Genomic DNA, 57,671 nt, shown 5'->3' with positions numbered 1-57,671 from the left:
TCGATATTGACCAGAGACGCCAGTTTAAGCGCGGCGCGGAAGGCATTTCGGCGCTGGTGGTAGACGACTTCTTCTGGAAGGGGACCGCGATAGCTGCGGCGCTCCTCCATAATGGTCATCTGCGCCTTGACCTCCCAAGCAATGCGCACGCCGTCGTGAAAGCCCTCGACGCGGAAGGGCTCGCCGTTTGCCAGGAATCGTTCGCCGTCGCGCGGAACCATTTCGTCCAGCAACATCTCGTTGCTGTCACGGTCGACGCCAATGATGTAGCTCTGGAAGCGATGACTGCGCTCGTGAAAAGTAATGATCAGCGGATCATGACTTTCCATCAGCAGGCGCATGTTGGCGGCAATTTCCAAAGGCGTGGTCAGTACCTTCGGGGGCTGCGGAACTTCTTCCGCGCTTGAGGCATTCACGGTCTATCCATCTCCAGGCAAAAAACGACAGCGTGCAGCTTCAAGCATTTTGCCATCATGCTGCACGCCTTGATACAGGAAGTTACGCCTGGCTGAGTGGACGTGGCCTGGCTCTTCCCGAGGTCGAACCCCGGCTGTCGTAGAGCGTTGGGGTATCACCACCGTTGAGGATTCTGAGTTGCTGTGCCGTGGTCAGCTGCTGCAGCTGGATCAGACCGCCGTTTTGCTCGTTGGCGGCCTGGCAGTCGACTATCAGTGCACTCAGTTCGTCACCCGCTTTCAACAACGCTTCGCCTACCGACGAGTGCTTGGCCACTTCTTCGAGTCCCGCGCGACTGGTGGGCAGGCCTAGACTCGACAGCAGTTGACTGCGTCTGCGTCCATGCTGTTCGAGCACGATCACCAGCGCCTGTTTTTGCGCCAGGATGTGTTCCATTTCGACCATATCGCGACCGTGCAGCGCCAGTGACTCGGCCTTCAGGATCTCCAGCAGATGCTGGGTTGGCGCAATATCGTCGGTAATCAGTTGAAGCAACGTAGTGTCTTGCATCGCATGCCCTGGGATTTAAGCGTCCAGAAGCCCCTGCGCAGACCTGGGGCTAGCGCTGGGCTTCGAAATTAAGCAGTTTGCTCGCAACGCGGTTGCTGTCGACCTTGTAACTGCCGTCGGCGACAGCCTGTTTCAACTCAGCGACACGGCTGCTGTTGACAACGGGCTGATCACGCAACGAATCAGTGATCTTCTGCAACTGTTGCGCTTCACTGCTCAAATGTACTGTCTCGCCGCTACCGCTCACGCTTTCGGAAGTGCTGACCGCTGCCGCAGCGTCGGTTTTGCCGGTTTCCTTGGTGCTGGCGGTACGTGACGTACTGCCAACGGTAGTGGAGCTATTCAAACGACTGAAGTCGATGACCATGATTGAAAACCTCTGGGTTCTAGGACGCTTGCCTTGGTTTCGGCCAAACCCGGAATAACTTTAGGGCCCGTGCGAAAACAGTCTTGAATGGACTTCGCATCAGGCGTATGGGTTCCGAGTGTAGGAAAAGCGCAAGCGTAGCGCCAGAGGACATTACCTTTACATGGGCACCTCGACCTGACCGGGAGCCACGATATTGGCCTTGATCACACGTTGGGAATTCAGGTTCTTGACACGAATCTGCTCATTGAAACCGCCGTCCGACAGCGCTTCGCCGGGCATGCGCACGCTCATCGAACCGCTGCGGGCACTGATCACGACCTGATCACCCTTGCGGACCATCTGAGGTTGTTCGAGGTGCACCGGGGTCAGAATCTGATCGATGACCGTTGGTCGGACTACTTTCTGCCCGATCGCTTGATCCACGGAATCGAGAAAACCTTGTCCCAGCAACCCGACGTCACGTTCGCGCAGCGTGATATCGGCGTCCGAGACGATGGCGTCGCGCTTCATTGGGCGGATAACGGTCACCACGTTGCGAAACAGATGTACCTGCGCAGGCACGAATACCGTCCATGGCGCGCTGCCTTCGCAACGCAGTTTGACCGTGACCCGACCAATGGGTTGGGCCGGGCTTTCCAGGGACGCCGTCAAATCCTTGTCGCAATGCGGCATGCGCAGGCGAGGGTCGAGTTGTTTCACTTCGATCTCATAGCGGCCGGCGGTCTGGCTGGTGGTCAAATAGTCTTCTACTGTGAATTCAAGAAACCCTTGGGTGACGCCGATAAGTTGTTCAGGCAAGGTCACGTTGTCCGCACGGCTGATCCGCGCGGCACAAAGCAGACACACCGCAGTCACCACGCACAACAAAATGCGGGTTGCGGAAGTCAGGCGTCGGGATACTGTCGTTTGTGTGTTCATGACAGGTAAATAGCAAGGCCCGTGCCGCTTGCCGACGTGGCAATGCGCAATTGGTCGTTTTGGGAGGAGTGGTGCATGGCTGGTGTAATGGATTCAGTGAACCAGCGCACTCAACTGGTAGGGCAGAACCGCCTTGAACTGTTGCTGTTCCGTCTGGAAGGCAAGCAGTTATATGGGATTAACGTGTTCAAGGTAAAAGAGGTGCTTCAGTGCCCAAAACTTACCCACATGCCCAAATCCAGTCCGATTGTGCGCGGAGTGGCGAATATTCGTGGCGGGACGATCCCGATCCTCGATCTGGCGATGGCAACGGGTTCGGCGGCGCTGGGCGGCGTCGACAATGCGTTCGTCATCATTACCGAATACAACACCAAGATTCAGGGCTTTCTGGTGCATTCGGTCGAACGCATCGTGAACATGAACTGGGAAGACATTCATCCACCACCCAAGGGCACCGGTCGCGACCACTACCTGACGGCAGTGACGCGTATCGATAACCAGTTGGTGGAAATCATCGACGTGGAGAAAATCCTCGCCGAGGTGGCCCCGGTGTCGGAGAACATTTCTGCCGGCGTCGTGAGCGCAGAGGTGCAACACAAGGCGGTGTCGTTGCGGGTACTGACAGTCGATGACTCATCGGTGGCACGCAAACAGGTGACCCGCTGCCTGCAGACCGTAGGCGTTGAAGTGACGGCGCTGAATGATGGCCGGCAGGCACTTGAGTTCTTGCGCAAGCTGGTGGACGAGGGCAAAAAACCGGAAGAAGAGTTCCTCATGATGATCTCCGACATTGAAATGCCGGAGATGGACGGCTACACCTTGACTGCCGAGATCCGTAGCGATCCGCGCATGCAGAAACTGCACATCGTCCTGCATACTTCCCTGTCGGGGGTGTTTAACCAGGCGATGGTGAAGAAAGTGGGCGCCGATGATTTTCTGGCCAAGTTTCGGCCGGACGATTTGGCAGCTAGAGTGGTAGATCGTATCAAGGCAGCAGATATCAGCTGAGGAGGGATTTCCCTCCTTGCTGTTCACATGATTTGAGAGGCGGCATGTCTACAGGTAATTTGGATTTTGAACAGTTCCGGGTCTTCCTGGAAAAGGCCTGTGGCATTTTGCTGGGTGAAAACAAGCAATACCTGGTATCCAGCCGCCTTAACAAGCTGATGGAGCAGCAGGGCATCAAGTCGCTGAGCGAGTTGATCCAGCGCATCCAGACCCAGCCCCGCAGCGGCCTGCGTGAGCAGGTGGTGGACGCCATGACCACCAACGAAACCCTGTGGTTTCGTGATACTTATCCGTTCGAGGTACTAAAGACCAAAGTTCTACCCGAGCAGATCAAGGCCAGTCCTGGCCTGCGTCCACGCATCTGGTCGGCGGCCTGTTCATCGGGACAGGAGCCGTATTCGTTGTCTATGTCCATCGATGAGTTCGAGCGCAGCAACCCGGGGCAATTGAAGTCCGGCGCGCAGATCGTGGCGACGGATTTGTCGGGCAGTATGTTGAACAACTGCAAGACCGGTGAGTACGACAGCCTGGCCATCGGTCGGGGGTTGTCGCCGGACCGGTTGCAGCGTTATTTCGATCAGAAGACGCCGGGCCGCTGGACGGTGAAGACGCCGATCAAGAGCCGGGTGGAATTTCGCTCTTTTAACCTGCTGGACAGTTATGCAGCGTTGGGCAAGTTCGATATCGTGTTTTGCCGCAACGTGTTGATTTATTTTTCGGCCGAGGTGAAGAAGGACATCCTGCTGCGTATTCATTCGACGCTCAAGCCTGGGGGGTATCTGTTCCTCGGGGCGTCAGAGGCACTGAACGGATTGCCTGATCATTATCAGATGGTCCAGTGCAGCCCCGGGATCATCTATAAGGCCAAGTGAGTCTGCTGACTGATTGACGAAACCCGCTCCGGCGGGTTTTTCTTTTTGTCGCGTTGATTTTTCGTGTATCCGTTTTCGAGGGTGGCACTGAGTGCGGTTCCGCGCTTACAGCGGGTCGCTTTTTCCAAGAGTCGAAAAAGTAACCCACCGGAGGGGCAGAAAAGTCCCCGTCCTGGACGGAGCCTCAAGTAAGAAGGGCCGATACATAACCTGCTTTTCTCAACCAGCAGCGGCAAAAAAACGGCACTGCCCTTGCCGCTTTCCTCCCCCGCAGCGGAAATCACTTGCCGCTTTTCTGGCATCCCCACCGTCAAACCCCTCCGAAGCCCCACAAATACGGTCGTTCCAGAACATGGCACGCCGCTTGCTATCTCTCAGTCACGAACATCTGGTCAACCGGTAAAGGTTTCCCGACATGAGCATCAGCTTCGAAAACGCACTGGGCATTCACGAGAAAGCGCTGAACTTCCGCGCCCAACGTGCAGAAGTGCTGGCCAACAACATCACAAACGCCGACACGCCCAACTACAAGGCGCGTGACCTGGACTTTTCCAAGGTGTTGGCTGCCCAAAGCGACAAGGCCAACAACGGCACCTTTGACCTGAACATGACCAACAGCCGCCACATCGAAGCTCAAGGCATGGACGTGGGCGAAGCAAACCTGCTCTATCGCACGCCGTCGCAACCGTCGCTGGACCAGAACACCGTCGACTCCCAGGTCGAAAATGCGAACTACGCCGAGAATGCCATCGGCTTCCAGGCCAGCTTCACGTTGCTCAACAGTAAGTTCAAAGGGCTGGTTGCAGCCCTGCGCGGAGAGTAATTCATGTCTCTATCCAGTGTTTTCAATATTGCCGGTAGCGGCATGAGTGCCCAGAACACTCGCCTGAACACCGTGGCCAGTAACATTGCCAACGCCGAAACCGTGTCCTCGAGTGTGGACAAAACCTACCGCGCCCGTCACCCGGTGTTCGCCACCGTGTTTCAGGGGCAGGAATCCGGCGACAGTGCTTCGCTGTTCGAAGACCAGGGCCAGGCCGGCACCGGCGTGCAGGTTTCCGGCATCGTCGAGGACACCTCGAACCTGGAAGCACGTTACGAGCCAAACCACCCGGCGGCCGACAAGAACGGTTACGTCTACTACCCGAACGTCAACGTCGTTAACGAGATGGCTGACATGATCTCGGCCAGTCGTTCGTTCCAGACCAATGCGGAAGTCATGAACACCGCGAAAACCATGATGCAGAAGGTGCTGACCCTGGGTCAGTGATAAGGGGCGAAAGTCATGACGGTTACTAACACCAGCAACGATGCCTCGGCGGCATTGCTCAAGTCGCTGCAATCGACCGGCACCACGTCGAGCACGAGCAGTACCTCCAGCTCTGCAAGCACAGCCAGCAGCACCGGCACCAGCTCGCTGGGCAAGGATTCGTTCCTCAAGCTGCTGGTCACCCAGATGCAGAACCAGAACCCGCTTGATCCGCAGGATAACAGCGAGTTCGTGGCGCAGTTGGCGCAGTTCAGCAGCCTGGAAACCATGCAGAACCTGAGCAGCACGGTCGACTCGATCAGCACGCAGTATCAGTCGTCCCAGGCACTGCAGGCGTCCTCGCTGGTTGGGCGTTCAGTGGTTGTCGACGCAGGCGCCACTTCGGTGGACACCTCGACCGGGCTGACCGGCTCGGTGGTCCTGCCGTCCTCCAGCTCCGCGACCACGGTCAAGGTCTACGACTCGGCAGGCTCTGTCGTGCGCACCCTTGATCTGGGCACCCAGGCGGCCGGCACCGCCAGCTTCACCTGGGACGGTAAGGATGAAAGCGGCGAAACGCTGGCGTCGGGTAACTACAGTTTCGTCGCCAACGGCAGTCTCGATGGCACCAGCACGGCGCTGACCACCTACCTGCCGGCCACTGTCAGCAGCGTCACCATGGGGACCAGCGGGGCGGACATGACGCTCAATCTGGCCAGCGGCAACAGTATTGCATTGTCCAAAGTACAGAAAATCGGAATTTGAAGCCGGCTAGACGGCGCAGGAGTGAACCATGTCTTTCAACGTTGGCCTTAGCGGGCTTTATGCAGCAAACAAAAGTCTGGACGTTACCGGCAACAACATTGCCAACGTGGCGACCACTGGCTTCAAATCTTCTCGTGCAGAGTTTGCCGACCAGTACGCGCAATCGATTCGCGGCACGTCCGGTGCCACGTCTACCGGCAGTGGTGTAACCACCGCGGCAGTTTCGCAGCAGTTCACCCAGGGTTCGTTGAACACCGGCACCGGGCGTAGCCTGGATTTGGCCATCAACGGCAATGGCTTCTTCATGGTCAGTAACAACGGCGACAAGCTGTATACCCGCGCCGGTGCGTTCCATACCGACTCGAACGGGTATGTTATCGATGAGTCGGGCAACAACCTGCAAGGGTACAGCCTGGATTCCAGCGGCAATTTGGCCACTGGCGTACTTAGCAGCTTACGGATCGACTCCTCCAACCTGTCGCCCAAGAGCACCAGCACGATCACCATGGCGTCGAACCTCAACTCTTCCGCGACCGTGCCAACCGTGACGACGTTCGATCCGAGTGATTCCACCAGTTACAACACGACTTGGAGTACGCCTATCTACGATAGCCAGGGCAATGAGCACTCTCTGAGCCAATATTTCGCCAAGACCGACACCAATACCTGGACCATGTACAGCTTGATCGACGGGCGAAGCATTTCGACCCCAAGCTCGACGACAGCTGATGCCACCAAATTGACGTTCGACTCGTCAGGCAATTTGATTACCACCGGTACCGGTGCGCCCGACGTTACTGATTCGCCTAATATTTCAATCGGTACCGACGGCATCTTTACTGTTAACAATTGGGTGCCTGCTGCCGCGACCACCGTTGGCAGTACCACGACGTGGGCCAGTAATGGAGCGTCCGGTAATGCTACCGGCATGAAGCTCAACATGTTGGCGACCACCCAAACCAACTCGGCAGCTGGCGCGATTTCCAACCCTCAAGACGGTTACGCCACCGGGCAGATCAGTGCCATGAACGTCGATGCGACGGGCAACATCTTCGCCTCATACACCAACGGTCAATCCAAAGTGATTGGCCAGGTATCGCTGACCAACTTTGCCAACGTCCAGGGGCTGGCGCCGGCAGGTGGTACCAACTGGCGTGAGACCTACGCATCGGGAACGCCGGTTACCGGCGCGCCTGAGTCGGGTACGCTGGGATCGTTGACCGGGCAGGCGCTCGAAGAATCCAACGTCGATCTGACCAGCGAACTGGTCAACCTGATCAAGGCGCAGAGCAACTATCAGGCGAACGCCAAGACGATCTCGACTGAAAGCACCATCATGCAGACCACCATTCAGATGACCTGATAGCGCTGGAACGCTTTCACCAAGCCCCTCCCGCGAGGGGCTTTTTTGTGTTTTCCTGACCGTTGGGGCTCGGCCCGGAACTGGCGCTGTCAACTGCGGCCGCTGTGGCTTTTCATGCCCATACGCAGAACTGCATCAACACGTCATCTGCGCAAGTGAGGTTGATCCAGGCGCCAATCCGTCGACCTGAGTCCCAGGGTGAAAACAATAATCGCTGCCTCGCGTCGCGTGGGTGTGCATCCTCGAACGCTCTGCGTTACCAGATCGGCGCTCCGCCCAGCGTTATCTGCAGATCATATTGAACAATCCGACTTCACAAACCTGCCACTGACCTTGGTCCAACCCTTTCCTGGGCTGGTCTGGGCGCAGACCGTCTTGTGCTTGCCCTGCCACAGGTAATAAGGCGCAGTCTCGGCAAGCGTCAGTGTCGAACAGGCGCCGAGGGCGAGGAGGAGGGTGAGGCGCAAACGCATGACGAATTCCCGTTGGTAAAAGACTAGCGAGCTAAGCCGCTGCAATTATCGCTCCGGCAAGGAAATTTTTTTGGCGCAGATGGCGCCGTTTTCTGCTGAATGTGGCGGTCCACCGTCGCGGCGAGGCCCCGCGCCGGTCTTACACCGGGCTGGCGCCCAATAACCATTGGCAAATCAGCGCTTTGTATCACGCCTGAAAAACTGGTTCGATTATTGCTATTACCTCTGCAGTACAGCTACAGGCGGCAAGCGTCTGGCAGAGGAGGAAGACTGTGGACAAGTTGCTTTACGTGGCCATGAGCGGGGCGTCGGAAAATGCCATCGCGCAAAAGGCCCATGCCAACAACCTGGCGAACGTCTCGACCAACGGATTTCAGCGCGACCTCGAACAGGCCCGCTCGATGCCGGTGTTTGGTGAGGTCAATCCGTCGCGCGCTTATGCCATGAGCGAGCGTCCCGGCACCGACTTCAGCCAGGGTTCGATGATCGATACCGGTCGCGATCTGGACGTTGCCGTCAAAGGCAATGGCTGGATGGCCGTGCAGACGCCGGACGGCGGTGAAGCCTACACCCGCACCTCCAGCATGAATATTGACGCGTTGGGCGTGCTGCGCGATGGCAATGGTTTGCCGGTCATGGGCAACAGCGGGCCGATCGCCGTGCCGCCTCAGCAGCAGATTGAAATCGGCGCCGACGGCACCATCAGCCTGCGTTCGCTCGGTGAGAGCCCGAAAGTGATGGCCCAGATCGACCGTATCAAGTTGGTCAAGCCGGACTTGAAGAACATGGAAAAAGGCCCCGACGGTCTGATGCACACCAAAGACGGCAAACCGGCGCAGGCCGATGCCGACGTGCAGGTGGAATCGGGATTTCTGCAGTCGAGCAACGTCAACGCCGTCGACGAAATGACGTCGGTGCTGGCCTTGTCCCGGCAATTCGAACTGCACATCAAAATGATGAAGACCGCCGAGCAGGATGACGAGTCGATGGCTCGCGTCTTGCAAATGGGCTAATGACTGACAGCTTGCGCCGACAATCAGGCGCTCGAGGAGATTAAGAATGCTTCCGGCACTCTACGTAGCTAAAACCGGCCTTGCCGCTCAGGACACCAACCTGACGACCATTTCGAACAACTTGGCCAACGTGTCGACCACCGGTTTCAAAAGTGATCGCGCCGAATTTCAGGACCTTTTGTACCAGATCAAGCGTCAGCCAGGCGCCCAGTCCACTCAGGACAGCGAGCTGCCTTCAGGTCTGCAACTGGGTACCGGCGTGCGCATCGTCGGCACGCAGAAGAACTTTACGGCCGGCAGCCTGCAAACCACCAACCAGCCGCTGGACATGGCGGTCAACGGTCGGGGTTTCTTCCAGATTCGTCAGCCTGACGGCACTGTGGCCTACACCCGCGACGGTACATTCCATCTGGACAGCAATGGTCAAATCGTCACCGCCAACGGCTACGCGCTGGAACCTGCGATCGTCGTCCCGCAAGACTCGCAGACATTCACGGTAGGCGAAGACGGCACGGTGTCGATCACCACGTCCACCAACACCGCCACGCCGCAGGTCATCGGCAATATTCAGACCGCCGACTTCATCAACCCGGCCGGGCTGCAATCGGAAGGCGGCAACCTGTACCTGGAAACCGCTTCCAGCGGCGCTCCACAAGTCGGTACGCCAGGGCTGACGGGGCTGGGTGTGATCAAACAGAACACCCTGGAAAACTCCAACGTCAGCACCGTGGAGGAGCTGGTGAACATGATCACCACCCAGCGCGCCTACGAGATGAACTCCAAAGTCATTTCCACCGCCGACTCGATGCTGCAGTACGTCACTCAGAATCTTTGACGCGCGGCGGTAAACGGAACCTGAAACGCCTGATGTCCTGCAATAAACACCTGATCAATCCGATGGGGCGCCTGAAACGCCTGCTACACCGCGAGGTTTTAAGTGTCATGAAACGGCTTTCTGTATTGCGGCTTTCCCTGTTGGCAGCACCGCTGTGCGGTATCGCGCTGTTGACCGGTTGCGTTGCGCCCTCGGCCAAACCCAATGACCCTTACTACGCGCCGGTGTTGCCTCGAACGCCGCTGCCGTCGGCGGCGAACAACGGCTCGATCTATCAGGCCGGTTTCGAGCAGAATCTCTACGGCGACCGCAAGGCGTACCGGGTCGGTGACATCATCACCATCACCCTCTCCGAGAAAATGGCTGCCAGCAAGGCCGCCAGTTCCGGCATCAGCAAGACCAGCAAAACCAGCCTGGGCCTGACGTCGCTGTTCGGTGCCGGTGTCAGTACCAGCAACCCGGTGGGCGGCGGCAACCTGAGCCTGGACGCCGGCTACAGCGGCGACCGCGCGACCAAGGGCGACGGCAAGGCGGCGCAGAGCAACAGCCTGACCGGTTCGATCACGGTCACCGTGGCCGACGTGCTGCCCAACGGCATCCTCTCGGTGCGCGGCGAAAAGTGGATGACGCTGAACACCGGTGATGAGCTGGTGCGGATTGCCGGCCTCATCCGGGCCGATGACATCGCCACGGACAACACCGTGTCGTCCACTCGCGTGGCCGATGCACGGATCACTTATTCCGGTACAGGGGCATTTGCCGATTCCAGTCAGCCAGGCTGGTTCGACCGATTCTTCCTCAGCCCGTTGTTCCCTTTCTGATACCGGGATAGCCATGATCACGTTCAAGCAGCTGATAGCAGCGGCACTGTTGTTCACCGCGGCCCTGGGTGCTCACGCCGAGCGCCTGAAGGACATTGCCAGTATCTCTGGCGTGCGCACCAACCAGTTGATCGGTTACGGTCTGGTGGTGGGTCTGAACGGCACGGGTGACCAGACCACGCAGACGCCGTTTACCCTGCAGACCTTCAATAACATGCTCTCGCAGTTCGGCATCAAGGTGCCGGCAGGTTCGGGCACCGTGCAGTTGAAGAACGTCGCAGCGGTGGCGGTGTACGCCGATTTGCCGCCGTTCGCCAAACCGGGTCAGCAGATCGACATCACGGTGTCGTCCATCGGTAACTCGAAAAGCCTGCGCGGCGGTGCCCTGTTAATGACGCCGATGAAGGGTATCGACGGCAACGTCTACGCGGTCGCTCAGGGCAACCTGGTGGTCGGCGGTTTTGACGCCGAAGGCCGTGATGGCTCGAAGATCACCGTCAACGTTCCGTCCTCGGGGCGTATTCCTGGCGGTGCGTCGGTCGAACGCGCGGTGCCGAGCGGTTTTAATCAGGGCAACTCGCTGACCCTGAACCTCAATCGCAATGACTTCACCACAGCCAAGCGCATCGTCGACAAAATCAACGACATGCTCGGCCCAGGCGTCGCCCAAGCGGTGGATGGCGGCTCCGTGCGCGTGACTGCGCCGTTGGACCCCAATCAGCGCGTCGACTACCTGTCGGTGCTGGAAAACCTGGAAATCGATCCGGGCCAGACCTCGGCCAAAGTCATCATCAACTCGCGTACCGGCACCATTGTGATCGGCCAGAACGTTAAGGTTTCGCCTGCGGCTGTTACCCACGGCAGCCTTACCGTGACCATCACCGAGGACCCTGTGGTCAGCCAGCCGGGTGCGTTCTCCAACGGCCAGACCGCCGTGGTGCCGCGCTCGAAGGTCAACGCAGCGCAGGAAATGCACCCAATGTTCAAGTTCGGCCCTGGCACCACGCTTGACGAGATCGTGCGTGCGGTCAACCAGGTGGGCGCGGCGCCAGGCGACCTGATGGCGATTCTCGAAGCACTGAAACAGGCCGGCGCGCTGCAAGCCGACCTGATCGTGATTTAAGGTAAGCGAGCATGAGTATTCCCAGCGGCGGTGTGTCTTCGGGCGATTCGGGGGCGTATACCGACCTCAATCGTCTGACCGCCATGAAGAATGGCGACCGCGACAGCGATGCGAATCTCAAGAAAGTGGCGCAGGAGTTCGAGTCGCTGTTCGTCAGCCAAATGCTCAAGGCCATGCGTTCGGCCAACGAAGTGCTGGCCAAGGATAACCCGATGAACACCGCGGCAACGCGGCAGTATCAGGACATGTACGACCAGCAACTGTCGGTGAGCATGTCGCGCGAGGGTGGAGGTATCGGTCTGCAGGACGTGCTGATGCGCCAACTGTCCAAGATCAAGGCCGGCACCGTTGCGCCCGCCACTGCTGATACCACGGCAGCCGCCAAGACAGACGCCAGCCAGGCGACGCCTGCTCTGGCGACGCGAGTTGCCCAGCGACCGCTGTGGGCTACGCGCTCGGTGACCGCCGCTGCGACCGCTGCCGACGGCACGCCACACAACGACGTCGCAGCGCTCAATTCGCGTCGTCTTTCGCTGCCAAGCAAATTGAGCGACCGGATCATGGCCGGCATCGTTCCCAACACAGCCGCCACACAGGATGCGGCCGCCAGCGCTACCACGCTGAAAAACCGTATTGCTGTTTCCAACGCCGTGGCCGCCGCTAAAAAGGCAGGCAGCAATGGCGACTGGACCATTGGACCGGAATACACCGCGCAGGCCGACGCGTATGTGCGCAACCGGGTGCAGACGCCCTTGGCGCCCGGCAAGGCGGCATTCGCCAACGCCGACGAGTTTGTCGCGACCATGCTGCCCTTGGCCAAGGACGCTGCCGCCCGTATCGGCGTCGACCCAACGGTGCTGGTGGCCCAGGCCGCGCTGGAAACCGGCTGGGGTAAATCGATCATGCGTCAATCCGACGGCAGCAGCAGTCACAACCTGTTCGGCATCAAGGCCCAGGGCGGTTGGCAGGGACCTGAAGCGCGCGCCATCACCAGCGAGTTCCGCGACGGCCAGATGGTCAAGGAAACGGCGGACTTCCGCTCCTATGATTCGTACGCCAGCAGCTTCCACGACCTGGTGAGCTTCCTGCAGAACAACAGCCGCTATCAAGCTACGCTGAAATCGGCCGATAACCCGGAACAGTTTGTGAAAGAGCTGCAGAAAGCCGGTTACGCCACCGACCCGGGTTATGCCAGCAAGATTTCTCACATAGCAAAACAGATGAAGAGCTACCAGAACTACGCAGCCGCATCGGGCTCTTCCACGACTTTATAAGGTTTGAACCATGTCACTGATCTCAATCGGGCTTTCAGGGTTGACCGCCAGCAACGCCGCGATGAACACCACTGGCAACAACACGGCCAACGTCAACACGCAGGGCTACTCGCGCCAGCAGGTGCTGACCACTGCCAGTGCGCAGCAGAATATCGGCGTCGGTTTCATCGGCACCGGCACCACGCTGTCTGACGTGCGTCGCATCTACAATGGCTACCTCGATACCCAATTGCAGACCAGTACGTCGCTCGACTCCGACGCCCAGGCCTACCTCGGTCAGGCCAGCAAGCTGGACTCGATGCTGTCGAGCAGCTCGACCGGCGTCAGCACCGTGCTGAGTAATTTCTTCACCAAGTTGCAGGCGCTTTCGGACAAACCGACCGACTCCGCCGCGCGTACCGATTTTCTGACCAGCGCCTCGGCGCTGACTGCGCAATTCAACGCGATTTCTTCGCAGATGAAAGACCAGAACGCGACGATCAATACGCAGATGACCGCGGTCGCAGGGCAGGTCAATTCGCTGGCGTCTTCGATCGCTGACCTGAACAAGCAGATCACTCAGGCCCAGGCCTCCGGTAGCCAGCCGAACTCGCTGCTCGATTCGCGTAACGAAGCGGTGCGTCAACTCAATGATCTGGTGGGCGCCAAAGTCGTCGAATCCAACAGCAGCTATGACGTCTACATCGGCACCGGCCAACCGCTGGTCACAGGCACCACGGCCAATACTCTGTCTGCGACGCCGAGTGACGCCGATCCGAGCGTTTATTCGCTCAAGCTCAATTATCAGAACAGCAGCGTGGATGTGACCGGTGTCGTCACCGGCGGTACGCTGGGTGGTCTGGTGCGCTACCGCAGCGACGTGCTGCAACCGGCGGCCAGCGAGCTGGGCCGCCTGGCGGTGGTTGCTGCCGATCAGGTCAACCAGCAGATGAACCAGGGCGTTGATGCCAACGGCAACTACGGCAGCAACTTGTTCAACAGCATCAACGATACAAGTCTGACCAGTCAGCGCAGCCTGGCTAACGCGAAAAACGCCCAGACATCCGGCAACTTTGCTGTTTCGATCAGCGACACCGGCGCATTGACCACTAACAACTATCAGGTGACGTTCACCGACGCCAGCGGCCAGTACAGCGTCAAGCGTCTGTCTGATGGCAAAGACATGGGCTCGTACAACACCAGTGACAGCAGCGCCCCGGTCATCGATGGGTTCTCGCTCAAGTTCACCGGCAGCTCCGCCGAGGGCGACAGCTTCAAGATCAGCCCGACGGCCACCGGCGCCGCCAACATCAAGACGGTGATGACCGACCCCAAAGCCATCGCCACCGCAGCAGCGCTGACGGGCACCGCGGGTGCGAGTAACAAAGGCTCGGCGACGTTCACTCAGCCAACCCTCAATACCCTGGCCGATATCTACGACACCACGGCCACTACCGATCTGCGCAGCGCCATCAGTGGTGCGACGCCAATGCGTCTGGTACTGGGCGACGTCACCAATGGCGCCCAGTCCTATTCACTGATCGATGCCAATGGCGCGGCCGTCAAGGACAAGGACGGTAACGCGATCACCGGCAACGTGGTTCAGGGACAGAGCAACGATATCTCCCTGAATGTGGGGTACACCGATTCTACGGGCACGGCGCAGTCGTTCAGTATCGGCATGACCCTCTCCGGTTCGGCCACCAGTGGCGATACTTACAGCATCGCGCTCACGGGCGCTGGCTCTGCGGATAACCGCAACTCGCAGACGGCGCTAACGCTGCAGACCAAGCAGACGGTCGACAACTCGTTGGGCAATGGCACGGGCATGAGCCTCAGTGGCGCCAACAGCAACATGATCACCACGGTCGGTTCCAAGGCGGCTCAGGCCAAGAACGATGCCACGGCGACCACTGCCGTGCTGACCCAGGCCAAATCTGCGCGCGACAGCGTTTCCGGCGTGTCGCTGGATGAAGAGGCGGCTGACCTGCTCAAGTATCAGCAGTACTACACCGCGTCGTCGCAGATCATCAAAGCGGCTCAAACCATCTTCAGCACGCTGATCAACAGTCTTTAAGGAGTCGTAATTCATGCGTATTTCCACCGCTCAGTTTTACGAGACCAGTGCTGCGAACTACTCGCGTAACTACGCCAATACCACCAAGACCAGCGACGAGGTGGCCAGTCAGATCAAGCTCAATACGGCGGCCGACGATCCGGTCGGCGCAGCTCGCGTTCTGCAACTGCAGCAGATGGGTACCCAGCTTAATCAGTACAAGTCCAACATCGACAGCATTAATACCGGTGTGGTCCAGACCGAGACGGCGATGACGTCCATCACCCAGGCGATCCAGCGCGCCCAGGAACTGGTGCTGGGGGCCAATGACGCCACCTTTACCGACAAGGACCGCCAGGCCAACGCGGCCGAGCTCAAGCAGCTGCAGACGCAAATCCTTGGCCTGATGAACAGCAAGGACGCCAACGGTTCGTATCTGTTCGCCGGTTCCAAATCCACCACCGAGCCCTACGTGGTCAATCCCGATGGCACCTATAGCTATCAGGGCGACCAAACGCGCAACATGCTGGACATCGGCAGCGGCATTTCCATGGCCAGCAATACCACTGGCTGGGACGCCTTCGAGCAGGCGGTCAACACGACACGCACCACGGCCAGCCTGACCTCGCCGACCACCGACGACGGGATGATTTCCTTGTCCGGCGGCAGCGTCAGCGACACGGCTGCCTACAACAGCAAGTTCACGACCGGTCAGCCTTACAGCATCAGCTTCACCAATGGCAGCCAGTACACGATCCTCGACAAGGATGGTACTGACGTCACCGGCGAGGCGAGCCAGGCAGGCAAGTTCGCCACCACCAGCGGTGCGTCTCAGGCCATCACGTTCCGTGGCCTGGAAATGAGCCTGAACATCAACCTGACGACTGCGCAGTACGGCAGCTCCGCTGAAGCCGACGCCGCGATGACAGCATCGCCACATACCTTCGAGCTGGCAGTGTCACCGAGCACCGTCAGTACCGCTCGCCTGCCAAGTAACTCGTCGAGCTCCACGGTCATCACCAGCTCCAAGGTCACCGATCAGGCGACGTTCGACAAGACGTTCCCAAATGGCGGGGCGGTGCTGCGTTTTTCCGACGCCACCACGTTCAGCCTGTACGCAGCACCCTACGATGCGGCGACCAGCAAGCCGGTGTCCACCGGCACGCTGAGCGGATCGCCGGTTGCCAACCAGGCGGTCGCCGCGGGTGTGACCTTTACCTTCAGTGGTACTCCACCGTCGCTGGCCAGCGGTGATCAGTTCACCGCGTCGTCGTCGACCCAGCAAACGCAGAACGTGCTCAATACCCTGTCGAACGTGATCACTGCGCTCAATGGCAAGGTCGATGGCGATCCGGTTGCAGCGCAAAAACTGCAGGCCACGCTGACCTCGACCATCGGCAACCTCACCAGTGCCTCCAATCAGATCTCCAATGCGGTCAGTGACGGCGGTGCAAGGTCCAGGACCGCGACCGACCAGGGTGTTACTAACCAGAACCTGATTGATAACGGCACGACCGAAGCAGGTACCATCACCGCCTCCGATCCGGTGGACGCCATTGCGCGCCTGACCCTGCAAAAGACCATGTTGCAGGCCTCGCAACTGGTCTTCACGCAACTGTCTGCGCTGAATTTGTTCAGCAAGTTGTAATCATCCCATTGCAAGGCGAGGCCGGATTCATCCGGCTTCGCCACCGCTGAGTCTCTATCGTTAATATCAGCGGCAAGTCCTTCCTTCCCGCGAGGAAACGCGCCGCTCAGTGAGCCCGCCCGTGAATTCAGCTCCTCTGGTCAGCATCGTCATACCCGCCTACAACCCGCGCTTTTTCCGTCGGGCGCTGCTGGATGCCCTGGCGCAGACGTGGCAGCCGTTGGAGGTGGTGGTCTGTGATGACAGCCAGGGCGATGAAATCGAGCAGATCGTCGAACAGCTGACAGGGACGGGGTCTGCAACGTTGCGTTACGTTCGCAACCCCAGACGTCAGGGCTTTGTCGGCAACTTGCTGGTAGGCCTGAACGAGGCCCGTGGGCAGTTCATCAAGTTCCTGTGCGATGACGACCGGCTGTTTCCTGCCGCAGTTGCCCGGCAGGCGCAGGTGCTGGATAAGCATGACGACGTCAGTCTGGTGCTGGCTCAGCGCTATTTCTGCGATCCGGATGACATCCAACTGCCCGCGCGCATCGAGAACTGCCCCCTCGCCGAAGTCAGTGCGTTGTTCTACGGTGCTGACCTGCTGTCGGTCTTTGATATCTCCCCGACCAACTTTCTGGGCGGCTTTACCAGTTCGCTGATGCGCAGCAGCGATGTGGCGCAGATTCTGCCCGCCCTCAGAGAGGTCGGGGACGGGTTCACGGCGCTGGTCGATTTTGCGCTGTACATCTGTCTGCTCAAGCGCGGCAACATGGTCATGCTCAACGATGTGCTCAGCGCCGAGCGCTTGCACCCCGAGCGCTTCAGCCGCCAGCAGGCGGTCATTGACCGGGTCGACGGTGAGCGCGACTGGCTCAGGGAGATGCTCAAGGCACGTGCAGGCGAGGACGCACCTGATTACGGCTGGGTCCGTTTTGTACCCCTGGCTGAGGCGTATGACGAATCCCGCGTATGGCAGGAGTTGCCGCTCAGTCGCATGCTGGGTGACCGACAGGCCGTGCTGCCATGGCGGGTCGGCAGCGACAGCGAAAGTTTTGCCGGGTTGTATCAGCAATGGCTGAGTTATCGCACGCTGTTCGGCGCCGAGCGGGCGCGTGTTCCCGATATCGTCTCTACCTGGCCGGTGCAGCCCAAGCTGGTGGCGGTGGTTCTTGACCCGTCTGGCAGTCCGGCCAGTCTGGCACTGACGCTGGAAAGCCTCGAAGCCCAGCTGTATCCACCGGAGTTGATTCTGGTGCTGTCCGCCAGCTGTGAAGAGGCGGTGCTGCACGAGCGGGTATTTACGCTGCCGGCGCAAGCCGACTGGGTGACGCAGTTGAACACGCTTGTGCCTCAGTTGCAGCGCGTCGACTGGCTGTACCTGTTGCGCGCCGGTGATCGCCTGATCGATTGCGCGCTGCTGATCCTGGCCGAACGCATCGCTTCAACAGCCGATGTGTTGTGCATCTACAGCGACGAGGGTGCCTTGCACAAAGGCGAGTCGGCAGAGCCCGTGTTCAAGCCCGGTTTCAACCTCGATCTGCTGCGCAGTTATCCCTACGTCGGCCGGGTGCTGGCCTTCCAACTGGAGGCGATCACCGGGCTCGGCGGTTTCGACCCGCGTTATGGCGAACTGGCGCCTCACGATGCGATCTGGCGTCTGTTCGAGGCGCGCGGTGCCGTCGTGCATCACGTGGCCGAAATTCTGGTCGAGTCCCAACTGGCCTTTGATCAGTGGCTCAAACTCGATCAGGTGGTCGAACAAAGCGCCGAAGTGCTCAAGGCGCATTTGCTGCGCCTGGGTATAGAACATCGTTTGCATGAGACCGAGCAGCCGCTGATCAATCAGGTTCAATACCTCAGTGTCGATCAGCCGCTGGTGTCGGTGGTCATCGTCCATAAGGACCAGTTGGCCGCGTTGCAGCGTTGCATTGAAACGATGCTGACCCACACCGCCTACGGCAATTACGAAGTGCTGATCGTCGATCACGGCAGCCTGGGCGTAGACGCGCGCGCCTGGCTGGCTGACATGCAGGCCGTAGGCGGCGACAAACTCAGAGTGGTGCATTACGCAGGGCAGGGCAACGCTGGCGACATTCGCAATTACGCCGCGTCTCTGGCGCGCGGCGACTACCTGTTGATGCTCAGCGTGTATGCGGTGGTCGCTAATGCCGACTGGCTCGACGAGTTGCTCAATCATGGGCGCAGATCTGAGGTGGGCGTGGTCGGCGGCAAGCTGTTCAGCGCCGAAGGCTATGTGCTCCAGGCTGGGCTCATTTTGGGTTACCACGGGCCCGCCGGTCCGGCTTTCTTCGGCGAGCCACTGAACGCTGCGGGCCATTTGCTGCGTCTGAAGGCAACGCAGAACCTGAGCGCCGTGGGGCCCGAATGCCTGTTGGTGCGTCGGGCCCTGTTCGAGCAACTGGGCGGGCTCGACAGCACCGGCTTCACGGGCAGCCTGAATGAAGTAGACCTTTGCCTGCGGGCGCGTCAATCCGGTTATCTGGTGGTCTGGGCGCCACGAGCGTTGTTGGCCGTAGGTGCGTTGCCGGTGGTCGAGCAGCAGCGAGAAAAACAGCTTCAGATCAACGATCAACAGGCGTTCTATCTGCGCTGGTTGCCGACCGTGGCTCGCGATCCGGCCTATAACCCCAACCTGCGTCTGACCGGCTCGTTTTACAGCCTTGAGCCGGGCCTTAAAAAAGGCTGGAATCCTTATTCGACAAGACGCTTGCCCAATGTTCTGGCAATGCCCGTCAACAGCACGGCCGTCGGGCATTACCGCGTTTCCCAACCGTTTCTGGAACTGGAGGCCGATGGCCGCATCGAGGGGCGCCTGAGCTATGACTCGCCGTCGATCATCGATCTGGAGCGCCAGTCGCCCGATGTGATCATCGTGCAGTGCCGCTACAGTCAGGCCTCGATCGATGAGGTCCTCAAGTTGAAGACCTACTCCAATGCGCGACGCATCTATGAGCTGGACGATTATGTGATCAGCGTGCCGAAGAAAAACGGTCACCTGCGCAGCATGCCGAGCAACATGGAGAGCATGGTCCGTCTGGGCACCAGCCTGTGTGATCGCGTCGTGGTCTCCACGACAGCGCTGGCCGATGCCCTGTCAGGGCTGCATCAGGACATTCGCGTGGTGCCGAACATGCTGGCTTCGCAATTGTGGAGCGGAGTGCGTAGTCAGCGGCAGACCTCTGGCAAGCCCCGGGTAGGCTGGGGCGGTGGTACCAGTCATGCGGGCGATCTGGAGATCATTGCCGATGTGGTGCGTGAACTGGCGGATCAGGTGGAGTGGGTGTTCTTCGGCATGTGCCCCGAGGCACTGAAACCCTACGTTCACGAATTCCACCCTGCGGTCGGGCTGCATGCCTACCCGGCCAAGCTTGCCAGCCTGAACCTCGATCTGGCGCTGGCCCCGCTGGAGTACCACATCTTCAATGACTGCAAAAGCAACCTGCGACTGCTGGAGTACGGCGCCTGCGGTTATCCGGTGATCTGCAGCGATACCCGGGCTTACGAGGGTTACCTGCCCTGTACCCGCATTATCAGCAACAGCACTGAAGAGTGGCTCGAAGCGATCCGCATGCACCTGGCCGACCCGGTTGCCAGCTATCGGATGGGCGATGAATTGAAAGAGATCGTGATGCGCGACTACATACTGCGTGGTGACAACCTCCAGCATTGGGTCAATGGCTGGCTGGCCGACTGAAAAACTTGCGTTTCCCGTACGGCGGGTGCCACTCGGACGCCCGCCGCGCTATCTCATCCCTCCTGCTCAGGCGAAACAGAGTTGGCGTGCTTCCTGCTACGTCAGGCGGATAACGCCATAAGTCATGCACCGCTGGCGCTGGCATGCGGCGAACGACGCATCCGCAGACAGGCCCTGATCAGCCCGGCCCGCAGCGTGTGCGCCGTTCACCGACAGTTTTCATGCCTTTGACGAAAAGCCTCTCACTGCCCCGCAGCGTGCAAGGCTTTCACGAACAACGTTTTTTTGACGCTTGGCCGGATTGCAGGAAAAACCTTATGGACAGTCACCAACTTTTGGGAAACACCATGTCGCTTGATGAGCAACTCACCCTTGTTGTCCTCACTCAGGACCGGCCGGCATTCTTGCGTCGGACATTGCAGTACTACAGCACGTTGCACGCGCGGGTGTTGGTTCTGGACTCTTCGCAACACGCCAACAGCGACATTGCTTCGCTGTTCGCTCAGGTGAGTTACCTGCATTTGCCGCAATTTGCCGAGCGCGCGGTGCAAAGCAAGATCGCCCACGGCGTCGAGCAGGTGACCACACCCTTCATGGCGCTGATCAGCGACGAAGACTTCCTGGTACACGACGGGTTGGTCCAGTCCGTGGATTTCCTGGCTGCGCAACCTGCATACGGTCTGTGCCACGGCTATTGCCTGATGTATCAGGCCCATGGTGACAAGGTCGAGTATCTGCGTCGCGACAAAAAGGTGCTGGAAGATTACGCATCCGATGACGCTGCAGAACGCGTGCTGAGCTTTCTGAATCAATACATTCCGCCATTTTATGCCGTGACGCGTACCTCATTGTTGAAGCAGTGGTTCGCAGCTTTACCGCAGGGCACCAGCGGCGAGCTGCAGGAATATGGTCACGCGTTCTTCCTGCTGGCCTGCGCCAAGGCACGCATCCTGCCGATTGCTTATGGGGTGCGCGAGCGCGAGCACCGCTTCTGCGATCAACAGACCAACATGCTTAAAAAGCTGGGCAGCACCGCGCCCGAGGCGATGGTTGAGCGTCAGCAATTTGCCAGCTTCCTGGCTTCTCTTGAGACGGGACTCGAACCTCTGAGCGTGCCTGCGCGCGTCGAACTTGCGGTCTCGGGTTATGCGGCGCTGTGCGCCTGCCTGGATGAACAGCGTTCGCTCGGGCTGACCAGCATCGTTTCCTCGCGCTGGAATGACGTGTTCAGCCCTGCGGACCGGCAGTTCGGACCCCGTCAGTTCGTTGAGATGCCGTTTTACAACCAGGCGTTTTTCGACGTGTTGAACGAGATCGAGTTTTTGATCCACGCGATGCCTGCCGGCCAGTTGCAGATCGAGGCGCTTGAGGGTGTGTGGGTGCAGCAGGCGCTGCTGTTGCGCACCCACGCCAACGACAACCCTGAAACCATCGCCAACCGGCTATGGGAAGCAATGGCCCTGAATATTTTCAACCCGCACGTCGTCGAACCGCTGGCGACCCTGATGGCCCGCCAGGACGATCCGCAGGAAGCCGGCCAGATGTCTCGCTGGCTCGAACGCCTGACCTCGGTCAATCGTGAAGACCACCGGGTGCGCTTCGACCAGATGCCGTCCGGTCGCCTGCTGCAATGGCTTGACGCACGCAAGACTTCGGCAGCCGACGCGCAGGCCATCTCCAGCCACATTGCCGCGCAGGGCGCTGCGCCGCAATTTCTCATCCTGCTGTTGGACCTGGCTGATGACATGCACAGGTTGCAGGTCACGCTCGACAGTCTGGTCGAAGGCCACTGCAAGTCTTTCAAGGTGGTGGTCTTGACCACCGGCGAGCCGCCATCGACCACCAGCGCGCAGAACACGCTGCACTTTGTAAGAGTCACCAAAAACAGCTGGGTCGAGAAGATCAATCAGGCGGTCCAGCAGTCCTCTTGCAACTGGGTGCTGCTGGCTGAAGTGGGCGACGAGTTCATCCCGGGTGGGCTGTTGCGCGCCTCGCTGGAGTTGCAGGCTGCGCCGCAATGCCGTGCGGTGTTTGCCGACGAAATTCAACGCCTGCCTGGCGGCGCGCTGACCCACGTGATGCGCCCCGGTTTTAACCTTGACCTGTTGCAAAGCAATCCGAGCCAGATGTCCCGCCATTGGCTGCTGCGTCGCGACGTACTGCTGGACGCTGGCGGCTATTCGGCCGATTTCGCTCAGGCGCTGGAGTTCGAACTGCTGTTGCGCGTGATCGAACAGGGCGGCATGGGCTGGCTCGCGCATCTGGATGAGCCGTTGCTGGTCTGTGATGCGCCGACGGGTGAAGACAACCCGCAGCAGCGTCTGGCGCTGACGCGTCACCTGAACAATCGCGGTTACAAGGCGCAGGTGATTGCCGCCACGCCGGGCACCTGGCGTATCGACTACCGCCACAGCCAGCGCCCGCTGGTGTCAATCGTGTTGCCCTGCGCAGACGATCTGGCCGAGTTGCAGCGTTGTCTGGCGAGCGTCACCTTGCGTACGCGTTACGTCAGCTACGAGGTGCTGCTGGCTGACAATCACAGTCAGTCGCCTGAAATGGTCGAGTGGCTGGCGCGTCAGGAGAAAGGGCGCGTGCGCGTCGTACGGACCGAGGCGCGTCTGAGCAAGGCAGCCCTGATCAATACGGTCGCCGCGCAGGCCAAGGGCGAGTACCTGATCCTGTTGTCAGCTGACAGTGAAGTGATGGGGCCCAACTGGATTGATGCGCTGCTCAATCACGCTATGCGTCCCGAAGTGGGCGTCGTCGGCGCCAAACTCGTCGACCGCCAGGGCAACGTCAGCCAGGCCGGTCTGATTCTGGGCTTGAACGGGGGCGTCGGTTCGGCCTTTGTCGGTGAGACCAAGGATGCAGCGGGTTATCTGCAGCGCCTGCTGCTGGATCAGAGCTACTCTGCGGTATCGGATGCCTGCCTGATGGTGCGCAAGGAATTGTTCGACAGCGTCGGCGGCCTTGATCAGGAACAGTTCGCCGACGCTTTTGCGGATGTCGACCTGTGCCTCAAGCTGGGCCAGGCCGGTTATCTGACGGTGTGGACGCCGCAGGTGCAGGTCATTCACCCGGGCACGTTGCCGACGGCACCTTCGGCCTTGGCGGCGTTGCAGGGCAAATGGGCCGATGCATTCGCCCACGACCTTGCCTATAACAAGAACCTGACGCTCGCCGGCGAGGCGTTCACGCTGGGTAAGGCGTGCAGTTCAACTTGGGCGCAGTTGCTCCCCCAGTGATGCAAAGGTAGGGACACAATCATGTTCAACGGCAAGTCAGTATTGATCTCCGGCGCGACCGGCTCGTTCGGTCGCCAGTTCATCCGCACGCTGCTTGAACGCTATCAGCCTCGGCGCGTGGTGGTGTTCTCCCGCGATGAACTCAAGCAGTACGAAATGCAGCAGGAATTCAACGCGCCGTGCATGCGTTATTTTCTGGGTGACGTGCGCGATGCCGAGCGCTTGCAACAGGGCATGCGCGGTATCGACTACGTGGTCCACGCGGCCGCGCTCAAGCATGTGCCGGCGGCGGAGTACAACCCCACCGAATTCATCCGCACCAACGTCAACGGCGCCGAGAACATCATCGCGGCGGCCATTGCCAATGGCGTGAAAAAGGTCATCGCGCTGTCTACCGACAAGGCAGCCAGCCCGATCAACCTGTATGGCGCTACCAAACTGCTGTCGGACAAACTGTTCGTGGCCGCCAACAACATTGGCGGCGAGGAGCAGACCCGCTTTGCCGTGGTCCGCTACGGCAACGTTGCAGGCTCGCGCGGCTCGATCGTGCCGTTCTTCAACAAGCTGATCGCAGCCGGCGCTACGCAATTGCCGATTACCGATCCGCGCATGACCCGCTTCTGGATCACCCTGGATCACGGTGTGGATTTCGTGCTGCAAAGTTTCGAGCGCATGCACGGCGGCGAAGTGTTCGTGCCAAAGATCCCCTCGGTGCGCATCGTCGATCTGGCGCAGGCCATGGCCGCAGACCTGCCGCACAAGGTGGTCGGGATTCGCCCGGGCGAGAAGTTGCACGAGCTGATGGTGCCGCAGGATGACGCGCGCATGACCTTGGAATTCAAGGATCACTACACCATCGTGCCCTCGATCCGCTTCAACAACGTGGACACCGATTTCGCCATCGACGCGCTTGGCGAAACAGGGATTGCCGTGGCCGATGATTTTGAGTACCGCTCCGACACCAACCCGGACTTCATGTCGGTGCCCGCGATTCGCCAACTGCACGCCGACGTCACGCCATGATTCCCTACGGACGCCAGAGTCTTGACCAGGCGGACATCGATGCCGTGGTCGAGGTGCTCAAGTCGGACTGGCTGACCCAGGGCCCGACCATCGAGCGTTTTGAAGCCGCGATGGCCGAGCGCTGTGAAGCCGCTTTTGGCATTGCGGTGTGCAATGCCACGGCGGCCCTGCACATCGCCTGTCTGGCGGCGGGGTTGGGTGAGGGCGACGTGCTCTGGACCAGCCCTAATACGTTTCTGGCGTCGGCAAACTGCGGGCGTTACTGCGGCGCGGCGGTTGATTTTGTCGACATCGATCCGCTGACCTGGAACCTCGACTCCCATGCCCTCGCGCGTAAGCTTGAGGTCGCTGAACGCGACGGTAAGCTGCCGAAAATTTTGGTGGCGGTGGCGTTTTCAGGCCAGAGCTGTGATATGCGGGCGATTGCCCAGTTGTCGCGGCGTTACGGTTTTGTCGTCATCGAAGACGCCTCCCATGCCGTCGGTGCACGTTATGCAGGGCGTCCCGTGGGTTGCGGTGAATTCGCCGACATGACCGTGTTCAGCTTTCATCCTGTGAAAATCGTCACGACAGGGGAGGGCGGACTGGTCTTGACCAATCGCCCGGAATTGGCTGATCGTCTGCGTCGCTTGCGCAGCCACGGCATGACCCGCGATCCGGCGCAGATGGACGAGTCCAGCCACGGCCCCTGGTATTACCAACAGGTCGAACTGGGCTTCAATTACCGCATCACCGACATGCAGGCCGCACTGGGGCTTTCGCAGTTGAACAAGCTCGATGGCTTTCTGGCGCGGCGTCGCGAGCTGGTGGCCCGCTATCAGGCACTGCTCGCCGATCTGCCGTTGACATTGCCTGCCGCGCAGGCCGAGGCAGAATCGGCCTGGCACCTGTATGTGGTGCGCTTGCAGACCAGGCGTCTGTCGCGCAGCCATCGCGAGGTGTTCGAGGGCCTGCGCGCGGCAGGCATTGGGGTCAACCTGCATTACATTCCGGTGCATTTGCAGCCGTACTATCGCGACCTTGGCTTCAAGGTCGGCGACTTTCCCGAAGCTGAAGCCTATTACGCGCAAGCCATCAGCCTGCCGCTGTACCCGGCCATGACGAACGAGCAGCAGGATTTGGTCATTGATCGGCTGCGGCACCTGCTGGCCGATGGCCACGCGTCGGGCCTTTGACATGACCGTATCCGTTACCCTGAGCACCAGCGCTGTCGCGATCATTCCGGCGCGTGGCGGCAGTCAGCGAATTCCTCGCAAAAACCTGAAGCTGTTCAATGGCGAGCCGATGATTGTCGGCTCGATTCGCAAAGCGTTGGCCAGCGGCCTTTTCGAACGGGTGGTGGTCAGCACGGACGATGAAGAAACCGCCACCGTCGCCCGCGACCACGGGGCCGACGTGCCCTTCATGCGCCCCGCGGAACTGGCCGACGCGTTCACCGGCACAGCGCCGGTGATTCAGCACGCGATTCGCAGTCTGGATCGTCCTTACGATTTCGCTTGCTGTATCTACGCCACCGCACCTTTGTTGCAGGGGCGTTATCTGCGCCAGGGGCTGGAAGCATTGCGGGCAGCGCCGAACCAGTCCTATGCCTTCTCGGTTTGCGGGTTTGGTTTCCCGATCCAGCGCGCGCTGTTGATCACTGAGGACGGCAATCTCGATGCCATGCACCCCGAGTACCGGCATGTGCGCTCCCAGGACCTGCCAGCGGCCTATCAGGATGCCGCTCAATTCTATTGGGGGCGCAGTGAGGCCTGGCTGCGCGGCGACGTCATCTTCTCGCCGCGGAGCGTGCCGGTGATACTGCCGCGGCATTTGGTGCAGGACATCGATACCGAAGAAGACTGGGTGCGGGCCGAATACCTCTATGCAGCGCTCAAGGCTGGCGGAGAAATCGACGGGTGAGGGTGCTGATTCGGGCTGACGCCTCTATCGCCATCGGCAGCGGGCACGTTGCGCGCTGCCTGACACTGGCCCACGCCTTGCGCAAGCGAGGCGCCGACGTGCAGTTCGCGTGCAGGCTACTGTCCGGTCATCTGCTGCAACGTCTGCGCGAGCAGGGCTACACCGCCTTTGGTTTACCCCAGGCTGACCCGCAGGAGCAGGGCCAGGGCGGTTCACCTATCGAGGCGAGTTTGCCGTGGCAGACCGATATCGAGGCGCTGGCCGAAGCCTTGCAGGGCGAGCCGCCATTTGACTGGTTGATCGTCGATCACTACGGCCTGGATGCGCGGTGGGAGAGGGCGGCTGGACGGTTTGCCAGTCGCTTGATGGCCATCGACGACCTCGCCAATCGACCGCACGCCGCGGACGTGTTGCTTGACCAGAATTTTTCCGCACAGGTATCGGACAACCCTTACGCGCAGTGGATACCCCGTGATTGCCGGGCTTTGCTTGGTCCGCATTTCGCCTTGCTGCGCGACGAATTCCAGTGTCAGCCCATCGCCATCAAACCTCGGGTAGAACGGGTGTTGGTAAATTTCGGTGGTTTCGATGCCGCGTGTCAGGTGCACGCGAGCATGCTTGCGCTACAGGGCTTTAACGATCTGCAGGTGGACTTTGTCGCCGGGCTGCACAACCCTCAATGGGAAGCGATGACTGAATTGACACGGGGTCGCCCCACGTGGCGTTTGCATGGGCTGGTCGATGACTTCTTCGGGTTGATGCAACAGGCGGATCTGTTCGTCGGCGCGGGCGGCGCTACGACCTGGGAGCGTGCCGCGCTGGGCCTGCCGACGATCTGCATTTCGGTCGCCCCTAACCAGCAGCTCAATGCTCGACTGCTGGCCGAGGCAGGTATCCACCTGTACTTGGGCTCCCATGAGCAGTTGGATATGCAGCAACGCGTAAGGGCGATTGCAAGTCTGCTGGGCGGTGCGTCTCAGCGGCAGGCATTTGCCGAGCGTTCGCGAGGGCTGGTGGACGGTTACGGAGCCGGGCGGGTGGCGGATACGCTGGCCGGTCATGACAAAATTTGCAGTGAGTGAGCGAGCATGAACTCTTTCAAGATCGGTTCAAGAATTGTCGGCCCGGATGCGCCGCCGTTCGTTATTGCCGAAATGAGCGGCAACCATAATCAGTCACTGGATCAGGCGCTGCGCATCGTCGAGGCCGCTGCCAGGGCGGGCGCCCACGCGCTCAAATTGCAGACCTACACCGCCGATACCATGACGCTGGACATTGCCGAGGGTGAGTTCTTCATCAAGGATCCCAACAGCCTGTGGGCAGGCTCGTCGTTGTATGCGTTGTATCAAAAGGCGCACACGCCTTGGGAATGGCATGCGCCGATCTTCGCCCGGGCGAAAGATCTGGGTTTGCTGGCGTTCTCCACCCCATTCGACGAAACCGCCGTGGACTTTCTGGAAACCCTCGATGTGCCGGCGTACAAGATCGCCAGCTTCGAAAACACCGATATTCCGCTGATTCGCAAGGTGGCGGCCACCGGCAAGCCGATGATCATCTCCACCGGGATGGCCAGCATCGCTGAACTGGATGAAAGCGTGCGCGCGGCGCGTGAGGCAGGCTGCCAGGATCTGGTGCTGCTCAAATGCACCAGCACTTACCCGGCCTCGCCCGAGAACAGCCACATCCGCACGATTGCTCATCTGGCCGGCTTGTTCGGCTGCCAGGTCGGGCTGTCCGATCACACCATGGGCGTCGGCGTGTCGGTAGCGGCAGTCGCCATGGGGGCGACCGTGATCGAGAAACACTTCACCCTGGACCGTGCTGACGGGGGGGTAGACGCCAGCTTCTCGCTGGAGCCTGCGGAAATGGCGAGTCTGGTGACTGAAACCGAGCGTGCCTGGCAAGGCCTAGGGCGCGTGCACTATGGCGCTACCCAGGCCGAGCAGACATCGCTGGTCTATCGCCGCTCGCTTTACGTGGTCAAGGACATGACTGAGGGAGAGGCCTTCAGTAAGGACAACATTCGCGCCATCCGCCCGGGGCTTGGCTTGGCGCCCAAACACATCGACGCCGTACTCGGACGCACCGCCCGCCACGCGCTAAAGCGCGGCACGGCGTTAAGTTGGGACGTGATCGGCTGAGTCGGCTTAAGCCTTCACATGCGCACTTGTCGGACACCTACATAGCGACAGCTCCAGCAGCGCGTTCAGGTTCAGCGGCGCTCGTGCCTCTGTGGTTCAACGCAGTTTCCGTGGGCAACGCCGGAGGTTGCGACGGCGGCGAACGCGGTGGATGAGACACCCTCCATGGGCCGCATTTCCAACCAGGCGCGCTTCGAAATTGGAGAAGCAGCGGAATGCACAGGTAGGCTTTGCGCGCGGCCTGCAAACCGCTGGTTCTGCATGTCAATTGCCTGTCTGAAGGCTGATCCACCCTTGCGCAGCCTCTACTGCTCAGCTAAAAGCTTGTAAAAGTTTTGGTGACCTGTGAGTCATAACGCGCATCTCCACTGTATCGTGTTTGCAGAAGGTGAAGGCATCAGGCTGATTTCAGAGATTTTCTCTGACTGCCCGAGCCATTCCGTTGCCGGTTATTCAGGCCTCAAACCCCCGGATTTCAATGCCCCCGCCCGATGGCGCCGGGTGATGTTCAGCAGATTTTGATTGGGAAGCCATGATGATTGGCATTAAAAGCATAGCGAGTTACGTGCCTGCGGCTGGCGTTGACAATTACGCGCAGGGTGCCAAATTCGGCAAGGATGAAGACTTCATCCTGGGCAAGATCGGTTCTGCTTTTCTGCCACGCAAGGACGATGCTCAGGAAACCTCGGACCTGTGCGTCGCCGCGGTCAACCAGCTCTTCGCCAACAACCCGGGCCTGTCCCGCGATTCCATCGACGCCCTCATCGTCGTCACACAGAACGGCGATGCCGAAGGCCTGCCGCACACCGCTGCCATCGTCCAGCACAAGCTGGGGCTGCCGACGCACGTTGCGGCGTTTGATATTTCGCTGGGCTGTTCGGGCTACGTTTACGGCATTTATGCGCTCAAGGGTTTCATGGAAGCCGCTGGCCTGAAAAACGGCTTGCTGGTCACGGCCGATCCTTACTCCAAAATCGTTGACCCCGAAGACCGCAACACCACCATGCTCTTTGGCGATGCCGCCACTGCCACCTGGATGGGCGAGGGCGCAACGTGGCAATTGGGCAAAGCGAAATTCGGCACTGATGGCGGTGGTGCCGAGTTCCTCAGGACCACCAACGGCGCGTTCTTCATGAACGGGCGCCAGGTGTTTAACTTTGCGCTGATCAAAGTGCCGGCGCACTTGAACGAATTGCTCAGCGAGTCCGATCTGCAGTCCTCGGACATTGATGCTTTCTGCATCCACCAGGGCAGCGCGGCAATCGTCGATGCGGTGGCGCGTCGTTTCGAAGACGGCAGTTCGCCTGACAAGTTCGTCAAGGACATGCTCGAAACCGGTAACACGGTTTCCTCGAGCATTCCGCTGCTGCTGGAAAAACAAATGCTGAACGCGACCTGGAAGCGCGTGGCGATCAGCGGTTTCGGCGTAGGCTTGTCTTGGGGCTCGGCAATTATTTATCGTCCTTGATCGTGAATCACCCGAAACGGCGACGCTGAATCTCACGTCGCCGTTTTGCATTCTGCTCTTCTCGTGGGAAAGGGACGGCTGTCATGAGCGAGATACTCCAACGCAACCTTGCCGTGATCGACCAGCGCTGGCCTGACGTTGCGCAACGGCTCGTAGCTGAAAACGCCGATGCGGTGCCTGCCCAATTGATCGAAGGCCAGGGCTCGACGCTGAGCGTGGCCGGCATCCAGCTCACCAGCCGCCATGACCGTTTGGCCGAAGCGCAGCTTCAGGCCGATAGCCTGCCTGCCGCAAGCCCCCGTCTTCACGTGTACGGCACCGGCCTTGGCGACCTGCAGCGCGTGCTTTTGGCCGCCGATACATTGCAGGTGCTGCACGTGCACATCCTCAATGGCGCCCTATTCGCGCTGGTTCTGCAGTTGCTTGAGCAGCGGGACTGGTTGAGCGATCCACGTGTGGTACTGGCCTATGCCGACGCCGCCTCGGAAATCCGCCTGCCTTTTTTCGCATTGCCGGCCGAGTTGGTGCTGACTGCTGACAGCAGCGCGCGGATTCGTGACCGCCTGGTGAGCGAAGTCCACGTCGGTTTCAATAATCAGGAATTCTCAGCGGACAATCCCGACAACGTGCGAATGCTTGAACAGGGCAAGGCGCTGTTGCGCTGTGATACCGACGTCGCCGACCTGTTCGGCAGTCAGCCGGGGCGTGAAGTGTGGGTCATCGCCACCGGCCCTAGCCTGCAACAGCACCTGCCGCGGCTGGCCGCCATGTCTGGGTACCCTATGGGGCCTTTGCTGATCTGCGTTGATACAGCCTATGTACCGCTGCGCCGACAAGGGATCAGGCCGGACGTGGTGGTCAGCATCGATCACCGCATCAGCACCCGGCATCTGCCTTCGGACGATACAGCCGATATTGCGCTGGTGTACCTGCCGCGTCAGGACGCACAGATGCTTGAAGCCTGGCAGGGACCGCGTTACGCGGCTTACTCTAGCAGCCCGGTGTACTCGCTGATTCGCCAGCAGATGCCCAAGGCAGACCTGCATGTGGGTGGCAGCGTGATTCACCCGGCCGTTGACCTCGCGGTGAAGATGGGTGCTGCGCGGATCACCCTGTTCGGTGCCGACTTCGCGTTTCCGGGGGGCAAGACCCACACCGGCTGGCAGGATGGCGACCTAGGCCCGCAATTGCATGTCGCTCGGCACTGGGTGCATGACGGTCGGGGGGAGAAGGTCACCACGCAACTTAATTTGCGCAGCTACCTGATCGAACTGGAACGCTACATCGCCCGACATCCTGAGGTGCAGTTCTTCAACACCAGTCGCGACGGCGCAATGATCGCAGGAACTCAATTCGACCCTGACTGGACTGCGCCATGAACGCCCCAACGCACATCACCGATAACGCCCGACAATGCGCTCGGCTTTTTCGTCTGGGGCGCGATATCGAGGGGGCGCTGGCAATGGTGGAGCTGCTCGACGCTGCCATGCCGCAGTTCACCGCTCGCTCGGTCGAAGAACAGGCGCGGTGGATGCAGGTGCTCAGTGCGATTTTGCAATGCCAGGAGCGTCAGGACTGGCTGGGTGTGGCGGATTGGCTGGAGGTGGAGTTCGTCCAAATGTGCCAGGGGCTAGGTGCGCAAGAGTCTCATGGCAAGTGAGTTAATGAGGCTCTCATCACCGTTTGATGATTTTTTAAATCAATGCAGACAGAACGATAGTCAGCGGCGACTCTCCAGAGCGTGAATGAAAACCCAAGCGGCGCGAAGACTATCCAGAGCGTCGACTTCGCCGCCCAATCCTCGAGCTGACCCAACAGCAAACGCCGCAGCAAGCCTCAACGCCATCCTGGCCAAGGCCAGCCAACTGCCGACGGCGGTCTTGAAGCCGCATCGGTAACCCTCGCGCCTGACAAATAGAACGCGAACGTTGGCGCGCGTGCGAAAACCTTTTACTGGATGAAAGGTTGGCATCGTCATTAAAGCTTAGGGGGTTGGCGCCGAAAAGCTGTGTAACCCCCGTCAAAAAAGCAGGGGTGGCGCTCTGGTGGCAAAAAATTTTGAAAAAGCCCTCAAGCTCCTTGCAGATAAGACGATAAACATTATGTAGGTTCTCTAGGCCAAACCCGGCGCTTGCCAGGGCCGGATAGCCGCAGTACCCAACCAACGAGGAATTCATCATGGCTTTAGGCGTAAACACCAACGTAGCTTCCCTGGCTGTTCAGAAGAACCTGAGCAGGGCTTCCGACGCACTGTCGACTTCGATGACCCGTCTGTCTTCCGGTCTGAAAATCAACAGCGCTAAAGACGACGCCGCCGGCCTGCAGATCGCTACTCGCGAAACTTCGCAAATCCGTGGTCAGACTGTGGCCATCAAGAACGCCAACGACGGTATCTCGATCGCTCAGACCGCTGAAGGCGCTCTGCAAGAATCGACCAACATTCTGCAGCGTATGCGTGAACTGGCTGTTCAGTCCCGAAACGACACCAACGGCACCGCTGACCGCTCTTCTCTGGATGCCGAATACGGCCAGATGTCGGACGAACTGACCCGTATCGCCGATTCGACCAACCTGAACGGCAAGAACCTGCTGGACGGTAGCGCTAGCACCGTGACTCTGCAAGTCGGTTCCAACACCGGTACTTCGAACCACATCGACCTGGTTCTGACCGGCAGCTTCACTGCTTCGGCACTGGGCGTAGCCAGCGGCACCACCTCGATCAGCGGCTCTGACAACAGCACTGCGCACACCAACGTTGACGCTGCGATCTCGGCAATCGACGCTGCACTGGCAACGATCAACTCCACGCGTTCGAGCCTGGGTGCTTCGCAAAACCGTCTGACCAGCACCATTTCCAACCTGCAGAACGTCAACGAAAACGCCACCGCTGCACTGGGCCGTATTCAAGACACCGACTTCGCAGCTGAAACCGCTAACCTGACCAAACAACAGACTCTGCAACAGGCTTCCACCTCTGTTCTGGCCCAGGCTAACCAGCTGCCATCCGCTGTTCTGAAGCTGCTTCAGTAATATCGGCTAGAGTTTTGGCGGGGGGGTGTGCTTGCGTGCTCTCCCGCTTTTTACTTTGAGAGGTGAAAAGACATGGACATCAGCACCCGACTGAGCATGACTTATCCTGTAATGCCGTCGTTGCCAGTGGTGCCTGTGGCGGCTGACAAGTCGGTCGTAGCGCCTCAGGTCGTTTCTGCGCCGGCTGCGACTGCCCATGCAGATACGTCAACAAGTAAAGACTCTTCTTCCGATGCCGATAAAAAGTCAAAGGAATTGAAGGCTGCCGTTCAGGACATGGACAAGTTCTTCAAATCGGTTCGCCGTAACCTTGAATTCTCGATTGACGAAGGTTCTGGCGAAGTGGTCGTCAAGGTCATTGCCACTGAAACGGGTGAAGTGGTTCGGCAGCTGCCATCGGCCGAAGCGCTGAAAATTGCTGACAGCCTGAAAAACGCAAACAGCCTGAAAAATCCAGACAGTCTGTTGTTCGACGCAAAAGCCTGACTGGCATGAAACGTGAACGCGGTTCTTTTGAGCTGTCTATAGTCAAAAAACCGACCAAAACCGCAAGGAGCTAGAAATGGCGAGTCCACTTACCTCTACAACCGGCCTGGGGTCGGGCCTGGCGATCAGTGACATCGTTAATGCGCTGGTCAACTCCGACAAGCTTGCCAAGCAAACGCAAATCACCACCCAGACCAAGCTGGTAACCACCAAGCTGTCGGGGATTGGTACGCTGCAAAGCGCCATGTCTTCTTTCCAGACGGCGTTGACCAATCTGGGCAAAACCGGCACCCAGGCTTTCGCCGGCTATACAGCCGCGTCGTCCGACACCAGCAGGTTGACGGTGACCTCCGATAGCACGGCGGTGCCTGGTACCTACAGCGTTGACGTCACGGCGCTTGCGAGCAGTTCCAGGGTTGCAAGTGCATCCTTTTCCGGGGGGGCGACCAGTGCTATTCCGAGTGGCGACCTGACCCTCACTCAAAATGGCATTGATACCAAGATCACCATCCCTACCGACGCTACCCTTGCTTCGGTAGCCAAACTGGTCAATGCGCAGAGTTCGACCTCGAACATCAGCGCCAACATCATCACCGACGATAATGGTTCTCGTCTGGTTTTTTCGTCGACAGTGACCGGTGCCGGGTCTGACATCACGGCTTCCAGTGACACGGTTTCCGAGTTCAACATCACTTCCGGTACGAAACTTGTCGCGACCGATACCACCAGCGCCGGCTATATCGGTTCTCAGGCTAGCAGCGCCAGCCTGACCATCAATGGCATGCCGATCACCAGCGCCAGCAATACCATCGACAAGAGCCTGGGTGGCGTATCGATGACGTTGTTGACGGCGCAGTCTTCGACCATCACGGTTTCAACCAATACCGACGGTTTGAAAGCGTCGCTGCAGACCTTTATTGATTCCTACAACGCGGTGGTCGGCGCGGTCAGCACCGTGACCAAGGGCACCGTGCTGACTACGCCGGATGCCACGACCGGATCGACCTACACAGCAGCTGCGCTCACGGGCGACGCGATGCCGCGCTCGATCTTGTCGGCTCTTCGTAAAGAACTGGTGACAACCGGTGCCAGCGGCAACCTGTCGGTTCTGTCTCAGTTGGGCATTACCACCGGTCAATCGGACGGCAAGCTGACGCTCGACAGCACCAAGTTTACCGCTGCGATGAATCAGGGGCTGGCTGGCGACGTGCAGCAGTTATTCAGCGGCACCGGAGATGGCTCCAATGGCCTGGTGGCGCGCATGACTGCGGCGATCACGCCTTACACCGAGACCGGCGGAATCTTCGCTACGCGCACCACCAGCCTGAACAAACAGCAGAGCGATCTGACCGATGAGCAGGCGGCCCTGGATCTTCGTGTCACCAACTTGACCGCGACCCTCACTGCCAAATACAACGCCATGGACCTGCTCGTGGGCCAGCTGAAGGCTTCTGCAACCAGCATTACCTCGTTCTTCGACTCACTGAACGCTTCCAAGAGCTGACAGGCGTTACTCACGCTCCGACCCGGCCACAGTGCCGGGTTTTTGGCATCTGGCCTTAAAGTTTTTTCAGGCCGTGTCGATACCCTGAATATGCGAACTTCAAGCGTTGTGAGGTAAAAAAACATGAACCGTATGGCAGCCCTTCGGCAGTATCAGAAGGTCAATTCACAGGCGCAAACAGCCGTGGCCACGCCTCACCGTCTGGTGCAGATGCTGATGGAAGCCGGGCTTGATCGCATCGCCCAGGCCAAAGGTGCCATCGGGCGCAAGGACGTTGCCGCCAAGGGTGTACTGATTGGCAAGACCATCGAAATCGTAGGTGGTCTGCGTGAAGGTCTTGACATGGAAAAGCAGGCCGACGCCTTGGCCCATGTCGACAACCTGTACGTCTACATGATGAAACGCCTGGCTGAAGCTAACATCAAGACCGACCCAAGAATCCTTGATGAGGTCAGCGGTTTGCTGACAACGGTCAAGGAAGGCTGGGACGCGATTGGCGACCAACAGCCAGCGATGTAAAGGAGATCACCATGACTGCCGCCCTCAAGCGAATCGAACAAACCCGTGAAGCCCTGGTCGATGCCCTGGCCGAGCGCGATTGGGAAACGATCGGCAAGCTCGATCTGGCCTGTCGCGCCTGTGTCGACGACGTCATTAGCCAGGCCAGTGACGACGAGCCTGAGTTGCGCAGCAATCTGGAAGAATTACTCGGTGTGTATCGCCAGTTGATAGATATCGCCGTGGGCGAACGCCAGGCGATTGTCGATGAAATGTCGCAGATCCAACGAGCGAAAAACGCGGCAAAGGTTTACCATCTATTTGGTTGACGCTGGGTTGATCGAAAAAATTTGTGCGCCATAAAATTGACTGTGTACGGTTTTTTGACTTAACTAGTGATGTTTACTAATTTCTGGCCGTCGTAATGTCTGTGCCGACGATACACGGCCAAGCTTGCCCCTGAATGGGCATCGAGTTGACTAGGGAAGTTGCTATTGCATGTGGCGTGAAATCAAGATTCTGCTAATCGATGACGATAGCCAGCGCCGCCGTGACATGGCGGTGATTCTGAATTTTCTTGGCGATGAGAACCTGTCCTGCTCCAGTACCGACTGGCAGCAAGTGGTGGGTTCTTTGGCGTCCACTCGGGAAGTCCTGTGCGTATTGGTTGGCACCGTAAATGCCCCAGGCAGTCTTCAAGGGCTGCTTAAGACCATCGCTGCCTGGGATGAGTTCCTTCCTGTTCTGTTGATGGGCGAAAATTCTTCCGCCGACCTCGCCGATGACCTGCGCCGTCGGGTGCTCTCCACCGTCGAGATGCCGCCCAGCTATAGCAAGCTGCTGGATTCCCTGCATCGCGCTCAGGTCTACCGTGAAATGTACGACCAGGCCCGTGAGCGTGGTCGCCAGCGCGAAACCAATTTATTCCGCAGCCTGGTCGGCACCAGCCGTGCCATTCAGCACGTTCGCCAGATGATGCAGCAAGTGGCCGATACCGATGCCAGTGTGCTGATCCTGGGTGAGTCTGGTACTGGCAAGGAAGTGGTTGCACGCAATCTTCATTACCATTCCAAACGCCGCGACGGGCCTTTCGTGCCGGTGAACTGTGGCGCCATTCCGGCCGAGCTTTTGGAAAGCGAGCTATTCGGTCACGAGAAGGGCGCGTTCACCGGTGCAATCACCAGCCGGGCAGGGCGCTTCGAATTGGCAAACGGCGGAACGCTGTTTCTCGACGAAATCGGTGACATGCCGTTGCCGATGCAGGTCAAGCTGCTGCGCGTGCTGCAGGAGCGCACCTTCGAGCGCGTCGGCAGCAACAAGACCCAGAGCGTCGATGTGCGCATCATTGCCGCGACTCACAAAAATCTCGAAGACATGATCGAGACCGGCGGTTTCCGGGAAGACTTGTATTACCGCCTTAACGTGTTCCCGATTGAAATGGCGCCGCTGCGTGAGCGTGTGGAAGACATTCCATTGCTGATGAACGAGCTGATCTCGCGCATGGAGCACGAAAAGCGTGGCTCGATCCGTTTCAATTCGGCGGCAATCATGTCGCTGTGTCGCCACGGGTGGCCGGGCAATGTTCGCGAATTGGCCAATCTGGTGGAACGGATGGCGATCATGCACCCTTACGGGGTGATCGGTGTCGCCGAACTGCCGAAGAAATTCCGTTACGTCGACGACGAAGACGAGCAGTTGGTGGATAGCCTGCGCAGCGATCTGGAAGAGCGCGTGGCGATCAACGGGCATACGCCGAACTTCGCCAACAGTGCCATGCTGCCGCCTGAAGGCCTGGATCTGAAGGACTATCTCGGTGGTCTGGAGCAGGGGCTGATTCAGCAGGCGCTGGACGACGCCAATGGCATCGTTGCCCGTGCCGCCGAGCGTCTGCGCATTCGTCGTACCACCTTGGTGGAAAAGATGCGCAAATACGGCATGAGCCGCCGCGAAGGTGATGATCAGCTCGAAGACTGACACTCCTTTGACGCGCAAAAAACAAGCCGCTGATTTTTCAGCGGTTTTTTTTTCGGCACGAGGATTGCAAAGTCTCTTGCAACATACCGTTTGCTGACGGTTCGCCACCGAGAAATCAACTATGCCCCAGGCCGCTCAGATGTCTTCCGAACCCGCGATCCCAGGTTCGCAAGTGCAGCCGTCCCCGGAAGTGGAAAGTCGACACGGGTTGGAGCAGGCATTTGCCCTGTTCAATCAGATGTCGGTGCAATTGACCGACTCCTATAGTTTGCTGGAAGCCCGGGTCACCGAACTCAAGGGCGAGCTGGCAGTGGTCAGTGCCCAGCGCATGCAGGAGCTGGCGGAGAAGGAGCGTCTGGCCAATCGCCTGCAGAACCTGCTGGATCTGTTGCCCGGCGGGGTCATCGTCATTGATGGAACCGGTACGGTACGTGAGGCCAATCCGGCCGCGCTGGAGTTGTTGGGCGAGCCGCTGATCGGCATGCTCTGGCGCCACGTGATCGCCCGCTGCTTTGCGCCGCGCGAAGACGACGGCCATGAAATTTCCCTCAAGGATGGGCGTCGTCTGTCCATTGCAACCCGCTCGCTGGACGCCGAGCCAGGTCAGTTGGTGTTGCTTAACGACTTGACTGAAACCCGTCATCTGCAAAGCCAACTGGCGCGCCACGAACGTTTGTCGTCGCTGGGGCGCATGGTCGCCTCGCTGGCCCATCAGATCCGCACCCCTTTATCGGCCGCCATGATCTATGCGAGCCATCTCACCGAGCAGGCTTTGAATGTCGAGACGCAGCAGCGCTTCGCCGGGCGTCTCAAAGAGCGTCTGCATGAGCTGGAGCACCAGGTCCGGGACATGCTGGTCTTTGCCCGAGGCGAACTGCCGCTGACCGATCGGGTGACCCCGCAGGCGTTGGTCGATGCGCTGCACTCGGCGGCTCAGACCCATGTGCGGGACATTGCAGTGCGCTGGCAGTGCAACAGCGTCGATGGCCAATTGGTGTGCAATCGTGACACTTTGGTCGGCGCGCTCCTTAACCTGATCGAAAACGCCGTGCAGGCCAGCGCCACGGGTGCACGTGTCAAGATTCACGCCTACAACCGTGGCAACACGTTGCGCGTTTGCATCAGCGACAATGGCAGCGGCATCGATACAGTCGCGCTGGCCCGGATCGGCGAGCCTTTCTTCACCACCAAGAGCACTGGCACAGGGCTGGGGCTGGCGGTGGTGACGGCCGTTGCCAGGGCTCACCAGGGGCTGGTGCAATTTCGATCGCGCCCGGGTCGTGGCACCTGTGCCATTGTTTCCCTGCCGCTGATTCCGGGCGTCAACGCTTCAGGTAATCGCCCATGACCATCAACGTGTTATTGGTCGAGGACGATCCTTCACTGCGCGAGGCGCTGGGCGAAACCCTGGCGCTGGCCGGTCATGACTATCATGCCGTCGCCTCTGCCGAAGAAGCATTGGTGGCCGTTGGCGCACGCTCGTTCAGTCTGGTGATCAGCGACGTCAACATGCCGGGCATGGACGGTCATCAATTGCTGGCCCAGCTGCGCAGCCGTTATCCACAACTGCCGGTGTTGCTGATGACCGCCCATGGCGCAGTGGACCGTGCGGTGGAAGCCATGCGTCAAGGCGCCGCCGACTACCTGGTCAAACCTTTCGAACCCAACTCGCTGTTGGCGTTGGTGGGGCGTCATGCGTTGGGTCGGCTGGGGCCGGCGGATGGCGAAGGGCCCATCGCGGTCGAGCCAGCCAGCGCGCAGTTGCTTAACCTGGCGAGCCGAGTGGCGAAAAGTGACTCTACGGTCTTGATTTCCGGTGAGTCCGGCACGGGTAAAGAGGTGCTCGCGCGATTCATTCACCAGCAATCGCCCCGGGCTGGCAAACCCTTCATCGCCATCAACTGCGCGGCCATTCCGGACAACATGCTCGAAGCCACGCTATTCGGCCATGAGAAAGGCTCGTTCACTGGCGCTATCGCCGCGCAGGCGGGCAAGTTTGAACTGGCGGATGGCGGGACCATTTTGCTTGACGAAATTTCCGAGATGCCAATGGCCTTGCAAGCCAAATTGCTGCGGGTCTTGCAGGAGCGTGAAGTGGAGCGGGTCGGTGCGCGCAAACCCATCGAATTGGATATCCGCGTGCTTGCCACCAGCAACCGCGACCTGGCGGGTGAAGTCGCGGCTGGACGTTTTCGCGAAGATTTGTTCTATCGACTTTCGGTTTTCCCGCTGGCCTGGCATCCGCTGCGTCAGCGTCCTGGCGACATTCTGCCGCTGGCCGAGCGGCTGCTGGCCAAGCACGTCAATAAAATGAAGCATGCGCCGGTACGCCTGTCCGTGGATGCGCAAAAATGCCTGGTCGGCTACAACTGGCCGGGCAACGTGCGCGAACTGGACAACGCTGTGCAGCGCGCGCTGATTCTGCAACAGGGTGGGGTGATTCAGGCCGAGGACTTCTGTCTGGCCGGCCCCATCAGCTTCGCCTCGATGCCTGCCCAGGCGCCGGTACTTCAGGTTCCGGCATCGCCGTCGCCCTTGCCCGGTGTGACTGAATCGGCACAGGAGATGGGCCATGGTGAACAGGCTGGCGCGCTCGGCGAGGATCTGCGCCGTCGCGAATTCCAGGTGATCATCGACACCCTGCGCGCCGAACGTGGCCGCCGCAAGGAAGCCGCTGAACGCCTGGGTATCAGCCCCCGTACATTGCGCTACAAGCTGGCCCAGATGCGTGATGCAGGGATGGACGTCGAGGGTTATCTATTTGCGTCCTGAATAAACGATTCCCTCTGGCAGAGCGTTTTTGATCGTTCCTACGCTCTGCGTGGAAATGCATCCACTGATGCTTTGCGTCACGCAGATGTTGGACGCCAAGCGTCAAAAGTTGGCGTTCCCACGCGGAGCTTGGGAACGATCATGAATAAACGATCGCAGGTGCTCCAGCCATGATCGTTGCCACGCCCTGCGAGGGCATGCATTCGTAGCAAGCCGGCGCCTCATCTCTGCGGGCGTCCTCCCCGATTTTGTAACCATCCAACTACTTTCATGAAACATAGCATTGTGCCGCTATTGGTCTGGCACCGTTGTTGCTACTACATGGGTAACCGCTGAATCGGTGTCAAAAATTTGCGGCCCTTTTGAGAGAGAAGTCCATGAGCCAAGGTGTTGAATTTAATCGCTTGATGTTGGACATGCGCTCCATGCAGATGGATGCAATGGCCAAGCCCAAGGCCATCGAAGCCCCGGAAATGACGGGTGCAAGCAGCTTTTCGGACATGCTCGGCATGGCCGTAAACAAGGTTAACGACACCCAGCAGGCGTCGAACCAACTGTCCACTGCTTTTGAAATGGGCAAGAGCGGCGTGGATCTCACCGACGTGATGATCTCCTCGCAAAAAGCCAGCGTTTCGTTCCAGGCGCTGACCCAGGTACGCAACAAGCTGGTTCAGGCGTACCAAGACATCATGCAAATGCCGGTTTGAGGGCGATTTAAGTCATGGCTGAAGCCGTCGTCGATAACGTACCCGCCAAAGCGGGTGCGACAGGAAGCAAGCCGCCGATGTTCGGTCTGGCGTTCCTGCAAAATCTTTCCGAGATGACCATGCTGCGTCAGGTCGGCCTCATGGTCGGTCTGGCTGCCAGCGTGGCGATTGGTTTTGCCGTCGTGCTTTGGTCACAACAGCCGGACTACAAGCCTCTGTATGGCAGCCTGTCGGGCGTGGACACCAAACAGGTGATGGATACGCTGGCGCAGGCCGACATTCCCTATACCGTGGAGCCTAATTCGGGGGCCTTGCTGGTCAAGTCCGACGACCTGTCCCGCGCCCGGATCAAGCTGGCTGGCGCCGGAATCGCACAGAGCGACGGCAACGTGGGTTTCGAGATCCTCGACAAGGATCAGGGCCTGGGCACCAGCCAGTTCATGGAAGCCACCCGTTACCGTCGTGGCCTGGAAGGCGAGCTGGCGCGCACCATCTCCAGCCTGAACAACATCAAGGCCGCTCGCGTGCACCTGGCGATTCCGAAAAGCTCGGTATTCGTCCGTGACGACCGTAAGCCAACCGCGTCGGTGCTGGTTGAAATGTACGCCGGTCGCAGCCTTGAGCCGGGTCAGGTGATGGCCATCGTCAATCTGGTGGCGACCAGCGTTCCCGAGCTGACCAAGTCACAGGTCACTGTCGTGGACCAGAAAGGCAACCTGCTGTCCGATCAGGCGGAAAACTCCGAACTGACGATGGCCGGCAAACAATTCGACTACACCCGTCGTATGGAAAGCATGCTGACCCAGCGCGTGCAGAACATTTTGCAACCGGTATTGGGCAATGACCGCTACAAGGCTGAAGTGTCGGCCGACGTCGATTTCAGCGCGGTGGAATCCACTGCCGAAAGCTTCAACCCTGACCAGCCTGCCTTGCGCAGCGAGCAGACAGTCAACGAACAACGCTCCAGCAGCAGCGGTCCGCAAGGTGTTCCAGGTGCCCTGAGCAACCAGCCGCCCGGCCCGGCTACTGCGCCGCAGAACGCTACCGCCGGTGCTGCCGGTGCTACTGGCCCGATCGCGCCGGGCCAGCCGCTGCTCGACGCTAACGGTCAACAGATCATGGACCCGGCCACCGGTCAGCCAATGTTGGCGCCGTACCCGGCCGACAAGCGTAACCAGTCGACCAAGAATTTCGAACTGGACCGTTCCATCAGCCATACCAAGCAACAGCAGGGCAAGATCAATCGCCTGTCGGTAGCGGTGGTGGTGGACGATCAGGTCAAGGTCAATCCGGCTAACGGCGAAACTACCATGGTGCCATGGACCGCCGATCAACTGACGCGCTTTACCCGTCTGGTGCAGGACGCCGTAGGCTTCGATGCCAGCCGTGGTGACAGTGTCAGCGTGATCAACGTACCGTTCTCGGCCGATCGTGGCGAAGTGATTCCGGACATTCCGTTCTACTCGCAACCGTGGTTCTGGGACATCGTCAAACAGGCGATGGGTGTTCTCTTCATCCTGGTGCTGGTCTTCGGGGTCCTGCGTCCAGTGTTGAAGAACATTACCAATCCGAAGGGCCAGGTTGCCGACGGCGACATGGAACTGGGTGGCATGGTCGGAATGGACGGTGAGCTGGGTAATGACCGCGTTACGCTGGGCGGTCCGCAAAGCATCCTGCTGCCGAGCCCGAGTGAGGGTTATGACGCGCAGCTCAACGCTATCAAGAGCCTGGTGGCAGAAGACCCGGCTCGTGTGGCTCAGGTCGTAAAAGAGTGGATCAACACAGATGAGTGAAAATCGTGCTGCGATCAAGTTGAACCGCGTTGACAAGGCGGCAATCCTGCTCCTTACCCTGGGTGAGACGGACGCTGCGCAGGTGTTGCGCCACATGGGCCCCAAAGAAGTCCAGCGTGTGGGCGTGGCCATGGCGCAGATGCGCAACGTCCATCGCGAGCAGGTCGAGCAGGTGATGAGCGAGTTCGTCGATGTCGTCGGTGACCAGACCGGCGTGGGCATCGGCTCGGACGGCTACATCCGCAAGATGCTGACCCAGGCGCTGGGCGAGGACAAGGCCAATGGCCTGATCGACCGCATCCTGTTGGGCGGCAACACCAGCGGCCTGGACAGCCTCAAGTGGATGGAGCCGCGCGCCGTCGCGGACGTTATCCGCTACGAGCACCCGCAGATCCAGGCCATCGTGGTTGCCTACCTGGACGCCGACCAGGCCGGTGAAGTACTGAGCCATTTCGACCATAAGGTGCGTCTGGACATCATTCTTCGCGTTTCGTCGTTGAATACGGTACAACCGGCGGCCCTGAAAGAATTGAACCAGATCCTCGAGAAGCAGTTCTCGGGCAACGCCAACACGTCGCGTACCACGTTGGGTGGTATCAAGCGTGCAGCGGACATCATGAACTTCCTCGACAGTTCGATCGAAGGCCAGCTCATGGACTCCATCCGTGAAGTGGACGAAGACCTGTCGACACAGATCGAAGACCTCATGTTCGTCTTCAACAACCTGTCCGATGTCGACGATCGTGGTATCCAGGCCCTGTTGCGCGAAGTCTCTTCCGATGTGCTGGTGCTGGCCCTCAAGGGCTCGGACGAGGCGATCAAGGAAAAGATTTTCAAGAACATGTCCAAACGTGCTGCCGAGTTGCTGCGCGACGATCTGGAAGCCAAAGGCCCGGTTCGCGTCAGCGATGTGGAAGGCGCCCAGAAAGAAATCCTCACCATTGCTCGCCGTATGGCGGAGGCCGGAGAAATCGTTCTCGGCGGCAAGGGTGGCGAGGAAATGATTTAACAACAGGTGCAGTCGATGTTCAGCTCCGATAAAGAACCGCCCAGCGAGCTCATCCGCGCCAAGGATCTGCAAGGGATCGATGTCTGGAAGTTGCCCAGCTTCGATCCTCAGGTGCGAGCGCCTGAGCCCGAAACGGTGACCGAGCCGGAGCCTGCCGAAAGCGAGGAAGTGCCGATCGAGGAAGTCCAGCCGCTGACCCTCGAAGAGCTGGAAAGCATTCGTCAGGACGCTTACAACGAAGGTTTCGCCATCGGCGAGAAGGAAGGTTTTCACAGCACCCAGCTCAAGGTTCGCCAGGAGGCGGAAGTGGCGCTGGCTGCCAAGCTGGAAACCCTCGATCACCTGATGACACAACTGTTCGAACCGATTGCCGACCAGGATGCGCAGATCGAAAAAGCCATGATTCAGCTGGTCGAGCATGTGGCCCGCCAGGTGATCCAGCGCGAACTGAAAACCGACTCCAACCAGATCGGCAAAGTGCTGCAGGATGCTCTGCGCCTGCTGCCGATGGGGGCTGCCAACGTGCGCATCCTGATCAACTCCCAGGACTTTGCGCAGGTCAAAGCCCTGCGCGAGCGCCATGAAGAGAGCTGGCGCATTCTCGAAGACGATACGCTGCAGCCCGGCGGCTGCCGGGTCGAGACCGAGCACAGCCGCATCGATGCGACTGTCGAAAGTCGCATCGGTCAGGCCATCGGCAAGATGTTCGACCAGCTTCATGAGCAGGCCCTGCATCCCGCGCTGCCGGACGTCACCATAGAGCTGGAAGAAGCCATTCGGAGTGCTGAAAAGACCGTGTATCCCTTGGGGGCGATCGATGCGTCTTGAGCGCACCAGCTTCGGCAAGCGCCTGAGCACCTACGCCGGCGCCATTACCCTGCCCGTGCAGCCTGTGGTCGAAGGCCGCTTGCTGCGCATGGTGGGATTGACGCTTGAGGCCGAAGGCCTGCGCGCCGCCATGGGCAGCCGCTGCGTGGTGATTAACGACGACAGTCATCATCCGGTGGAAGTCGAAGCCGAAGTCATGGGCTTTGCCGGTGGCAAGGTGTTCCTGATGCCGGTGGGCAGCGTCGCCGGTATCGCTCCGGGTGCGCGCGTGGTGCCGCTGCCCGACACTGGCCGCCTGCCGATGGGCATGACCATGCTTGGTCGTGTGCTCGACGGCGCCGGGCGTCCGCTGGACGGCAAGGGCGGCATGAAGGCCGAAGACTGGGTACCGCTGGACGGCCCCACCATCAACCCGCTCAAGCGCGACCCGATCAGCCAGCCGCTGGACGTGGGCATTCGCTGCATTAACGGTTTGTTGACGGTCGGTCGTGGCCAGCGCCTTGGCCTGTTCGCCGGTACGGGCGTGGGCAAGAGTGTGCTGTTGGGCATGATGACCCGGTTCACCGAGGCCGACATCATCGTGGTCGGCCTGATCGGCGAGCGGGGCCGTGAGGTGAAGGAATTTATCGAGCATATCCTCGGCGAAGAGGGCCTTAAACGCTCGGTGGTCGTTGCCTCTCCGGCGGATGATGCGCCGTTGATGCGTCTGCGCGCAGCCATGTACTGCACGCGCATTGCCGAATATTTCCGCGACAAGGGCAAGAATGTGCTCCTGCTCATGGACTCGCTGACTCGTTTCGCTCAGGCCCAGCGTGAAATTGCCCTGGCGATCGGCGAGCCGCCGGCGACCAAGGGCTATCCGCCCTCGGTATTCGCCAAGCTGCCCAAGCTGGTTGAGCGCGCCGGTAATGCAGAGAAGGGTGGAGGATCGATCACGGCGTTTTATACGGTGCTGTCCGAGGGTGATGACCAGCAGGACCCGATTGCCGACTCTGCGCGGGGTGTGCTCGACGGTCACATCGTGCTGTCGCGGCGTCTGGCGGAGGAGGGGCATTACCCGGCCATTGATATCGAGGCCTCTATCAGCCGGGTCATGCCATCGGTGGTATCGCCCGAGCACATGGTCCAGGCGCAATACTTCAAGCAATTATGGTCGCGCTATCAGCAGAGTCGCGACTTGATCAGCGTCGGCGCCTACGTGGCGGGCGGTGATCGCGAAACCGATTTGGCGATCAATTTGCAGCCGCAGCTGGTGCAATATCTGCGCCAGGGCCTGCACGACAACGAAAGCATGCAAAGCAGCGAGGCGCAGTTGGCGAAGATCTTCAATCCCCAGGCTGGGGGCTGATAGGTCGTGGCGCAAAGTCGTGCGGCCCGTCTGATGCCAGTGGTGGACATGGCCGAGAAGGCCGAGAAAGCCGCTGTCCAGCGTCTTGGACATTTCCAGGGGCAGGTGCGGCTGGCCGAAACCAAGCTCGGCGAGCTGGAGAAATTTCGTTCCGACTACCAGCAGCAGTGGATCGATAAAGGCGCTCATGGAGTGTCAGGCCAGTGGCTGATGAACTACCAACGCTTTCTTAACCAGCTGGAAACCGCCGTCAGCCAGCAGCGCCAGAGTCTCAATTGGCATCAGAACAATTTGAACAAGGCCCGTGGTGAATGGCAGAAGGCTTATGCCCGAGTCGAGGGGCTGCGCAAATTGGTGCAGCGCTACATCGATGAGGCGCGGGCGCTTGAAGACAAGCGCGAGCAGAAATTGCTCGATGAACTTTCTCAGCGTTTGCCGCGGCAGGAGCAGTTCTGAGGATTGATTCCCTATCGGCATGACGCTTAGCGTCAGAGGATGCGTCCTCATGCAGAGCGTGGGTACGATCGACAAGACAGAGGCGGGTGCAGATACCGCGTTGTGATGGTTCCCACGCAGAGCGTGGGCACGATCGACAAGACAGAGGCGGGCGCAGATACAGCGTTGTAATGGTTCCCACGCTCCGCGTGGTAACGATCAAGAAACCTGCGCATCTTCCACAGGGATCGGATCAGCGTTCAATGCTTGCGTTCGCTCTTGATTTCGCTCGTTCGGCACGAACGTTCAGCAGACGCGAATCGCGACGTGAATGCAGGCCGAACGCAGGCAAACGCAAGACCCGAATCTTCCATTTGCTGCGCCGCACATCCAGTGCTAAAACTTCAAGAGTCTGACGCCGTTTCATACAAGGGATATGCCTATGTCAGTAACTTCCGATCGTTCCCCCGACGAGCAGCAACTGACCATCAAGATCAAGGGGCGTTTCGATTTTTCGACGCACCAGGATTTCCGCAAAGCCTATGAGCAGGAGACCAAGGCCAGGCGTTACGTAGTCGATCTCAAGGACACCAACTACCTCGACAGCTCGGCGCTGGGCATGCTTTTGCTACTGCGGGACCACGCAGGCGGTGACCGATCGATAGCCAAGGTTTGCTTGACGAATTGCAATTCGGACGTCAAAAAAATCCTCGCCATTTCCAACTTCGACAAACTCTTCGACGTCGGCTGATGGCCGCTTCTCCCCCCGAGCGCCTGACGATCCTCATCGCCGATGACAATGCCAGCGACCGAATGCTGCTCTCAGCCATCATCAGCCGTCAGGGTCACGAGGCGCTCAATGCTTGCGACGGGGCCGAAGCAGTGGCGATGTTCGAGCAGCGTCGCCCGCAACTGGTCCTGATGGATGCGCTGATGCCGGTGATGGACGGCTTCGAGGCCGCCCGACGGATCAAGGAGCTGGCCGGTGAAGCGCTGGTCCCGATCATATTCCTGACGTCCCTGACCGAAGGCGAAGCCCTCGCTCGTTGCCTGGATGCAGGTGGCGATGACTTCGTTGCCAAGCCCTACAATCAGGTGATCCTGGCGGCCAAGATCAATGCAATGAACCGCCTGCGGCTGCTGCAGGAAACCGTCCTGCAACAGCGCGACCTGATCGCCCGGCACCACAAATACCTGCTCAACGAACAGCGCGTGGCCAAAGCGGTGTTCGATCAAATCGCCCACTCCGGTTGCCTCAGCGCGCCGAACATCCGCTACCTGCAATCGCCCTACGCGCTGTTCAACGGCGACCTGCTGCTGGCAGCCTGGGCGCCCTCCGGGAACATGCATGTGCTACTGGGCGATTTCACCGGCCATGGGTTGCCCGCCGCCGTCGGGGCCATGCCGCTGGCCGAAGTGTTCTATGGAATGACCGCCAAGGGGTACGGTCTGCCGGAAACCCTGCGCGAGATGAACGCCAAGCTCAAGCGCATCCTCCCGGTTGACATGTTTTGCTGCGCGGCGCTGATCTGCGTGAACTTCCAGCAGCAACTGGTCGAAGTCTGGAACGGTGGGCTGCCCGATGGCTACCTGTTGCACAGCGACGGGCGGTCCCACACCCCACTGGTGTCAGCGCATTTACCGTTAGGGGTGCTCAGCGCCAGCAGTTTCGATGACAACACTCAGGTTTACCCTTTCGCTGCGGGGGACCGGGTGTTCCTGCTCTCCGACGGCGTGGTGGACAGCACCGATGAAAGCGGCGAGATGTTTGGTGCCCGGCGTCTGCAGAATGTGTTCGTCTCCAACCGTAACCCAGCTACCCTGATCGAAGAGGTGCAATGGGCGCTGGCGCGATTCCGTGGGCAGGTGCGCGATGACGTGAGCATGCTGGAGGTCGGATTCACGGAGCCAGAATCACTCGGGCCGCCCTCGGTGGTCTATACCGACAGTGGAGACTCCAGCCCGCTGGACTGGTCGGCGAGTTTCGAATTTCGTGCCTCGACCCTCAGGCGCTTCAACCCGCTGCCTTATATGCTGCAGTTGTTACAGGAGGTGCATGGCCTGCGCCAGCAGAGCAGCGAGCTGTACATCGTGCTAGCCGAGCTGTACAGCAACGCTCTGGAGCATGGCGTGCTGGGACTGGATTCAGCACTCAAATGCGACGCTGACGGATTTGCGCTGTATTACCAGCAGCGCGGCCAGCGACTGGATGCGCTAGAGGAAGGGTTCATCCGCTTTAACTTTCAGATAATCCCGGTGGCGCAGGGTGGGCGCCTCATCGTTCAGGTGCATGACAGCGGCAGGGGCTTCGACGTCCGGCACGTGCTGGCCTTGCCGCCTGCAATCGACCAATTGTCGGGACGCGGGCTGAGTCTGGTTCGCCGTCTCAGCGACCGCTGCCAGTGGTCCGAAGACGGCCGCACGGCCTCTGTGGAGTTTGCGTGGGAGGGTCTGGCATAATCCCGCCCAGTCTTGATCAAGGAGCGAACAAGTGATGCAGGAACATGTGGATTTGACCGTGCTCGACACTTTGCGCGATGTCATGGAGACCGAGTATCCGGCCTTGCTTCATATATTCATCAGGGATTCGGAAACTCGCATCACCGACATGAACGCCCTCAGTCAGGCCGCCGATTTCTCCGCGGCCTCGCCAACCCAGCTGCAACAGCTGGGCTTGATGGCCCATAGTTTCAAAGGCAGCAGCAGCAACATGGGCGCCGTGCAACTGACGGCGTTGTGCCGACAGCTTGAGGATCTGGTCCGTGGCCAGGCTGCGGTCAATGCTGCGATGGTCACGCAGCTGGTCCAGGCCATCGACAGCGAGTTCCGCGTGGTGCGCGACCTGTTCGATGTCGAGTTGCAGACCACCCTTACCAGCCACTGACCCGGACCTGAAGAACGGCCCGATGCCACGCGAAGCCCGGGCAGGAAGGCTCGTGCCGCCAGCGCACCATCTGCCATCGCAGGGCCAGGCCGGGAGGCGTGAGCGATTCAGGGCGCGCGCTCGCCGATTCAAGAGCGCGGCGGCTCCGGCTCTTTTTGACAAGCCATGCAACTCTGGCCCGGCATTTGCTAGTTCTCTTTGCAATTGTGCTCTTGCGGAGATCAACATGGCCCTCGCCAACAACCCCTTACTCACCGCTTTGACGGCTGCGAAAGCCCAGAAAGCCAGCACTGCCACGGTGGTAAAGGCGCCTGACCCCGTCAAAGACAGCACTTCGAGCTTTTCCAGCGTATTTGCCAAACACGCTACGCCGGCGCCGAGCCGTGTCGATGACGCCCCGGCCAAGGCGTCCAGCGCCAAGAGTCCGGCAGTCGACAGTAGGACCGCCGCTGGCCATTCGTCTTCCGCTTCCGACAAGGCGGTTGCCGATAACGGCAATGGATTGCCTGCCAAGGCGGTCCACGACAAAACGGACACGGGCAACAGCAATGACACTGACGACAAGCACGCTGACGCGTCGGACGAAAGCCCATTAGCCGACGACACCACGGCTGACGATACGTCGGTGACGGATCCGACGGTCGACCCTACACTGCTTGTGGTCGCGCCCCAAGAGCCGCCACCGGCCCCGGTGGTCGATGCTCAGCCTGCGGTCGATCCTGCCTTGCTGGCTGCTGCGGCGCCCGTTGCCGCGCCGCCCGTGGCGGTAGTCCAGGCGCCGCTCAGCAGTACGCCAGCGGAGGGTGGCGATGAAAAATTCGATCCCTCGGCCGACCCGCTCGAAGGCCTGACTGCAGTGCAGGTCGCGCTGGAAAACAAAACCCGGCAGACAACACAGGTGGCGGGCAGTGCCAGTGACACGGGCAAGACCTCGGCCAAGCAGGAGCCCAATGCCGATCCGGCACAGTTGCTCACGGCTAATCTGGCGGCGCTGGGCGATCAACCGGTGGACAAGAGCACAACCGAAGGTGGCGGCGACAAGGCCTTTAGCGGCTTGCTCGCCGATGGCCTGAAAGATGTGAAGGACGCCAGCAGTGACACGCGAGTGGATAACTTCGCCGAGCGACTGGCTGCGCTGTCTCAAGCTGCTCAGGTGAAAGGCAACGCTGCGCCGTCTGCACCGTTGATTAATCAGCCGCTGGCCATGAACCAGAGCGGTTGGACCGAGGGCGTGGTGAACCGTGTCATGTATCTGTCCAGTCAGAACCTCAAGCAGGCCGACATTCAGCTGCAGCCTGCAGAACTGGGTCGTCTTGACATTCGTGTCAATATGGCGGCGGATCAGCAGACCCAGGTGACCTTCATGAGCGCCCACGTTGGCGTGCGTGAAGCGTTGGAGAGCCAGATGTCGCGCCTGCGTGATTCCTTCGTTCAGCAGGGTATGGGCCAGGTCAACGTCAATGTTTCGGATCAGTCCCAGGGCTGGCAGCAACAGCCCCAGCAGCAGTCCGGCGGTGACGGACGCGGCAACGGCACCGGTCGCTCCGGCAACTCCAGCGGTAGCGACCTGATTGCCGACGGTGCTCCGATCGATGCGGCTTCGGCGGCGGCCAGCGCGCCGTTGACAGTGATCGGCTCCAGCGCCGTCGATTATTACGCTTGATTGATAGAACAAGCCTGCTCCTGTCCAAAGCGTAGGAGCGGCTTCGATGCGATCACCAGGACCGGGCAGTAAAATCAGGCGCGCTGGTTTTCATACACACCGAATGCCTACGGTTTACTGCCGATTTACGCTACCTCGCGGGCCAGCCTCGCTCCAATGGCCTGCGGCCAGAATCAAACGCAACCCTTCCCGAAGTGCCAACTCTGGCACAACCCTTGCTCTTGCTCTGTCACGCAACACCGAACCCCTGGATAGTGACGGATTATTGGCATGGCGAACAGCGACGACGCAGTTAAAGACCCCGCGAAAAAAGGCAAGCTTAAGATCATCATTTTTGTGGTGGTGGGCCTGTTGCTGGCCGTCGGTCTGTCGGTCGGCGCGACGTGGTTCATCATGCACAGAGCCGAGAGCAAGCCTGATCCTGCCCAGGTGGCCGATGCCGCCAACGCCAAGAAGGAGGCGATTTTCGAGCCGCTGACACCGCCCTTCGTCGTCAACTACAACGTCAACGGCCGGCAGCGCTACATGCAGGTCAGCATTACCTTGCTGGCCCGTGATCACGCTGACCTGGAAGCGTTGAAAGTGCATATGCCGGTCATCCGCAATAACCTGGTCATGATGTTCTCCGGGCAGCCATTCGACACCCTCGCAACGCCGGTCGGGATGGAAATGCTGCGCCAGAAGGCCGCTGCGGTTGTTCAAGAAGTCGGGCAGAAAGAGCTGAACAAAAGCGTCATCGAACAGGTACTTTTCACTAACTACGTACTGCAGTAGGACCACGACATGGCCGTGCAAGACCTGCTGTCCCAGGATGAAATCGACGCGCTGTTGCATGGTGTGGACGATGGTCTGGTGCAGACCGATAGCGTTATGGAACCGGGCAGCGTCAAGAGTTATGACCTGACCAGCCAGGACCGCATCGTCCGCGGACGCATGCCGACTCTGGAAATGATCAACGAGCGCTTCGCCCGTTATACCCGCATCAGCATGTTCAACCTGTTGCGTCGCTCCGCGGATGTCGCGGTGGGCGGCGTGCAGGTCATGAAGTTTGGCGAATACGTGCACTCGCTTTACGTGCCGACCAGTCTGAATCTGGTCAAGATCAAGCCGTTGCGCGGCACCGCGCTGTTCATTCTGGACGCCAAGCTGGTGTTCAAGCTGGTGGACAACTTCTTCGGTGGCGATGGCCGTCACGCCAAGATCGAAGGCCGGGAATTCACCCCGACCGAGCTGCGCGTGGTGCGCATCGTGCTGGATCAGGCGTTCATCGACCTGAAGGAAGCCTGGCAGGCGATCATGGAGGTCAATTTCGAGTACATCAACTCGGAAGTGAACCCGGCCATGGCCAACATCGTGGGCCCGAGTGAAGCGATCGTGGTCTCGACCTTCCACATCGAGCTCGATGGCGGTGGCGGCGACCTGCACGTGACCATGCCGTACTCGATGATCGAGCCGGTACGCGAAATGCTCGACGCCGGTTTCCAGTCCGATCTGGATGATCAGGACGAGCGCTGGGTCAACGCGTTAAAGCAGGACGTGCTGGACGTGGCGGTGCCATTGAGCGCCACGGTGGCCCGTCGTCAGCTCAAGTTGCGGGACATCCTGCACATGCAGCCGGGCGACGTGATCCCCGTGGAGCTAAACGATCATCTGGTCATGCGTGCCAATGGCGTGCCGTCGTTCAAGGTCAAGCTCGGTTCGCACAAGGGCAATCTGGCCCTGCAAGTGATCGAGCCGGTAGAACGCCGCTGACGTTGTGTCGTCAGCTTCAGAATGTGCTGTGTAAACGAATTGCTATTGCTCCCCGAGGACAATCATGGCTGATGAAAACGAAATGAACTCCGCAGACGATCAGGCATTGGCCGACGAGTGGGCTGCGGCGTTGGGTGAAGCCGGAGAGGGTGGTCAGGCGGACATCGATGCGTTGCTGGCTGCCGATGCCGGCAACTCGACCAATCGCCTGACGATGGAAGAGTTCGGAAGTGTGCCGAAGAACAACGGTCCGGTGTCGCTGGACGGCCCGAACCTGGATGTGATCCTCGACATCCCGGTATCGATTTCCATGGAAGTGGGCAGCACCGAGATCAACATCCGCAACCTGCTGCAGTTGAACCAAGGCTCGGTCATCGAGCTTGACCGACTGGCGGGGGAGCCACTGGACGTCCTGGTCAACGGTACGCTGATCGCCCATGGAGAGGTGGTGGTGGTGAACGAAAAGTTCGGCATTCGCCTCACCGATGTGATCAGCCCGAGCGAACGCATCAAGAAGCTGCGTTGAATGAGCCGCTTTCTAAGAGGCGTGTCTGGCTTGGCACTGCTGGCCACGTCGTGGGCTGTGATGGCTGCCGACCCTGCAACACCGACCGTTACGACCGCCGCTCCTGCTGTCGCTGCAGTGCCCGCCACCGCGCCGGTGGTGGTGCCGCCAGTGTCCGGACTGAGCAGCGGCATGGGCGGTCAGTTGCTGCAACTGGTGCTGGGCCTGTTGCTGGTGGTCGGGCTGATTTTCGTCCTCGCCTGGCTGATGCGCCGGGTTCAGCGGGCTGGGCCTGCTGGTAATCAGGTCATTGAGCTGGTCGGCTCGCGTGCCCTCGGGCCGCGTGACCGGCTGGTGCTGGTTCAGGTGGGCAACGAACAGGTGCTGCTGGGGGTTTCGCCCGGTAGCATTACCGCGCTTCACGTGATGAATGAGCCGGTTCAGGTCCCCGACATCCAGAATGCCACGCCTGAGTTCGCCAGGCGTCTGATGGACGTGCTCGGCAATAAGGGCGTGATGGGGCCGCGCGCGGGCAAAGGCGGGCTGGGCAACCTGGATCAGAAGGATAAGCATTGATGCGTATTGTTTTGACGCTGCTTTTGCTGCTGGCAGCGCCGCTGGCGTTCGCCGCCGACCCGTTGTCGATTCCGGCAATCACCTTGGGCACCGGTGCCAACGGACAACAGGAATACTCGGTCAACCTGCAGATCCTGCTGATCATGACGGCGCTGAGTTTCATTCCGGCGTTCGTCATGCTGATGACCAGCTTCACCCGGATCATTATTGTGTTCTCGATTCTGCGCCAGGCCCTGGGCCTGCAGCAGACTCCGTCGAACCAGATCCTCACCGGCATGGCGCTTTTTTTGACCATGTTCATTATGGCGCCGGTGTTCGATCGGGTTAACAACGACGCCTTGCAGCCCTACCTCGCGGAAAAAATGACCGCTCAGGACGCCGTGGCCAAGGCTGAGGTGCCGATCAAGGACTTCATGCTCGCGCAAACCCGCTCCAGCGATCTGGAATTGTTCATGCGCTTGTCCAAGCGCACCGACATTCCGACGCCTGATGCTGCGCCGCTGACCATCATTGTCCCGGCGTTCGTGACTTCCGAGCTCAAGACCGCGTTTCAGATCGGTTTCATGATCTTCATCCCGTTCCTGATCATTGACCTGGTGGTCGCCAGCGTGCTGATGGCGATGGGGATGATGATGCTCTCGCCCCTGATCATTTCCCTGCCGTTCAAGATCATGCTGTTCGTCCTGGTGGACGGCTGGGCATTGATCATCGGCACACTGGCCGGCAGTTTCGGCGGCGTATGAACCTGTTTTTCGAGGAGTGCCCGGCATGACCCCGGAAGTTGCTGTAGACCTTTTTCGCGAAGCGCTGTGGCTCACCACTACCATGGTGGCCATTCTCGTGGTGCCGAGCCTGATCGTCGGCCTGCTGGTATCGATGTTCCAGGCCGCGACGCAAATCAACGAACAGACCCTGAGCTTTCTGCCGCGCCTGTTGGTCATGCTGGTGACCCTGATCGTCATCGGCCCGTGGATGGTGCGCACCTTCATGGAGTACATCACCAACCTGTACACCAGCATCCCTCAAGTGATCGGCTGACCCGCGAATGGAGCCTGTTCTGGCGCTGACCGACACGCAGATCAGCACCTGGGTGGCGGCGTTCATGCTGCCGCTGTTCCGCATCGCGACGGTGCTGATGACCATGCCGATCTTCGGCACGACACTGGTGCCCAAGCGCGTGCGGCTTTATCTGGCGCTGGCCATTACCTTCGTGGTCGCCCCGAGCCTGCCACCGATGCCGCAGGTTCATGCCCTTGACCTCAGCGCGCTGCTGTTGATCGCCCAGCAGATCATCATCGGCGCTGCCCTGGGCCTGTCGCTGCAGTTGTTCTTCCAGGCGTTCGTGATCGCCGGTCAGGTGGTGGCTATCCAGATGGGCATGGGCTTTGCGTCCATGGTCGACCCGATCAACGGGGTCTCGACCGCCGTCATCGGGCAATTCTTCACCATGCTGGTGACGCTGCTGTTTTTGGCGATGAACGGCCATTTGGTGGTGTTCGAGGTGCTCATCGAAAGCTTCACCACGCTGCCGGTAGGCGACGGACTGGTAACAGCCAATTTCTGGGATCTGGTCTTGCGCCTGGGCTGGGTGCTCGGCGCCGCGCTACTGCTGGTTCTGCCGGCAATCACTGCGCTGTTGGTGGTCAATATCGCCATGGGTGTGATGACCCGTGCGGCGCCACAGTTGAACATCTTCTCCATCGGTTTTCCGTTGACGCTGGTGCTGGGCATGGGGATCCTCTGGATTTCACTCGGCGATATTCTCAATCAATACCAACCGCTGGCGGTCGACGCCTTGCAGTTGCTCAAGGACATGGTCAAGGCACGCTGACATGGCTGAAAGTGAAAGCGGTCAGGATAAGACAGAAGACCCCACGGACAAACGAAAGCGTGACGCCCGGGAGAAGGGCGAGATCGCCCGCTCCAAGGAGCTGAACACGGTTGTCGTGATGATCGTCGGCGCCGCCGGTCTGCTGGCATTCGGCGGCTCGATTGCAGAAATGCTGATGCAATTGATGCGTGACAATTTCACCATTTCCCGCGAAGCGTTGATGGAGGAGCGCAGCATGAGCCTGATGCTGCTGGCATCGGGCAAAGCTGCGCTGATGTCGACGACGCCTTTGCTGGTGGCGCTGACCATCGCTGCGCTTATCGGGCCGATTTCGCTGGGCGGCTGGCTGTTTGCTGCGGGATCCATGGCGCCCAAGTTCAGTCGCATGAATCCGCTGGCCGGCCTTAAGCGCATGGTGTCGCCCAAGGCGCTGATCGAACTGCTCAAGTCCTTCGCCAAGTTTCTGATCGTACTGGTGGTGGCAGTGCTGGTATTGGCCAAGGATAAGAACGACCTGCTGGCCATCGCCCACGAGCCCATGGAAATGGCGATCGTGCACAGTCTGCAGCTAGTCGGCTGGAGCACCTTGTGGATGGCGTTCGGACTGTTGATTATCGCCGCGGTGGACGTGCCGGTGCAGTTGTGGGAATCCCACAAGAAGCTGTTGATGACCAAGCAGGAAGTGCGTGACGAGCATAAGGACAACGAGGGGCGGCCCGAGGTCAAGCAGCGGATTCGTCAGTTGCAGCGCGAGATGTCGCAACGGCGAATGATGGCGTCGATCCCGGACGCCGATGTGGTTATCACGAACCCGACTCACTATGCCGTTGCCCTCAAGTACGACCCGGACAAGGGCGGGGCGCCGATGCTGCTGGCCAAGGGCAGCGATTTCATGGCATTGAAAATTCGCGAGATTGCGGCGCAGCACCAGATTCTGTTGCTCGAATCGCCGGCGCTGGCGCGGTCGATTTATTACAGCACCGAGCTGGAACAGGAGATTCCAGCAGGGCTGTATCTGGCGGTGGCGCAGGTGCTGGCCTACGTCTATCAGATTCGGCAGTACCGTTCGGGCAGGGGTAAGCGGCCTGATCCGTTGAATGAGAACCTGCCCATTCCTCCGGATTTGCGGCGGGATTCCTAAGTTCTGGGGTCTGGCTGTAAATCCCTTATCAGGGGTGTTGCAGATACTGATCGTGCCCACGCTCCCGCGTGGGAACGCCGCTCCGCACACTCCGCGTCCGTCCGCTGGCTGACGCGGAGCGTCAGAGGATGCATCCCCACGCGGAGCGTGGGGACGATCAATCCACCAAGTTACAGGTGTGTTGTGCTGATCGTTCCCGCGCTCCCGCGTGGGAACACCGCCCTGGATGCTCCGCGTCCATCCGCTGGCTGACGGGCAGCATCAGAGGATGCATCGCCACGCGCAGTGGGGCTGATGAATCCATCAAGTTACAGATATGTGTTGTTCTGATCGTTCCAGCGCTCCCGCGTGGGAACGCCGCCCTGGATGCTCCGCGTCCATCCGATGGTTGACGGGCCGCGTCAGAGGGTGCATCGCCACGCGGAGTGGGGCTGATGAATCCATCAAGTTACAGATATGTGTTGTTCTGATCGTTCCCGCGCTCCCGCGTGGGAACGCCGTCCTGGATGCTCCGCGTCCATCCGCTGGCTGACGGGCAGCATCAGAGGATGCATCGCCACGCGCAGTGGGGCAGATGAATCCATCAAGTTACAGGTGTGTTGTTCTGATCGTTCCCGCGCTCCCGCGTGGGAACGCCGCCCTGGATGCTCCGCGTCCATCCGCTGGCTGACGGGCAGCGTCAGAGGGTGCATCGCCACGCGCAGCGGGGCTGATGAATCCATCAAG

The 57,671-nt window shown here is 59.7% G+C and carries 54 protein-coding genes (1 of these 54 running past the window's edge); 49 read left to right on the top strand and 5 right to left on the bottom strand.

Annotated features, from left to right (window positions below; all coding sequences use genetic code 11):
* The 4 genes from B3I26_RS05555 to flgA all read right to left on the bottom strand — a co-directional run.
* Window positions 1-416: the 5' portion of a flagellar brake protein gene (locus B3I26_RS05555; protein WP_296255961.1), read on the bottom strand. It extends 325 nt beyond the left edge of the window; 416 of the gene's 741 nt are visible here — the first part of the coding sequence; it begins with the start codon at window positions 414-416; its stop codon lies beyond the left edge, outside the window.
* Window positions 417-498: 82 nt separating this feature from the next.
* Window positions 499-966: a flagella synthesis protein FlgN gene (locus B3I26_RS05550; protein WP_296255959.1), complete on the bottom strand. Its 468-nt coding sequence runs from the start codon at window positions 964-966 to the stop codon at window positions 499-501.
* Between the two features lie 49 nt (window positions 967-1,015).
* Window positions 1,016-1,333, bottom strand: a complete 318-nt coding sequence (gene flgM / locus B3I26_RS05545) for a flagellar biosynthesis anti-sigma factor FlgM (RefSeq protein ID WP_296255958.1) — start codon at window positions 1,331-1,333, stop codon at window positions 1,016-1,018.
* A gap of 159 nt (window positions 1,334-1,492) precedes the next feature.
* Window positions 1,493-2,254 (bottom strand): flagellar basal body P-ring formation chaperone FlgA, encoded by a 762-nt coding sequence (gene flgA, locus B3I26_RS05540; protein WP_296255956.1) that lies wholly within the window; start codon window positions 2,252-2,254, stop codon window positions 1,493-1,495.
* 75 nt (window positions 2,255-2,329) lie between these two features.
* On the opposite strand from flgA, the gene B3I26_RS05535 reads away from it, so the two are divergent.
* The 6 genes from B3I26_RS05535 (at window position 2,330) to flgE (ending at window position 7,511) form a co-directional block, all read left to right on the top strand.
* Window positions 2,330-3,262: a chemotaxis protein CheV gene (locus B3I26_RS05535; protein WP_296255953.1), complete on the top strand. Its 933-nt coding sequence runs from the start codon at window positions 2,330-2,332 to the stop codon at window positions 3,260-3,262.
* A 44-nt stretch (window positions 3,263-3,306) separates the two neighbouring features.
* Window positions 3,307-4,134, top strand: a complete 828-nt coding sequence (gene cheR / locus B3I26_RS05530; protein WP_296255952.1) for a protein-glutamate O-methyltransferase CheR — start codon at window positions 3,307-3,309, stop codon at window positions 4,132-4,134.
* Between the two features lie 415 nt (window positions 4,135-4,549).
* A complete protein-coding gene (gene flgB, locus B3I26_RS05525) occupies window positions 4,550-4,957 on the top strand; it encodes a flagellar basal body rod protein FlgB (RefSeq protein WP_296255950.1) in 408 nt (135 codons plus the stop codon).
* Window positions 4,958-4,960: 3 nt separating this feature from the next.
* Window positions 4,961-5,404: a flagellar basal body rod protein FlgC gene (gene flgC / locus B3I26_RS05520; RefSeq protein ID WP_296255948.1), complete on the top strand. Its 444-nt coding sequence runs from the start codon at window positions 4,961-4,963 to the stop codon at window positions 5,402-5,404.
* Between the two features lie 15 nt (window positions 5,405-5,419).
* Window positions 5,420-6,148 (top strand): flagellar hook assembly protein FlgD, encoded by a 729-nt coding sequence (flgD, locus tag B3I26_RS05515; RefSeq protein WP_296255946.1) that lies wholly within the window; start codon window positions 5,420-5,422, stop codon window positions 6,146-6,148.
* 28 nt (window positions 6,149-6,176) lie between these two features.
* Entirely contained in the window at window positions 6,177-7,511 is a 1,335-nt protein-coding gene (gene flgE / locus B3I26_RS05510) for a flagellar hook protein FlgE (protein WP_296255943.1), read from the top strand.
* Window positions 7,512-7,804: 293 nt separating this feature from the next.
* On the opposite strand, the gene B3I26_RS05505 is transcribed toward flgE, so the two are convergent.
* Window positions 7,805-7,984, bottom strand: a complete 180-nt coding sequence (locus B3I26_RS05505; RefSeq protein WP_296255942.1) for a hypothetical protein — start codon at window positions 7,982-7,984, stop codon at window positions 7,805-7,807.
* 272 nt (window positions 7,985-8,256) lie between these two features.
* Here B3I26_RS05505 and B3I26_RS05500 point away from each other — a divergent pair, with 272 nt between their 5' ends.
* The 43 genes from B3I26_RS05500 (at window position 8,257) to flhB (ending at window position 56,945) form a co-directional block, all read left to right on the top strand.
* Entirely contained in the window at window positions 8,257-8,997 is a 741-nt protein-coding gene (locus tag B3I26_RS05500; RefSeq protein WP_133750661.1) for a flagellar basal body rod protein FlgF, read from the top strand.
* A 46-nt stretch (window positions 8,998-9,043) separates the two neighbouring features.
* Window positions 9,044-9,832 carry a flagellar basal-body rod protein FlgG gene (gene flgG / locus B3I26_RS05495; protein WP_296255940.1) on the top strand — a complete coding sequence of 263 codons (789 nt, stop codon included), beginning with the start codon at window positions 9,044-9,046 and terminating at the stop codon, window positions 9,830-9,832.
* Window positions 9,833-9,939: 107 nt separating this feature from the next.
* On the top strand, window positions 9,940-10,653 hold the full coding sequence (flgH, locus tag B3I26_RS05490; RefSeq protein ID WP_296255939.1) for a flagellar basal body L-ring protein FlgH: 714 nt from the start codon (window positions 9,940-9,942) through the stop codon (window positions 10,651-10,653).
* A gap of 13 nt (window positions 10,654-10,666) precedes the next feature.
* Window positions 10,667-11,776, top strand: coding sequence for a flagellar basal body P-ring protein FlgI (locus B3I26_RS05485; protein WP_296255936.1), 1,110 nt, complete (start codon window positions 10,667-10,669; stop codon window positions 11,774-11,776).
* A gap of 11 nt (window positions 11,777-11,787) precedes the next feature.
* Complete coding sequence (flgJ, locus tag B3I26_RS05480; protein ID WP_296255934.1) at window positions 11,788-13,050, top strand: flagellar assembly peptidoglycan hydrolase FlgJ; 1,263 nt, start codon at window positions 11,788-11,790, stop codon at window positions 13,048-13,050.
* A gap of 10 nt (window positions 13,051-13,060) precedes the next feature.
* The gene (gene flgK, locus B3I26_RS05475) at window positions 13,061-15,106 is read left to right on the top strand and encodes a flagellar hook-associated protein FlgK (protein WP_296255932.1); all 2,046 of its coding nucleotides are present in this window, start codon (window positions 13,061-13,063) and stop codon (window positions 15,104-15,106) included.
* A 13-nt stretch (window positions 15,107-15,119) separates the two neighbouring features.
* Entirely contained in the window at window positions 15,120-16,733 is a 1,614-nt protein-coding gene (locus tag B3I26_RS05470) for a flagellar hook-associated protein 3 (RefSeq protein ID WP_296255930.1), read from the top strand.
* A 121-nt stretch (window positions 16,734-16,854) separates the two neighbouring features.
* Entirely contained in the window at window positions 16,855-20,430 is a 3,576-nt protein-coding gene (locus B3I26_RS05465; RefSeq protein ID WP_296255928.1) for a glycosyltransferase, read from the top strand.
* Window positions 20,431-20,747: 317 nt separating this feature from the next.
* A complete protein-coding gene (locus B3I26_RS05460; protein WP_296255926.1) occupies window positions 20,748-23,675 on the top strand; it encodes a glycosyltransferase family 2 protein in 2,928 nt (975 codons plus the stop codon).
* Window positions 23,676-23,696: 21 nt separating this feature from the next.
* Window positions 23,697-24,698 (top strand): UDP-N-acetylglucosamine 4,6-dehydratase (inverting), encoded by a 1,002-nt coding sequence (gene pseB / locus B3I26_RS05455; protein WP_296255924.1) that lies wholly within the window; start codon window positions 23,697-23,699, stop codon window positions 24,696-24,698.
* Entirely contained in the window at window positions 24,695-25,873 is a 1,179-nt protein-coding gene (gene pseC, locus B3I26_RS05450) for a UDP-4-amino-4,6-dideoxy-N-acetyl-beta-L-altrosamine transaminase (protein ID WP_296255922.1), read from the top strand. The genes pseB and pseC overlap by 4 nt, the downstream gene beginning before the upstream one ends.
* A gap of 1 nt (window position 25,874) precedes the next feature.
* Window positions 25,875-26,600 (top strand): pseudaminic acid cytidylyltransferase, encoded by a 726-nt coding sequence (gene pseF, locus B3I26_RS05445; RefSeq protein WP_296255920.1) that lies wholly within the window; start codon window positions 25,875-25,877, stop codon window positions 26,598-26,600.
* Window positions 26,597-27,682, top strand: a complete 1,086-nt coding sequence (gene pseG / locus B3I26_RS05440) for a UDP-2,4-diacetamido-2,4,6-trideoxy-beta-L-altropyranose hydrolase (protein ID WP_296255918.1) — start codon at window positions 26,597-26,599, stop codon at window positions 27,680-27,682. The genes pseF and pseG overlap by 4 nt, the downstream gene beginning before the upstream one ends.
* A 6-nt stretch (window positions 27,683-27,688) precedes the next feature.
* Window positions 27,689-28,741, top strand: a complete 1,053-nt coding sequence (pseI, locus tag B3I26_RS05435) for a pseudaminic acid synthase (protein WP_296255916.1) — start codon at window positions 27,689-27,691, stop codon at window positions 28,739-28,741.
* A gap of 535 nt (window positions 28,742-29,276) precedes the next feature.
* Complete coding sequence (locus tag B3I26_RS05430) at window positions 29,277-30,209, top strand: ketoacyl-ACP synthase III (RefSeq protein ID WP_296255914.1); 933 nt, start codon at window positions 29,277-29,279, stop codon at window positions 30,207-30,209.
* Window positions 30,210-30,292: 83 nt separating this feature from the next.
* On the top strand, window positions 30,293-31,588 hold the full coding sequence (locus tag B3I26_RS05425) for a motility associated factor glycosyltransferase family protein (RefSeq protein ID WP_296255912.1): 1,296 nt from the start codon (window positions 30,293-30,295) through the stop codon (window positions 31,586-31,588).
* Entirely contained in the window at window positions 31,585-31,869 is a 285-nt protein-coding gene (locus B3I26_RS05420; RefSeq protein WP_296255910.1) for a hypothetical protein, read from the top strand. Before B3I26_RS05425 ends, B3I26_RS05420 begins: the two co-directional genes overlap by 4 nt.
* A 518-nt stretch (window positions 31,870-32,387) precedes the next feature.
* Window positions 32,388-33,239, top strand: a complete 852-nt coding sequence (locus B3I26_RS05415) for a flagellin domain-containing protein (protein ID WP_296255909.1) — start codon at window positions 32,388-32,390, stop codon at window positions 33,237-33,239.
* 72 nt (window positions 33,240-33,311) lie between these two features.
* Window positions 33,312-33,725 carry a flagellar protein FlaG gene (locus B3I26_RS05410; RefSeq protein WP_296255907.1) on the top strand — a complete coding sequence of 138 codons (414 nt, stop codon included), beginning with the start codon at window positions 33,312-33,314 and terminating at the stop codon, window positions 33,723-33,725.
* A 76-nt stretch (window positions 33,726-33,801) separates the two neighbouring features.
* Window positions 33,802-35,229 carry a flagellar filament capping protein FliD gene (gene fliD, locus B3I26_RS05405; protein ID WP_296255905.1) on the top strand — a complete coding sequence of 476 codons (1,428 nt, stop codon included), beginning with the start codon at window positions 33,802-33,804 and terminating at the stop codon, window positions 35,227-35,229.
* A 123-nt stretch (window positions 35,230-35,352) separates the two neighbouring features.
* The gene (gene fliS, locus B3I26_RS05400; RefSeq protein WP_296255903.1) at window positions 35,353-35,748 is read left to right on the top strand and encodes a flagellar export chaperone FliS; all 396 of its coding nucleotides are present in this window, start codon (window positions 35,353-35,355) and stop codon (window positions 35,746-35,748) included.
* 11 nt (window positions 35,749-35,759) lie between these two features.
* On the top strand, window positions 35,760-36,056 hold the full coding sequence (gene fliT / locus B3I26_RS05395) for a flagellar protein FliT (RefSeq protein WP_296255901.1): 297 nt from the start codon (window positions 35,760-35,762) through the stop codon (window positions 36,054-36,056).
* Window positions 36,057-36,225: 169 nt separating this feature from the next.
* The gene (locus B3I26_RS05390) at window positions 36,226-37,701 is read left to right on the top strand and encodes a sigma-54 dependent transcriptional regulator (RefSeq protein ID WP_296255899.1); all 1,476 of its coding nucleotides are present in this window, start codon (window positions 36,226-36,228) and stop codon (window positions 37,699-37,701) included.
* A gap of 139 nt (window positions 37,702-37,840) precedes the next feature.
* Window positions 37,841-39,049, top strand: a complete 1,209-nt coding sequence (locus tag B3I26_RS05385) for a sensor histidine kinase (RefSeq protein ID WP_296255897.1) — start codon at window positions 37,841-37,843, stop codon at window positions 39,047-39,049.
* The gene (locus B3I26_RS05380) at window positions 39,046-40,473 is read left to right on the top strand and encodes a sigma-54-dependent transcriptional regulator (protein ID WP_296255895.1); all 1,428 of its coding nucleotides are present in this window, start codon (window positions 39,046-39,048) and stop codon (window positions 40,471-40,473) included. The genes B3I26_RS05385 and B3I26_RS05380 overlap by 4 nt, the downstream gene beginning before the upstream one ends.
* 377 nt (window positions 40,474-40,850) lie before the next feature.
* Window positions 40,851-41,180: a flagellar hook-basal body complex protein FliE gene (gene fliE / locus B3I26_RS05375; RefSeq protein WP_296255893.1), complete on the top strand. Its 330-nt coding sequence runs from the start codon at window positions 40,851-40,853 to the stop codon at window positions 41,178-41,180.
* A 14-nt stretch (window positions 41,181-41,194) separates the two neighbouring features.
* Window positions 41,195-42,973: a flagellar basal-body MS-ring/collar protein FliF gene (fliF, locus tag B3I26_RS05370; protein ID WP_296255892.1), complete on the top strand. Its 1,779-nt coding sequence runs from the start codon at window positions 41,195-41,197 to the stop codon at window positions 42,971-42,973.
* The gene (gene fliG / locus B3I26_RS05365) at window positions 42,966-43,982 is read left to right on the top strand and encodes a flagellar motor switch protein FliG (RefSeq protein ID WP_296255890.1); all 1,017 of its coding nucleotides are present in this window, start codon (window positions 42,966-42,968) and stop codon (window positions 43,980-43,982) included. The genes fliF and fliG overlap by 8 nt, the downstream gene beginning before the upstream one ends.
* 15 nt (window positions 43,983-43,997) lie before the next feature.
* On the top strand, window positions 43,998-44,810 hold the full coding sequence (gene fliH, locus B3I26_RS05360; protein WP_296255888.1) for a flagellar assembly protein FliH: 813 nt from the start codon (window positions 43,998-44,000) through the stop codon (window positions 44,808-44,810).
* The gene (gene fliI / locus B3I26_RS05355) at window positions 44,800-46,158 is read left to right on the top strand and encodes a flagellar protein export ATPase FliI (protein WP_296255886.1); all 1,359 of its coding nucleotides are present in this window, start codon (window positions 44,800-44,802) and stop codon (window positions 46,156-46,158) included. Before fliH ends, fliI begins: the two co-directional genes overlap by 11 nt.
* A 6-nt stretch (window positions 46,159-46,164) precedes the next feature.
* Entirely contained in the window at window positions 46,165-46,614 is a 450-nt protein-coding gene (fliJ, locus tag B3I26_RS05350; RefSeq protein ID WP_296255883.1) for a flagellar export protein FliJ, read from the top strand.
* A 421-nt stretch (window positions 46,615-47,035) separates the two neighbouring features.
* Window positions 47,036-47,344 (top strand): STAS domain-containing protein, encoded by a 309-nt coding sequence (locus B3I26_RS05345; protein WP_296255880.1) that lies wholly within the window; start codon window positions 47,036-47,038, stop codon window positions 47,342-47,344.
* Entirely contained in the window at window positions 47,344-49,053 is a 1,710-nt protein-coding gene (locus tag B3I26_RS05340) for an ATP-binding SpoIIE family protein phosphatase (RefSeq protein WP_296255876.1), read from the top strand. Before B3I26_RS05345 ends, B3I26_RS05340 begins: the two co-directional genes overlap by 1 nt.
* 34 nt (window positions 49,054-49,087) lie before the next feature.
* Window positions 49,088-49,477 carry an Hpt domain-containing protein gene (locus B3I26_RS05335; RefSeq protein ID WP_296255990.1) on the top strand — a complete coding sequence of 130 codons (390 nt, stop codon included), beginning with the start codon at window positions 49,088-49,090 and terminating at the stop codon, window positions 49,475-49,477.
* A gap of 226 nt (window positions 49,478-49,703) precedes the next feature.
* Entirely contained in the window at window positions 49,704-51,140 is a 1,437-nt protein-coding gene (locus tag B3I26_RS05330; RefSeq protein ID WP_296255874.1) for a flagellar hook-length control protein FliK, read from the top strand.
* A 270-nt stretch (window positions 51,141-51,410) separates the two neighbouring features.
* Window positions 51,411-51,914, top strand: coding sequence for a flagellar basal body-associated protein FliL (fliL, locus tag B3I26_RS05325; protein ID WP_296255872.1), 504 nt, complete (start codon window positions 51,411-51,413; stop codon window positions 51,912-51,914).
* 9 nt (window positions 51,915-51,923) lie between these two features.
* A complete protein-coding gene (gene fliM / locus B3I26_RS05320; protein ID WP_296255869.1) occupies window positions 51,924-52,892 on the top strand; it encodes a flagellar motor switch protein FliM in 969 nt (322 codons plus the stop codon).
* Between the two features lie 64 nt (window positions 52,893-52,956).
* Window positions 52,957-53,418, top strand: a complete 462-nt coding sequence (fliN, locus tag B3I26_RS05315; protein WP_133750625.1) for a flagellar motor switch protein FliN — start codon at window positions 52,957-52,959, stop codon at window positions 53,416-53,418.
* Window positions 53,419-53,973, top strand: a complete 555-nt coding sequence (gene fliO, locus B3I26_RS05310) for a flagellar biosynthetic protein FliO (protein WP_296255864.1) — start codon at window positions 53,419-53,421, stop codon at window positions 53,971-53,973.
* Entirely contained in the window at window positions 53,973-54,716 is a 744-nt protein-coding gene (gene fliP, locus B3I26_RS05305) for a flagellar type III secretion system pore protein FliP (protein WP_296255862.1), read from the top strand. The genes fliO and fliP overlap by 1 nt, the downstream gene beginning before the upstream one ends.
* A 25-nt stretch (window positions 54,717-54,741) precedes the next feature.
* The gene (gene fliQ, locus B3I26_RS05300) at window positions 54,742-55,011 is read left to right on the top strand and encodes a flagellar biosynthesis protein FliQ (RefSeq protein ID WP_296255859.1); all 270 of its coding nucleotides are present in this window, start codon (window positions 54,742-54,744) and stop codon (window positions 55,009-55,011) included.
* A gap of 7 nt (window positions 55,012-55,018) precedes the next feature.
* On the top strand, window positions 55,019-55,804 hold the full coding sequence (fliR, locus tag B3I26_RS05295) for a flagellar biosynthetic protein FliR (RefSeq protein ID WP_296255857.1): 786 nt from the start codon (window positions 55,019-55,021) through the stop codon (window positions 55,802-55,804).
* Between the two features lies 1 nt (window position 55,805).
* Complete coding sequence (gene flhB, locus B3I26_RS05290; RefSeq protein WP_296255855.1) at window positions 55,806-56,945, top strand: flagellar biosynthesis protein FlhB; 1,140 nt, start codon at window positions 55,806-55,808, stop codon at window positions 56,943-56,945.
* Window positions 56,946-57,671 lie beyond the last annotated feature (726 nt).

Origin of the sequence: Pseudomonas sp. UBA5706 (assembly GCF_002419965.1) — a bacterium.
Lineage (GTDB): Bacteria > Pseudomonadota > Gammaproteobacteria > Pseudomonadales > Pseudomonadaceae > Aquipseudomonas.
Note: the sequence above shows the minus strand (reverse complement) of the source record. Positions and strands in the feature narration are given on the sequence as shown.

Excerpts from the sequence above, each read along its gene's own strand:
- B3I26_RS05485 (WP_296255936.1), top strand. The coding sequence starts at position 10,667 with ATGATCACGTTCAAGCAGCTGATAGCAGCGGCACTGTTGTTCACCGCG.
- B3I26_RS05430 (WP_296255914.1), top strand. The coding sequence starts at position 29,277 with ATGATTGGCATTAAAAGCATAGCGAGTTACGTGCCTGCGGCTGGCGTT.
- flgH (WP_296255939.1), top strand. The coding sequence starts at position 9,940 with ATGAAACGGCTTTCTGTATTGCGGCTTTCCCTGTTGGCAGCACCGCTG.
- B3I26_RS05550 (WP_296255959.1), bottom strand. The coding sequence starts at position 966 with ATGCAAGACACTACGTTGCTTCAACTGATTACCGACGATATTGCGCCA.
- B3I26_RS05340 (WP_296255876.1), top strand. The coding sequence starts at position 47,344 with ATGGCCGCTTCTCCCCCCGAGCGCCTGACGATCCTCATCGCCGATGAC.
- B3I26_RS05330 (WP_296255874.1), top strand. The coding sequence starts at position 49,704 with ATGGCCCTCGCCAACAACCCCTTACTCACCGCTTTGACGGCTGCGAAA.
- fliD (WP_296255905.1), top strand. The coding sequence starts at position 33,802 with ATGGCGAGTCCACTTACCTCTACAACCGGCCTGGGGTCGGGCCTGGCG.
- fliR (WP_296255857.1), top strand. The coding sequence starts at position 55,019 with ATGGAGCCTGTTCTGGCGCTGACCGACACGCAGATCAGCACCTGGGTG.
- B3I26_RS05380 (WP_296255895.1), top strand. The coding sequence starts at position 39,046 with ATGACCATCAACGTGTTATTGGTCGAGGACGATCCTTCACTGCGCGAG.
- pseB (WP_296255924.1), top strand. The coding sequence starts at position 23,697 with ATGTTCAACGGCAAGTCAGTATTGATCTCCGGCGCGACCGGCTCGTTC.
- flgG (WP_296255940.1), top strand. The coding sequence starts at position 9,044 with ATGCTTCCGGCACTCTACGTAGCTAAAACCGGCCTTGCCGCTCAGGAC.
- flgK (WP_296255932.1), top strand. The coding sequence starts at position 13,061 with ATGTCACTGATCTCAATCGGGCTTTCAGGGTTGACCGCCAGCAACGCC.
- fliL (WP_296255872.1), top strand. The coding sequence starts at position 51,411 with ATGGCGAACAGCGACGACGCAGTTAAAGACCCCGCGAAAAAAGGCAAG.
- flgE (WP_296255943.1), top strand. The coding sequence starts at position 6,177 with ATGTCTTTCAACGTTGGCCTTAGCGGGCTTTATGCAGCAAACAAAAGT.
- fliN (WP_133750625.1), top strand. The coding sequence starts at position 52,957 with ATGGCTGATGAAAACGAAATGAACTCCGCAGACGATCAGGCATTGGCC.
- pseI (WP_296255916.1), top strand. The coding sequence starts at position 27,689 with ATGAACTCTTTCAAGATCGGTTCAAGAATTGTCGGCCCGGATGCGCCG.
- flgB (WP_296255950.1), top strand. The coding sequence starts at position 4,550 with ATGAGCATCAGCTTCGAAAACGCACTGGGCATTCACGAGAAAGCGCTG.
- B3I26_RS05535 (WP_296255953.1), top strand. The coding sequence starts at position 2,330 with ATGGCTGGTGTAATGGATTCAGTGAACCAGCGCACTCAACTGGTAGGG.
- B3I26_RS05335 (WP_296255990.1), top strand. The coding sequence starts at position 49,088 with ATGCAGGAACATGTGGATTTGACCGTGCTCGACACTTTGCGCGATGTC.
- flhB (WP_296255855.1), top strand. The coding sequence starts at position 55,806 with ATGGCTGAAAGTGAAAGCGGTCAGGATAAGACAGAAGACCCCACGGAC.
- fliT (WP_296255901.1), top strand. The coding sequence starts at position 35,760 with ATGACTGCCGCCCTCAAGCGAATCGAACAAACCCGTGAAGCCCTGGTC.
- fliM (WP_296255869.1), top strand. The coding sequence starts at position 51,924 with ATGGCCGTGCAAGACCTGCTGTCCCAGGATGAAATCGACGCGCTGTTG.
- pseF (WP_296255920.1), top strand. The coding sequence starts at position 25,875 with ATGACCGTATCCGTTACCCTGAGCACCAGCGCTGTCGCGATCATTCCG.
- flgD (WP_296255946.1), top strand. The coding sequence starts at position 5,420 with ATGACGGTTACTAACACCAGCAACGATGCCTCGGCGGCATTGCTCAAG.
- B3I26_RS05390 (WP_296255899.1), top strand. The coding sequence starts at position 36,226 with ATGTGGCGTGAAATCAAGATTCTGCTAATCGATGACGATAGCCAGCGC.
- cheR (WP_296255952.1), top strand. The coding sequence starts at position 3,307 with ATGTCTACAGGTAATTTGGATTTTGAACAGTTCCGGGTCTTCCTGGAA.
- fliF (WP_296255892.1), top strand. The coding sequence starts at position 41,195 with ATGGCTGAAGCCGTCGTCGATAACGTACCCGCCAAAGCGGGTGCGACA.
- B3I26_RS05425 (WP_296255912.1), top strand. The coding sequence starts at position 30,293 with ATGAGCGAGATACTCCAACGCAACCTTGCCGTGATCGACCAGCGCTGG.
- flgJ (WP_296255934.1), top strand. The coding sequence starts at position 11,788 with ATGAGTATTCCCAGCGGCGGTGTGTCTTCGGGCGATTCGGGGGCGTAT.
- B3I26_RS05345 (WP_296255880.1), top strand. The coding sequence starts at position 47,036 with ATGTCAGTAACTTCCGATCGTTCCCCCGACGAGCAGCAACTGACCATC.
- B3I26_RS05460 (WP_296255926.1), top strand. The coding sequence starts at position 20,748 with ATGGACAGTCACCAACTTTTGGGAAACACCATGTCGCTTGATGAGCAA.
- flgC (WP_296255948.1), top strand. The coding sequence starts at position 4,961 with ATGTCTCTATCCAGTGTTTTCAATATTGCCGGTAGCGGCATGAGTGCC.
- fliI (WP_296255886.1), top strand. The coding sequence starts at position 44,800 with ATGCGTCTTGAGCGCACCAGCTTCGGCAAGCGCCTGAGCACCTACGCC.
- flgA (WP_296255956.1), bottom strand. The coding sequence starts at position 2,254 with ATGAACACACAAACGACAGTATCCCGACGCCTGACTTCCGCAACCCGC.
- fliH (WP_296255888.1), top strand. The coding sequence starts at position 43,998 with ATGTTCAGCTCCGATAAAGAACCGCCCAGCGAGCTCATCCGCGCCAAG.
- B3I26_RS05385 (WP_296255897.1), top strand. The coding sequence starts at position 37,841 with ATGTCTTCCGAACCCGCGATCCCAGGTTCGCAAGTGCAGCCGTCCCCG.
- B3I26_RS05420 (WP_296255910.1), top strand. The coding sequence starts at position 31,585 with ATGAACGCCCCAACGCACATCACCGATAACGCCCGACAATGCGCTCGG.
- fliE (WP_296255893.1), top strand. The coding sequence starts at position 40,851 with ATGAGCCAAGGTGTTGAATTTAATCGCTTGATGTTGGACATGCGCTCC.
- fliP (WP_296255862.1), top strand. The coding sequence starts at position 53,973 with ATGCGTATTGTTTTGACGCTGCTTTTGCTGCTGGCAGCGCCGCTGGCG.
- fliS (WP_296255903.1), top strand. The coding sequence starts at position 35,353 with ATGAACCGTATGGCAGCCCTTCGGCAGTATCAGAAGGTCAATTCACAG.
- fliQ (WP_296255859.1), top strand. The coding sequence starts at position 54,742 with ATGACCCCGGAAGTTGCTGTAGACCTTTTTCGCGAAGCGCTGTGGCTC.
- fliO (WP_296255864.1), top strand. The coding sequence starts at position 53,419 with ATGAGCCGCTTTCTAAGAGGCGTGTCTGGCTTGGCACTGCTGGCCACG.
- pseC (WP_296255922.1), top strand. The coding sequence starts at position 24,695 with ATGATTCCCTACGGACGCCAGAGTCTTGACCAGGCGGACATCGATGCC.
- B3I26_RS05470 (WP_296255930.1), top strand. The coding sequence starts at position 15,120 with ATGCGTATTTCCACCGCTCAGTTTTACGAGACCAGTGCTGCGAACTAC.
- B3I26_RS05415 (WP_296255909.1), top strand. The coding sequence starts at position 32,388 with ATGGCTTTAGGCGTAAACACCAACGTAGCTTCCCTGGCTGTTCAGAAG.
- B3I26_RS05505 (WP_296255942.1), bottom strand. The coding sequence starts at position 7,984 with ATGCGTTTGCGCCTCACCCTCCTCCTCGCCCTCGGCGCCTGTTCGACA.
- B3I26_RS05410 (WP_296255907.1), top strand. The coding sequence starts at position 33,312 with ATGGACATCAGCACCCGACTGAGCATGACTTATCCTGTAATGCCGTCG.
- fliG (WP_296255890.1), top strand. The coding sequence starts at position 42,966 with ATGAGTGAAAATCGTGCTGCGATCAAGTTGAACCGCGTTGACAAGGCG.
- flgM (WP_296255958.1), bottom strand. The coding sequence starts at position 1,333 with ATGGTCATCGACTTCAGTCGTTTGAATAGCTCCACTACCGTTGGCAGT.